Raw genomic sequence first — 56450 nt, forward strand, 5'->3', positions numbered from 1 at the left:
TAGGCATGGAAGACGGCATCGCCCGGCTCGCGCCCGCCCGCCGCATGGATGATGGGCAATGCCAGCCACTCGCCCAGCAGGGGCAGATGGCCGCGCGCGTAGATCGGCAGCGCGGCCGCCTCCAGGCGGGCCCGGTTGGCGGCGATGCGGTCCGCGTCGCCGTCGGTGCCAGAGAGGTACGGGCCGGCGATCAGCACCAGCAGCGGAAAGTCAGTGTCGGAAGGGGCGGGCATGGTTTTGCAATATTCAATACGTGCAATATCATGCACAAACATGCAAATTCACGCAACCCACCCATGCTGACCACACAACGCAAGCAACTCCTGCTCGACCGCCTTCGGCGGGACGGACAGATCGTGGCCAAGGCTTTCAGCGAAGAGCTGGGCATTTCGGAAGACACCGTGCGGCGCGACCTGCGCGAACTGGCCGCCGAGGGCCTGCTGCAGCGCGTGCATGGCGGCGCCCTGCCCGCCTCGGCCGCCGTGGGCAGCCTGCAGGCCCGTGAGCAGCTGGCCCCTGAAGACAAACGCGCCCTGGGCCGTGCCGGGGCGGCCCTGGTGCGGCCCGGCCAGGTGGTGATCCTCGACGGTGGCACCACCTCGCTGCAGGTGGTGTTGCACCTGCCGCTGCACCTGCGCGCCACCGTGGTCACGCACAGCCCCGCCGTGGCCGTGGCATTGGCCGGCCACCTGCAGATCGAGGTACTGGTGCTGGGCGGCCGCCTCTTCCGCCACTCGATGGTGAACGTGGGCGCCAGCGTGGTCGAGGCCGCCGCGCAGATGCGTGCAGACCTGTACCTGATGGGCGTGACCGGCGTGCATGCCGAAGCGGGCCTGACCACGGGCGATTTCGAGGAGGCCGCCGTCAAACGCGCCCTGCACCAGCGCGCGGCCGAAACCGTGGTGCTGGCATCCGCCGACAAGCTGGGCGCGGCATCGCCCTTCACGATTGCGCCCCTCGGCGAACTGGCGGCCCTGGTGGTGCCCGCGTCCACGCCCGCCGCACTGCGCAAGAAGCTGCAGGCGGGCGGCGTCACGGTGACCACTGCAGCCGCCGCCTGATCTGATCAGCCCAAGGGCCCCGCGCCCAGGCGCAGGTGCGCCACCAGCGCCTGGGCAAAACCCGACAGCACCGCCCCCTTGCGCACACAGATCTGCAGGTCGCGCTGAGCCCAGGGCTCGTCCATCTCGACCACCACCGGCGGCTCGCTCAGCCCCGCCACCTGCAAGGCCGCGCCGCGCGGCACCAGCCCGATGCCCACGCCCGCCCCGACCATGCGGCACACCGCCTCGAAGCTGCGCACCTGGATGCGCACGTCCAGGTGCCGGCCCAGTTCGGCGGCGGCATTCATCGTGAAGGTGTGGATGGCCGAGCCCGCGTGCAGCATGACAAACGCGTGGTCGAGCACCTCGGCGAACCCCACCTTCGCCCGCCCGGCCAGCACATGGCCCGCCGGCACGATGAGCACCAGGCGGTCCTGCCGGTACGGGGCCAGCTCCACCCCCGCGCCCGAGCCGCTGTCGGCCAGCACGCCCACCTCGATCTCGCCGCTGGCCACCGCCACCACGATGTCCGCGCTGGTGCGCTCCTCCAGGCTCACGCTCAGCTGCGGATGCCGCTTCAGGAAACCCGCCAGGTCGTCGGGCAGGAAGGTGTGCGTGGCATGCGTGTTGGCCCACAGGCTCACGTGGCCGCGGATGCCAGTGGCAAACGGCGAGAGGTTGGCATGCATCTGCTCGATGCTGGCCAGCACCTGGCGGGCATTGCGCAGCAGCGCCTCGCCCGCACGGGTGAGCACGAGGCCCCGGGTCTGGCGCTCGAAGAGCGCGGTGTTCAGCGCCTCCTCCAGGCGCCGCAGCCGGTGGCTGGCCGACGAAGGCGCCAGACAGGCGCGCGCGGCGCCGCGCGTGAGGTTGCGCTCTTCGGCAATGGCGACAAAAAGGCGCAGATCGATCAGGTCATAGGTCAATGGAGGCCCCTTGGCATTCGTCCACAACGAACGAACGGTTGCGGCAATAACAATTGTGCCCGCCGCGCCCTGCAGGCACCATCGGGCGCATCGATCTTTCTGGGCCCGCCTTTGAGCCTGCATGGCGTTCGCATTTTTTACATGCCCTGACCGTTTGCAGCGCGCCCTTTCCAACCCCGCGCCCCCACCCTCTGCCCGCATCCCATGCCCTGGAAACACTGGTCCGCCGAACGCCTCGGCCTCATCCTCGCCATCCTGGCCGCGCTGGGCTTCTCCTTCAAAGCCATCTTCGTGAAGCTGGCCTATGCCGTGCCCCAGGCCGTGCCGGTGGATTCCGTCACCCTGCTGTGCCTGCGCATGGCGTTTTCCGTGCCCGTGTTCGCCTGGGTGGGCTGGCGCGCCAGCCGCAACCTGGCCCCGCTCACCCGGCGCGACTGGCTGCTGGTGATCGCGCTGGGCCTGCTGGGCTACTACGGCGCGAGCATCCTCGACTTCATCGGCCTGCAGTACATCACCGCCAGCCTGGAGCGGCTGATCCTGTTCACCTACCCCACGCTCACCATCCTGATCGGCGTGCTGTTCATGGGCAAGCGAGCATCCCGGCGCGAGATGGGGGCGCTGCTGCTGTCCTACGCGGGCATCGGCCTGGCCTTCGCGCACGACTTGCACATTGCGGGCGACACGCACGCCGTGCTCATCGGCGCGGGCTTCGTGTTCGGCTCGGCCGTCTCGTATGCGTTCTACCAGGCGGGCAGCGAGCCCGCCATCCGGCGCCTGGGCGCGGCACGCTTCACGGCGCTGGCGATGCTGGTCTCCACGGTCGCCACGCTGGCGCACTTCATCGTGTCCCAGCCCGCGGGCTCCCTGGTGCAGCCGGCCCCGGTCTACCTGCACGTGCTGGGCATGGCCATTTTCTCGACCGTGCTGCCGGTATTCATGACCTCGGCGGCCATCCGCCGCATCGGCGCAGCCCAAACCGCGCTGGTGGGCACGCTGGGCCCCATCCTCACGATCTTCTTCGGTTGCTGGCTGCTGGACGAGCCGCTGTCCTGGCCGCAGATGGCGGGGGCCGCGCTGGTGCTGGCGGGGGTTCTGCTCATCAGCAAACGCGGCGCGCCGGCGGTGCGCCAAGCGAAAGAGGGATCGACTTCGCCCGCATCCGTTGAATCCACCGTCAGACCGACCTGACCCCTCGCGGCGGTTGGCTCCTAGGGGCGGCGCGCACTTCCTTCCAGTCAGCGCCTAGGCCGCAAAGGTGCCTGTGCCTGTGGTCGCGCTCACGGGCTCACTTCAACCCCAGCCGCGTCAGCTTCTTGATCAACCCCACCCGCGAGATCCCCAGCCGCCGCGCTGCCTCCGACTGATTGCCCGCCACCGCCGCCATGGTGTCGCGCACCATGCGCACTTCCAGCTCCATCAGCGCGGCGTCCAGCGGGCCGGTGCTGCCGGGCGGGGCCAGCGGATGGGTTTTGAGATTCGCTGCGGTGTCGCTCACGTCGGGCATATCGCCGCTGGCCAGTTGCAGCAGCTCGGCATCCACCTCGCGCTGGTCGGGCATCAGCAGGGCCCCGGCGGACTCCACCACGGCCTTGAGCTCGCGCACGTTGCCCGGCCACTCGCGCGCCATCAGCCATGCCAGGGCGCTGGCCGACAGGCTGGCGCGGTGCGCCACACGGTGCAGAAACCGCGTGGCCAGCAGCGGGATGTCGGCGGGCCGCTCGGCCAGCGACGGGGTGCGCAGCACCACGCCTTTGAGGCGGTAGAACAGGTCTTCGCGGAACGTACCGTCGCGCACCATCGATTCCAAATCGCGGTGGGTGGCCGCCACCACGCGGGTGTCGGCACGTTTTGGCACACGGCCGCCCACGGGCACAAAAGTGCCCTCTTGCAAAAAGCGCAGCAGCTTGACCTGCATGGGCGGCGGCATCTCGCCCACCTCGTCCAGAAACAGCGTGCCGCCGTGCGCGGCCTCCACCAGGCCGGGCTGGTCGCGGTAGGCGCCGGTGAAGCTGCCCTTCATGTGGCCGAAAAGCTCACTCTCCAGCAACTCTGCCGACAGGGCGCCGCAGTGGATGGCGACAAAGGCCTCGCTGCGGCGGGCGCTGCAGGCGTGCAAGGCGCGGGCCACCAGTTCTTTGCCGGTGCCGGTGGGGCCCAGCACCAGCACGCTGACGTGGGTGGGCGCCACGCGGCGCACCAGGGCGCGCAATTGCACCGTGGCCGCCGCCTGCCCCACCATGCCCATGTCGTCCAGCGACTGCCCTGCGCGCAGGGTTGCCAGTTCGGCATCCAGCCGGGCCTTGCGCAGGCCGCGTGCCACCACAAACCGCAGCATGTGGGGGTCGATGGGCTTGGTCAGAAAGTCCCAGGCACCCAGTTCGGTGGCGCGCAGGGCCAGTGCATGGTCGCCGTGGCCGGTCAGCACCACCACCGGCACGCGCGCAAAACGCGGGATCAGCTCCAGGCCGATCTCCGGGTCCATGTGCGGCGGCATGGCCAGGTCCAGCAGCACCAGCTCGGGCTGCTGTTTGGCAAACGCCGCCAGGGCCTGGTCGCCATCGCCCGCCAGCGTGACGGTATGGCCCAGGTTGCGCAAAAAGGCGCCGCCCAGCCGCTGAAAAGCCGCTTCGTCATCGACCAGCAGCACATGGCCGTTTTGCGGCCCGCCCACCGGCGTGGCGTCTTGCTCTGCATCCGGCGGGGTGTCGGCTGCGTTGTCTGTGGTGTTGGCGGTCATGGCAGTCGTTGCGTCGTCGTCAAAGGAAAGCGCAGCGTGAAACACGTGCTCCACGGCGGCCGTTCGGTGAGCGCCACCGACCCACCATGCGCGGCCATGATGCGGGCCACGATGGCCAGGCCCAGCCCGGTGCCACCGGGGCTGCGCGATGCAAAGGGCTCAAACAGGCGGCTGCGGATTTCATCGGGCACGCCGGGGCCGGCGTCGCAGATGTGCAGCAGCACGGCGTTGTCGGTGGTTTCCGCGTCGATGTGTACGGGGCTGTGCGTGGCTGCCGCTATGGCATCTGCAGCCCCATCGGGATCGGCAGCATCGGAGGCCATCGCGATGCGCGCGTTCTCCAGCAAATTGGTCAGCGCCTGGTCCACCCGCCGGGGGTCGGCCTGCAGCACCAGCGGCTGGGCCAGGCCGGCACCCAGGCTCACCTCAGGCAATCGCAGGGCTGCGTTGCGCACATGGGCAGCCAGGTCCAGCTCACGGGGCACCAGCTTCCAGGGTTTGGCAAAGTCCAGCAGGTCGTGCGTCAGGTTGGCGATGCGCGCCACCTGGTCGGCCACCTCGCGCCGCGTGTCACTGGGCGCAGCGGCCACGGCCATCGAGATGATGTTGAGCGGGTTGCGGATGTCGTGCGCCACCGTGGCGGCCAGCGCACCCAGCTCGGCCAGCCGGGCCTGCAACTGGCGCTCGCGTTCGCGGGCGGCAAACTGCTGGGCCTGCTCTACGCGCGCTGCGGCTTCAGCCACCACCGTGCCAAACAGCTCGGCCACATGGCGCGGCCCGGGCGGTGCGGCGTCCCAGCCCTGCAGCGTGGTCTGCCAGCCTTGCTCTGCGGGGCTGCACACCAGCTGCGGGGTGCTGCCGGGGGGCGTTGATGGTGCCGTTGACGCCGTTGGCGATGTGGAAGTGGGCGAAGTGCCAACCTGCACCTCCACCTGCGTTCCAATGCGCGCACTCAGCAGCATGGCGGCCTGCTGCGCCAGGGCCTGGGGTGTCTCGGCCGACAGCAGCGCGCTGCGCCACGCACCAAGGTCAGCAACCGACACCTCGCCCCCCGGGTACACCAGCCGCTCGGCCACGCGGCGCACCGGGCCGTTGAGCGCCAGCACGCTGGCCGCCACCGCCAGCCCGCCCAGCCAGCGCGACTCGAACGGCAGCAACGGCGTGAGCGCCAGCACCACCGCGCCCAGCGCCAACAGCAGCGCCCATACCAGCGCGCGGCGCGCCCAAGCGTTGGCCACAAACACGCCGTAACGCAAGATGCCGTAGACCAGAATCAACGAGTACAGCGGAAGGCCCAGCAGCGGAAACGGGTAGATCGGCAAATCCAGCACCGCAATGCCGTAGCCCGCCAGGCACAGTAGGCCCCACAGGCACGACGCGGTGACGGCGGCAATCTGCCGAAACTTCTGCCCGTCGCCAGCCCTGCGCGCGCGCAGCAAGGCCAGCAGCAGCACCGCCACCCCGCCAATGCCCAAAATGACCCAGGCCATGCTGGCCGCGGTGCCCACCGGGTCGGCCACTGCAATCAACCCGATGTCGCGGTGCTCTATCAAATGCCCTGGCACCAGGATGACGGAGACCACCGAGGCGCCCCCACCCAGCGCATAGGCGGTCGCAACGCCCCAGCGCCCCAGGTCCACACGGCAAAACACAGTGCAGAAATGAAAGAACAGCGCAGAGGTGAACGGCGCGGTAGCCAGCAAGCGTATCGCCACCGGTTCGGTTTCAGGCCCCAGCCAGTTGGGCAGCTCGTTGCCCACCATCCACAGCGAGATACCGATCAGAAACGCCGCCAGCAACCGGGCCCCCGCCACGCGGTCGGCCCAGGCCAGCAGCAGGGCTGCCAGCACCAGCGTTTCGAGCACCGAAAACCCGAGGACGGCGTGGATCAGCATGCGCAGACAGTGGTGGTGATCATGGCGTGACCTGTTCCTGGGGTTAACGGTGGGGGCTGCGCGCACTGTAAATCAAGTATGCAGGTCAGCAAGCAAGTTTCAATGAAATCAACCACTTGCAGCGGCCGCTGAGGCTGGCCCGGGTTTCGCAATAGAGAGTGCAACCGCCACTCCTGCAAAGCCCGCCATGTTTGCCCTGTTCACCCCAGCGCCCCGCCACTGCACCGCCAACCCAGCGCAGCCCAGCCTCCTAGACCTGCCCGCCCTGGCCGGCGCCGCAGCCTGGGCGCGCTTGCCCGCCGCCGTGCAGCGCCGTTTTGGCACCGCGCACGCCGACGTCAGCTACCACGGCCACATGGACCTGCGCTGCTCGCTGATCGGCCACGTCTACGCCGCGCTGACCCGGCCCTGGGGCGGCCCGCTGACCCACATCAACACCACCGCCCTGCCCGCCACCGTGAACGTCAGCCACAACGGGCGCGGCGGTGTGGTGTGGGAGCGGCGCTTTCACACTGGCACGGACACCAATAACGGCGCCCACCACGGCGCAGACCGCACCGTGCGATCCACCAAGGAGCTGGGCACCGACGGCACCCTGCTGGAACGCACCGACGGCGGCCTGGCCATGTCGCTGGACGTGCTGGAAGAAGACGGCGCACTGGTGTTTCGCAGCCGCCGCTTCTGGTGGGTGGTGGCAGGCCTGCGCATCCCCGTGCCGACCTTGCTGACGCCCGGCACCTGCCGCGTCGCCCACACCGACCTGGGCGCAGGCCAGTTCCGCTTCACGCTGAGCATGGTGCACCCGCTGTGGGGCGAAACCTTCCACCAATCCGGCGTGTTCACCGATCCCGTCATCGATCCCGTGACCGACAACTCCACCGACGCCGCTGGCACCCATTCTTCTACCCACTGAGGGCTTCACACCATGACCGCCATGAACACCATCTTTCTGCTGCTCTCCATCCAGGCCGCCCTGGGCGCGTTTGACAACCTGTGGCACCACGAGCTGGAGGCCCGGTTGCCGCAGCGCACTTCCGCGCGGTATGAACTCTCGCTACACGCCGCGCGCGAGGCCATCTACGGCGTCGTCTTTTTCGGCCTGGCCTGGTTTGAATGGCGCGGCGCCTTTGCCACCGTGCTGGCGGCCCTGCTGCTGATCGAACTGGGCATCACCCTGGCCGACTTTCTGGAAGAAGACCGCACCCGCCGCCTGCCGCCGTTCGAGCGCGTGCTGCACACCGTGCTGACCATCAGCTACGGCCTCTTCCTGGGCCTGATCGCGCCTGTGCTGTGGGCCTGGCTGCAGCAACCCACCGCCATGGTGCTGGCCCCGCACGGCTGGGTGTCGTGGCTGTTCACGGCCTATACCACCGGCGTGTGGGCATGGAGCGTGCGCAACGTGCTGGCCGCCATCAAGCTCTACCGCACGGCACAGCCAACACAGCCCAGCGCCCTGCATGCCCGTGGCCTCCAACCCCAGCCTGCCACCCTGGTCACCGGCGCCACCGGATTCGTGGGCAGCGCCCTGGTGGCCGACCTGGTGCGCGACGGCCAGCGGGTGATCGTGTTGACCCGCGACGCCCTGCAGGCCCGCGCCAGCTTTGGCCCCGGCGTGTGGGTGGTGGACACGCTGGACGCCATCCCGTCTGAAACGACCATCGACGCAGTGGTCAACCTGGCAGGCGCCCGCGTGCTGGGCATGCCGTGGACCCAGGCGCGCAGACGCCAACTGCTGGCCAGCCGGGTGGACACCACCGTGGCAGTCGTCCAACTGATGCGGCGCCTGCAAAAGGCACCGCGTGTGCTGGTCAGCGCATCCGCCGTCGGCTTCTACGGTGCATCGCCCAACGCGTCGATGGAGCCCTTGGACGAAACCGCCCCACCCCGCCCGGGCGAGTTCCAGTCTGACTTGTGCGCAGCCATCGAACACGAGGTCCGGCGCGCCGAAGCCCTGGGCGTGCGGGTGGTGCGCATGCGGTTTGGTGTGGTGCTGGGGCACGGCGGTGGCGCGTATCCGATGCAAGCGCTGGCCGCCCGCCTGGGCCTGGGCGCCGTGCTGGGCCATGGTCGCCAGCCTGCGCCGTGGATTCACTTGGCCGACGCGGTGGGCTTGGTGCGGTTTGCGATGGCGCACCAATACCTGCAGGGGCCCGTCAATGCGGTGGCGCCTGATGCGGTGTCGCAGGCCACGTTTGCACAGGCACTGGCTGCATCGTTTGGCCGACATGTCTGGCTGCGGATACCGGAGATGCCGTTACGACTATTGCTGGGAGAAATGTCCGCCCTGGTGCTGAACGGGCAGAACACTGTACCGAGTGTCGCGCTGGGATATGGCTACCGGTTTGCGCACTCGGGCTTAAGTGGTGCACTCGCAGAGCTTACGGAGACCGACATTTCTCACGCAGGTTTGGCTCGCGAAGAATATTAGGCAAAGCAGGCTAAAGCGATTTCAGGAAAACACCAAAAATTTTTAAACAGTCGCAGCCCTATCGTATTCATTGCGTGGTGCCGGCGATAACACGCGTCACAGGCCCGCCCGGTAGAAATCGTTGGCTTCGCCTCCGTTGACCGTATATACCCTCCAAGTAAACTAAGGTGCACCAATACTATAGGTGGCATGAATCAATAAATCTAAAATTCGGTACGGTAATTTACTTTGGAAAATCCGTTATTTAAATTTTTAAATTCTTATTGTGCGGGCAAGCTCAATGCAGAAATATACAAAAGCAAACCACAACGCGGTGAACACCAATCATGATCCTGCAGATCGAGGAATTGTAAAACTAACACAGAACAACGGGATAAAATCTATTAACGCTAAACGCCTCATTTTTTGGTTTTGACCACAATTTTAGGTGGGTTGAAAAAATCAGAAAACGCCGCGAAAGATGGGCATTTTTTCAGAATTTTTTTAATGTCAATTTCTTGCGCAATTTTAATATTATGAACTGAATTCACATAAGTAATTAGCTTATCAGAAGCCTTCTGCACAGCTTCCCCTAAGTGCTCTTTGGGCGAGTCGATTTTTTCAGGATGGTGCTCTTCTTTTATAGCCTTCTTCATATTTAAGGCTTTTTTAATAGCCTGCGCATCGCTCAGAAGCCAAGCCTCTAACTCTTCGCACGGAACAACCACTACTTTATTTGCTTGAGGAGCAGCGGCCAGTATTCCCATTAGTTGATCACTAAGCGTTTGTGCATCGTTTCTATCACGATCATGCACAAGCAATATCTTCGTACATCCTTTCGTGGAAAACGCTTTGCACCAACCTACAGCTTTCTTTTTTATGGGACCGCAACCCTTGCCCACAAAGTGAGATGCAGATATGTTTTTCCCAATTATCTTGGATGCTAGTTTTTTTATAACCTCTATATCGCTCACATCCTCAGCAATTAGACCATATCGAACAGCCATTACGTAAGCCCTCCGCTTCTCCAGTACTCGCCTAGCGGACCAGACTCTGCCAAATAATCATGAAGGGCTGCTTTTCCATTGGTGTCCAACCACGATTCCAAGGCATTAACACACGTCCCGTGCGGCTTCATTTCAGTGACAAAAAGATTTTCAGGTTCCAATTCATCTACCAACAAATCGGAGTGTGTAGATATGATCGTCTGCTTTCTTGATGCGTATGCCTTCAATGTGTCAACTATTTTTAACAGAAGGCCATGATGCACGCAGACCTCAGGCTCTTCAACCATCAAAAACCGACTAGCGTCAGTAATAATGTAGAAGGCAAGTGCCAAAGTTTTAAATGTTCCTTCTGACAGCTGATTAAATGTGATATGAGATTTTCCAATTTGAATTTTTGGAATTACGAGCGTTCTCCGCTTCTTGATCATACTGACATTGCCTCCGCTTTTAACTTCTGCGGTACTGCTGCTGAGTTCGATTTCTTTCCAGGTTATACGACTTACCAACCCAAGTTGCTGCCTAGAAACAAATTTGCAATACTCGTCATAAAGCAGTTTATTGGCGGTTTTGAGAGTATACAAATCACGCAAGAATTTTATATGCGGGGTGACAGTGTTAAAAAGATCGGAAATTCTGCCATCTTCTTCTATTTCGAAACTACTAGGACAGCGCGAAGGATCTGTAAACTGCGAAGCACTGTAATATGATATTCCTGATCGAAATTGGTGAATTGCTATAATTGCATCTCGAACAAGTTTATTTTCAAGTATCGAGACGTCCATTTTTCCACGAGAATTGACGTTATCTATATATTCCATGTCTTCTCGAAAGAAAAGAACATGTTGATTTTTATTCAGATGGTGATGGAAATCTCTCAAATAACCAATCGGCGGAAGATATCTCCAAACTTTAGAATTCGTGAAAGCCTCGAGCTGCCATTTCTCTTCCAAAATTAGGATCTCCCGCCTTGAACCTTCGGAAACTGTTAGAAGGAGCCGCAAGCCAATTCGGAACTCACCTACGACAAACCATGCAATCAATTGTGTCGGAACGACTGCATTTTCTTCCAATGACCTCCGAGCCACACGGCTTAACCTCGGATCCAAAAGACGAATGGCTTGAAGAATATTTGTTTTCCCCGCGCCATTTATGCCAATAAGGGCGGATAATTTCTTATGAGGAGCAAAAAAAGTTCCTCGGCAAGACCGAAAACCTTTAATCTCCACCGATTCAAGCCGTACAGAATTTTCAAGATTTGCTTCTTTGGTCGCCACTTAACTTATCCTTCTGATAGGGTTGTGCTACTGAGTGTAACCATAAGCCTTTGTTAAGAGCTAATCCTGTTAAGTCTGCTACCTGTGTCCGAGCGCTGTTTTGGAGACGTTGACCCCCCGCATCGCCACCACTCCTACGGCAAATTCTCCCGAAATATCACCTGGCTCCGCGTCGCCTCCACCCCGCTCGTCGGCTCCCGCCCATCTCGCAGATTCGCAAAAATCCGCACGCAGTTCATCACCGCCCCCTGCGGGTTCTGCGTGATCACCGCATCCATCGTCCCGTCGATTAGCAGCGCCCGCGTATCCGGCGTGAGGCCGTGGCCGATGAACACGATCTTGCGGTCTGCACCGGCTTCTTTCAGCGCCCGCCCAATGCCTTCGGCCCCGCCGCCGATGTTGTAGATGCCTGCCAGGTCGTCGTGCTGCTCCAGCAGCGCGCGGGCCTGGCGGTAGTTGCGTTCGGCGTCGTCCTGGCCTTCGCGCACGCCCACCACCTGCACCAGGGGGAACTGCTCTTCGAACAGGTGCAAAAAGCCCGCCTCGCGCTCCTCGTGGGCGCGGTAGCGCAGTGATCCCACAATCATCGCCACATGCGCCTTGCGGCTGTGGGCCAGCGGGCCCATGAAGCGGGCGATCAGGTAGGCGGCGGTGCGGCCTGCGGCGCGGTTGTCCAGGCCCACGTAGGCCACGCGGCGCGAGTTGGACAAATCCGAAATCAGCGTGACGGTGGGCAAGCCCTGCTCTGCCAGTTGGGCCACGGCCTCGCGCACCACAGGGTGCTCCAGCGCCATGAAGGCGATGCCGTCACACCGCTTGCCGTAGTGCAGCAGCGCTTTGGCCAACGCATCGGGGTTAAAGCTTTCGATATACGCCGCCTGGCAGCGCACGTTGAACGGTGCCCAGTGGTCTTGCGCGTAGCCGATCACATCGCCCAGCATTTGCAAAAAGCGGTTGCTGCCCTCGGGGATCAGCACCATCAGGCGCAGGGGCTGCGGCTGCAGCGCTGCGTGTAGCTCCGCCTGCGGTAGGTAGCCCAGGGTGGCTGCGGCCTGCAGCACCCGCTGCGCGGTGGCGTTGCGCACGCCCGACCGCTGGTTCAGCACCCTATCGACCGTGGCGGTGGAGACGCCGGACAGCTGGGCGATATCGGGGATGCGCGGGCTGCGTGGGCTGCTGGGGTTGGGCGGGTTTTGGGCCATATGCGATTCAATCAAAAACCATCATTTAGTTTGCTGGTATTTGATGGGTTCCGCGGATAGTATCACTGGGCGTTCGGTGCTGAAAGGCATCAGAACCCATCAGTACAAACCCTAGATTGTGACGGCTGGCACGCTTGCCAAGCCGATCACACAGGAGACAAAGACATGCCTGGTATTTCCGCTCTCGTTCACCTGTGCCCACAGGGCAAGCCGCCAGTGTTTGGCCGCCGCGCCAGCACCCGCTGACTGACGCGCACCGCTGCCCACTCATGACGTACGAGTTCGACTTTGCCAGCGTGCTGGCCAACTGGCCCCAGTTTCTGGAAGGGGCGTGGATGACCATCCTGCTGTCCTTCCCGGCCACCGTGATTGGTTTTGTGGGCGGCACGCTGCTGGCCATTGGCCGGCGCAGCGACCGGCGCTGGCTGGTGCGGGCCTGCGGTGCGTATGTAGAAGTGCTGCGCAACACGCCGCTGCTGGTGCAGGTGTTTTTGGTGTTCTTTGGCCTGGCCAGCCTGGGCTTCAAGGTGTCGGCGTTTGCTGCGGCGCTGCTGACGCTGGTGATCAACGTGGCGGCCTACACCTGCGAAATCATGCGGGCGGGCATGGATTCGATCCACAAGGGCCAGATCGAGGCGGCCGAGTGCCTGGGCCTCACGCGCCGGCAGGTGTACTGGCATGTGGTGCTGCGCCCGGCGATGGAGAAGGTGTACCCCGCGCTCACCAGCCAGTTCGTGCTGCTGATGCTGGCATCGTCCATCACCTCGCAGATCTCGGTCGAAGAACTCACCGCCGTGGCGGCGCGGGTGCAGTCCGAGACCTTCCGCCCGTTTGAGGCTTACATCCTGGTGGCGGTGGCTTACCTGGCGCTGTCGCTGTTGATGCGGCTGGGGCTGTGGGTGTTCGGGCAGATCGTGTTCACGCGCCAACGCAAACTGGGGAGCGCAAAATGATTGACGGTGGACTGAATTCGTACCACCTGCAGTACCTGCTGTTTGGCGCGCTGTGGACCATTGGCCTGTCGCTGATTGCGTTTGTGGGCGGCGGCGTGGCCGGGGGCGTGATTGCGCTGTGCCGCGTCAGCCCGATCAAGGCGGTGCGCTGGGCAACCATTGCGTGGATTCAGATCATCCAGGGCACGCCGCTGCTGGTGGTGCTGTTCCTGTGCTACTTCGGTCTGTCCATTGCGGGCCTGGAGCTGCCCGCCATCGTGGCGGCCAGCATCGCAATGATTGTTTACGTCAGCGCGTATCTGGGCGAGATCTGGCGCGGGTGCATCGAGTCGGTGCCGCGCACCCAGTGGGAGGCGGCCGAGTGCCTGGCCCTGTCGCGCACCCAGCGCATGCGGCTGGTGGTGCTGCCGCAGGCCGTGCGCATTGCCACGCCGCCCACGGTGGGCTTCATGGTGCAGATCGTGAAGAACACTTCGCTGGCGTCCATCGTGGGGTTCATCGAGCTGGTGCGTGCGGGGCAGCTCATCAACAACTCCATCTTTCAGCCTTTTACCGTGTACCTGCTGATCGCCATCGTCTACTTTGCGATGTGCTACCCGCTGTCGGTGTGGAGCCGCAAGCTGGAGCAGCGCCAGCAGTTTGGAAACCGTGGCACAGCCACCCCCTCTGTGACCACCGCATGAAACGAGAAGACACCATGAACCTCGCCCGAGACGCTGCCGCGCAACCCTTCCAGCCAGCGGCCTCGCCTGCGCAGCCCGTCGTTGAACTGAAGGACGTGCACAAGAGCTTTGGCAGCAACCAGGTGCTCAAGGGCGTGTCGTTTGCCATTCCCCGGGGCCAGGTGGTGGCCATCATCGGCAAGAGTGGCTCGGGCAAGAGCACGGCGCTGCGCTGCATCGACCGGCTGGAGATCATCGACAGCGGCACCATCAACGTCTGCGGCCACGCGGTGCATGACCCGACCATCGACCTGCGCCAACTGCGCCAGGACGTGGGCATCGTGTTCCAGAGCTACAACCTGTTTCCGCACCTGACGGTGGAGCAGAACATCACGCTGGCCCCCAAGGCCGTGAAGAACATGCCCACGGCCAAGGCGCGCGAGATTGCCGCCCGCACGCTGCAGCAGGTAGGCCTGGCGGACAAGGCGCAGGCCTACCCCGAGCAACTATCGGGCGGGCAGCAGCAGCGCGTGGCCATTGCCCGGTCGCTGGCGATGGAGCCGCAGGTGATGTTGTTCGACGAAGTGACCTCTGCCCTCGACCCGCAACTCACCGGCGAGGTGCTGCGCGTGATCGAAGCCCTGGCCCAGGGCGGCATGACCATGGTGCTGGTCACCCACGAGATGGAGTTTGCCGCCCGAGTGGCCGACACCATCATCTACATGCACGAAGGCAAGGTATGGGAGACGGGGCCGGGCGCGATGCTCAAGAACCCGCAGACCGCCGAGCTGCGCGACTTTCTGTCCCATGGGCTGTGACTGAAGCCCTGCCCTTTTCGATTTCCTATCCAAAAATCACCAGGAGACAACACCATGACCACTTCCCGCATCCTCCGCCGCACCCTGCTGGCCATCAGCGCCGCTGCCCTGTGCGTGCCCGCCATGGCCGAACTGGCCGACATCAAGTCCGCCGGCAAGCTGCGGGTGGGCATCGACTTTGGCGCGCCGTTCTACGGGTTTGTGGACGAAAAGATGAAGCCCGTGGGCTCGGACGTGGAAGCCGCCGAGCTGCTGGCCAAGGACCTGGGCCTGACGCTGGAGATCGTGAACACCACCAACTCGGCGCGCATCCCCAACCTGCTGTCCAACAAGGTGGACCTGATCATCTCGTCGCTGTCGATCACGCCCGAGCGCCAGAAGGCGGTGGACTTTTCCATCCCTTACGGCGCCATCCAGGCCGCCGTGGGCGCGCCCAAGAGCCTGAAGCTCACCAGCATCGAAGACCTGGCCGGCAAGACCGTGGCCGTGACGCGCGGCGGCCCGCAAGACAAGATCGTGACCGAGCGCGCACCGCAGGCCAAGGTGGTGCGGTTTGATGACGAATCAGCGTCCATCACCGCAGCTGCCACGGGCCAGGCCGACATCGTGGCCATCACCCCGCCCATCATCGCGGCCATCGCCAAGAAGAACCCGTCGCGCGACTTCGAGACCAAGTTCATCCTGCAGTCGTACCAGCTGGGCGTGGCCATGCGCAAGGGCCAGCCCGAGCTGATGGCCGCCGTGAACGGCTGGATCAAGACCAACCTGGCCAACGGCAAGCTCAACGACATCCATGTGAAGTACGCGGGCGTGCCGATCCCCAAAGAAATCATCGACGGCGCGAAGTAAGTAAATAAAGCAAGCCTGCAACCTGGGCGGCGCCTGACGGGCCCCGCCCGGCTGCGCCCTGCCCTGACGCATCACCACCAAAGGAAATTTTTATGAGCCGTCATTTCGGCGCCATCCGCCAACTTGGCTATGTGGTCCACGACATCGAAGCCGCCATGGACTACTGGAGCAAGACCCTGGGCGTGGGCCCCTGGTTCTACAACCCCAAGGTCCCGATCAAGAACTACGTCTACAAGGGCGAGCGCTACGAGCCGCACAACTCGGTGGCGCTGGCCAACTCGGGCTATGTGCAGGTCGAGCTGATCCAGACGCGCAACGACGTGCCGTCGATGTACCGCGACTTTCTGCAGGCCGGGCGCACCGGGCTGCAGCACGTGGCGTACTGGACGAGCGACTACGACGCCGACCTGGCGCGTTTGACTGCACAGGGCTTCAAGACGGTGATGAGCGGCGAGGTGGGCGAAAAAGGCCGCTTTGTCTACTTCGACACCGAGTACCACCCCGGCACGGTGATCGAGCTGTCGGAAGTAGCCGGCCCCAAGGGGCGGATGTTCGACCTGATCCGTGCGGAGTCGGAAACCTGGGACGGCACGACGGACCCGGTGCGGCCCTTCCCCGACCTCTCCAAGATCTGAAGAAGGCCTGAAGAAGGTCTAAGTTTCAAGTCAAATTGGCCCCTAGCGCTTGTTCCATAAGCGCTGGCAGCTATCAAAACAGTAGTAGAACACCCCATGTCCCCAGACCGCTTTGAAGCCACCTACCTGATCGAGACCCCGCTGGACCCGGCCCACGTGGCCGAGGTGCTGGCGGGCGAACAATCGTGTGGCACCTTCACCCGGGTGGAGGGCGAGACCGACGCGCTGCGCGAACGTGCCCGCGCCACGGTCGAGTCGGTCGAGCTGCTGGACGTGGCGCCAGTGCCCTCGCTGCCCAACGGCTGGATGCAGCGGCGCGGCATGTTCGACACGCCGCAAACCTGGCAGCGTGCCCGGCTGCGGGTGAGCTTTCCGTGCGACAACATCGGGCCCAACCTGCCAACGCTGGCCGCCACGGTGTCGGGCAATCTGTACGACCTGGGCGAGGTCACCGGCCTGCGCCTGGAGTCGATGAAACTGCCCAGCGCCTACCGCGCCCAGTTCGACATGCCCCGCCACGGCATCGCCGGCACCCGGGCACTAACCGGCGTGCAGGGCCGCCCGCTGATCGGCACCATCATCAAACCCAACGTGGGCCTGTCGGCCGAAGAAACCGGCGACCTGGCCGGCCGCTTGTGCGCTGCCGGGGTGGACTTCATCAAGGACGACGAGGTCTGCGCCAACCCGGTTCACGCGCCGCTGGCCGACCGCGTCAAAGCCGTGATGCGCCGTGTGCGCGCCCACCAGGACAAGACCGGCAAGCTGGTGATGGTGGCCTTCAACATCACCGACGAGACCGACGCCATGCGCCGCCACGCCGACCTGATTGCGGCCGAGGGTGGCAGCTGTGTGATGGTGAGCCTGAACTGGTGCGGCTATTCGGCCGTGCAAACCCTGCGCCGCCACAGCCCACTGGCGCTGCATGGGCACCGCAATGGCTACGGCGCGCTGTCGCGCCACCCGTTGCTGGGCTTCTCGTTCAACGCCTGGCAGACGCTGTGGCGCCTGGCGGGCGTGGACCACATGCACGTACATGGCCTGCAAGGCAAGTTCTCGCAGACCGATGAGGAAGTGATCGAGTCGGCCCACGACACGCTGGCGCCGCTGTGCGAAGGACTGGACGACCGCGTGTTGCCCGCCTTCTCCAACGGCCAGTGGGCCGGCACCGTGCCTGCCACCTGGGACAGCATCCAGTCCAACGACCTGCTGTTCATGTCTGGCGGCGGCATCCTGGCCCACCCCGACGGCCCCGCTGCGGGCGTGGCCAGCCTGCAGCAGGCCTGGGACGCGGTGCAAAAGGGCGAGACCCTGGCACAGCGCGCCACCCAGGCATCCGAGCTGCGCCGCGCGATCGAATTCTTCGGCAAGAAATAAACGATGACGACGACGGCCCCTCTGTACGGCTGGTACGGCGACGACTTCACAGGCGCCACCGACACGCTGGCCGTGCTGGCCCAGGCCGGGCTGCGGTCCATGCTGTTCATGGGCGTGCCCAGCGCCGAGGCCCTGGCCGCCGCCGGGCCGCTGGATGCGGTGGGCATTGCTGGTGCCGCGCGCGCCATGCCTCCAGAGGCCATGCGGGCCGAGATGTCGGCTGTCGGCCGCTTCTTTGAAAAGCTTGCGCCGCCGGTGCTGCACTACAAGGTGTGCTCCACCTTCGACAGCGCACCGCATGTCGGCAACATCGCTTGCGGCATTCAGACCCTGCACCCGTTCGTGAGCAACCGCTGGGTGCCCATCGTGGGCGGGCAGCCGAGCCTGGGGCGCTACTGCGCGTTCAGCAACCTGTTCGCTGCGGCGGGCACGGGCGGCGCCGTGCACCGCATCGACCGGCATCCCACCATGCGCCAGCATCCGGTCACGCCCATGGGCGAGGCCGATCTTCGGCTCCATCTGGCGCGCCAGGGGCTGGATGGCATCACCGCCCTGCACTACCCGCTGTACGACTCCCCCGACGCCCTGGACGCCGCACTGCAGGCCTTGCTGGCGCATGGCGCAGCGTCCCACGCCATGGCGCCGACCTTGCTGGACCTGACCACGCCCGGCCAGCTGGCCACCGTGGGCCGCCTGCTGTGGCAGCAGTCCCAACACGCCCGGTTGCTGGCCGTGGGCTCCAGCGCCGTGGCCCAGGCGCTGGTCGCCCACTGGGGCAAGACGGCGTCCACGGCCGCTGCGCCGCTGGCGCTCGCCGACGGGCCGGTGTTGGCCTGGGCGGGCAGCTTGTCCCCCCTGACCGCCGCGCAGGTGCAGGCCGCCACCGCATACCACCGCATCGCAGTGGACGCCCAACGGCTGTGCAGCGACACGGCCTACGCGCAGGGTCTGCAAGACGCCCTCTGCGCGGGGCTGCAGAGCGGAGAGAACGTGCTGGCCTTCACCGGTCCCACGGACGGCGCGCCGCTGGCCGCTGCGGCCTCTTCCACCGATGTCGCCCAGGCCAGCGCCCATCTGATCGCCCGCGTGGTGCAAGCCCACGCAGAACGCGGCGCGCCACTGCGCCGCATCGGCATCGCTGGCGGTGACACGTCAAGCCATGCAGTCCAGGCGCTGCAACTGTGGGGGCTGTCGTACAAGACCACGGTATGCCCCGGGGTCACGCTGAGCAGCGCACACAGTGCAGACCCGTCGCGCCACGGGCTCGAGTTGATGCTCAAGGGCGGGCAGATGGGCGGAACGGATCTGTTCGAAAGGCTGCTAGGCACCGCCTGACGGAGACATCCAGGCGACAAAAAGCCCGCGCAAGGCGGGCTCCTTATGAAAAGGCATTGCGGCAGGCGCGCCTGCCGCAATTTCTTCACACGCGTGGAACCGGAGTTCCTGAGTTCACGCACAGCGCAAGGTTCAGCGCCTTGATGGCCGTCTTGTAGTCCTCGCGCTCGATCACGAACTGCATGTTCACCTGCCGCAGGGTCTGGGACACGCAGTTCACGTTGACCCGCGCATCGGCCAGCGCCTGCGCGGCCTTGGCCAGCACGCCAGGGATGCCGATGTTGGAGCCGATGGTGCACACAATCGCGCTGGGCTTGATCGTCACGATCTGGTAGTCCTCCTGCAGCTCCGCCACCAGTTCGGGCGTGACCTGGCTGTCCCACACCAGATGGGCGATGGAGTTGGCGTTGGTTGCCTTCAGGATGTAGCTCACATCGTGCTTGCAGAACACGTTCATCAAGCCCGCATCAAAGCCCACCGTGCCCACCATGCTGGGGTCGTGGATCTCGATCAGCGTGACCTTGTCGGTGCCGGTCACGATCTCCACGCGCGCGCGCTCACCCACGAAGTCCTTGGTGATCAGCGTGCCGGGATGGTCGGGCTCGAACGTGTTTTTCAGGCGGATCGGGATGCCGGCCAGTTCCATGGGCTTGGCAGCCTTGGGGTGGATGGCTTCCATGCCCACGTCGGCCAGTTGGTCGGCCACGTCGTAATTGGTGGCGCCCACCACGATGGCGTTTTCCAGGCCCACGAGGTTGGGGTCGGCGGACGACAGGTGAAATTCCTTGTGGATCACGGCCTCGGCGGGGCGCACTTCCACGGCGATCTTGCTGAACGTGACCTCGGAATAGCCGCGGTCGAACTCGCGCATGATGCCTTCGGTGCCCTTGGTGTAGCCGGTGGCCACCACCACCTTGTCGCTCAGGTCCAGGCCCTTGAAGCTCTGCGCGATGCGCTCGTCAATGGTCCAGGCTTCGTTGTCGTCAAAACCGGCCAGGTCCATCAGGATGGCGTTGACGCCACTGGCCTTGAGGATCTCGACCGAGTTGAACGCGCTGTGCGACTCGCCAATGGAGGCCAGCACCTCGCGCGCGGCCAGCAGCACATCCTTGCGGCTCAAGTAGCCGCTGGCCAGCACGTGCTGCATGGCGTTCAGGTACTCACGCGCCTGGCCAATACGCTGGTCGATGAAGGCATCGGCCACATCCAGCGGCAGGCCCAGGTCGGCGTAGCCCGCGTTCAGCTTTTTCAGGCTGGCGGCCAGCTGGGTCAGGGCGTCCTGGTAGCCCTTGCCCTCTGCAAACAGGGCGTAGATGCCGCGCTCGCCCGTCTTCTTGTGCTCCAGCAACTGGTTCGTCACGCCCGAGTAGGCGGACACCACATAGATCCGGCCATAGATGCGCTTGGGATCGTGCAGCATGATGTGGCGCAGCACATCGCCAAAGGCGGTCATGGAAGTGCCGCCGATTTTCTCGACAGAGATCTTGGAGGAGTTGACGTCTGACATGGACAAGCTCAGAGGAGCAAAAAGGATTGGGAGGCCGGGCGGATGTCCTGCCTCATGGGTAGCGGCAGAAAACTCTCTATTTTCCACCACTTTTGTCGGGGTACCCTGGCGCAGGCATTGTGGCTGGGGCACATGCAGCGTCGCGTTGGCGCGGCTTCTGTGTATGGGGGGCCGCCTGGCATGGCCCGCGCAGGACCCTGTGGTCAAGCCCGTATCAAGATCGGGTCATGTTTCCCGCCACGAGGGGCGGTGCTGCCAATGCATCTTCGGCTGCCAGACCCCACTGGTCCCAGTCCTCGCCAAACAGCTCCGCCGGGTGCTGGGTGCGGTCCGAACCGTTGCCACAGCGCATGGCTTTGGCCGGACAGTACAGATCGCAGCCCCAGCACACCCGCTCGGGGTGAGCGGGTGCCTTGGGGAACCTTTTGGCAGCGGCCATGGGGCGCTCAGGTGGGCTGGCGACTGCTGCCGTCGGATCGTCAGATCACTTCTTCTGCGGCGGCACGTCGGTGCAAGAGCCGTGTGCAATCTCCGCCGCCATGCCGATGCTTTCGCCCAGCGTGGGGTGCGGGTGGATGGTCTTGCCGATGTCCACGGCGTCGGCGCCCATCTCGATGGCCAGCGCAATCTCGCCGATCATGTCGCCAGCGTGCGTGCCGACCATGCCGCCGCCGAGGATCTTGCCGTGGCCGTGGGCCTCGGGCGAGTCGTCGAACAGCAGCTTGGTCACGCCCTCATCGCGGCCGTTGGCGATGGCGCGGCCGGAGGCCGTCCAGGGGAACAGGCCCTTCTTGACCTTGATGCCTTGCGCCTTGGCCTGGTCTTCCGTCAGGCCCACCCATGCCACCTCGGGGTCGGTGTAGGCCACGCTGGGGATCACGCGGGCGTTGAAGGCGGCGGATGCCAGCTCCTTGTTGCCCTGCAGTTCACCCGCGATGACCTCGGCCGCCACGTGTGCCTCATGCACCGCCTTGTGCGCCAGCATGGGCTGGCCCACGATGTCGCCAATGGCGAAGATGTGCGGCACGTTGGTGCGCATCTGGATGTCGACGTTGATGAAGCCACGGTCCGTGACGGCCACGCCCGCCTTCTCGGCGGCGATCTTCTTGCCGTTGGGCGTGCGGCCCACGGCCTGCAGCACCAGGTCGTACACCTGCGGCGCGGGGGCCGTACCGCCCTCTTCCGCTGCGGCAAACGTCACCTCGATGCCTTCGGGTGTGGCCTTGGCGCCCACCGTCTTGGTCTTGAGCATGATGTTGTCAAAACGCTTGGCATTCATCTTCTGCCAGATCTTGACGAGGTCGCGGTCGGCGCCCTGCATCAGGCCGTCCATCATTTCGACCACATCGAGGCGCGCGCCCAGCGTGCTGTACACGGTGCCCATTTCCAGGCCGATGATGCCGCCGCCCAGGATGAGCATGCGCTTCGGAACACCCTGGAGCGCCAGGGCGCCGGTGGAGTCGACCACGCGGGGATCGTCGGGCATGAAGGGCAGGCGCACGGCCTGGCTGCCGGCGGCGATGATGGCCTTCTTGAAGGCGATGACCTTCTTGGTGCCGGTCTTTTCCTGCGCCGTGCCGCTGGTCTCTTCCACTTCGAGGTGGTTGGCACCGACGAAGCTGCCGTAGCCGCGCACGGTGGTCACCTTGCGCATCTTGGCCATGGCGGCCAGGCCGCCGGTGAGCTTGCCGATGACCTTTTCTTTATGGCCGCGCAGCTTGTCGATGTCGAGCGAGGGCGCGCCGAAGTTCACGCCCAGGTCGGCCATGTGGCTGACCTCGTCCATGACGGCTGCGACGTGCAGCAGGGCCTTGGACGGGATGCAGCCCACGTTCAGGCACACGCCGCCCAGGGTGGCGTAGCGCTCGACGATGACGACCTTGAGGCCCAAGTCGGCCGCGCGGAAGGCGGCACTGTAGCCGCCAGGGCCACCGCCGAGCACGAGCACGTCGCAGTCCAGGTCGGCCGTGCCAGCAAAGCTGGATGCTACTGGATTGATAGCTGCTTGCGCTTGTTGTGCGGGCGCTGGAGCCGATTTTGGTGCAGATGCTGCAGCCACGGGTGTCGCAGGTGCCGGTGCCGGTGCGGCTGCCGGGGCCGCCGCGCCAGCACCCTCCACCTCCAGCGTCAGCACCACCGAGCCTTCGGCGATCTTGTCGCCGAGCTTCACGCGCAGTTCCTTGACCACGCCAGCATGGCTGGAAGGGATCTCCATGGAGGCCTTGTCGGACTCCACGGTGATCAGGCTCTGCTCGGCCTTGATGGTGTCGCCGGGTTTGACGAGCACTTCGATGATGGCCACTTCGGCGAAGTCGCCGATGTCGGGCACCTTGATGTCGATGATTGCCATGGTGTGTCTTGCCCTTTCGTTACATCACGATGCGGCGGAAGTCCGCCAGCAGCGAGGCAAAGTACACGTTGAAGCGCGCAGCGCTGGCGCCGTCGATCACGCGGTGGTCCCAGCTCAGGCTCAAAGGCAGCATGAGGCGCGGCGCGAACTGCTTGCCGTCCCATTTAGGCTCCAGGCTGCTCTTGCACACGCCCATGATGGCGACTTCAGGAGCGTTGATGATGGGCGTGAAGTAGCGCCCGCCAATGCCGCCCAGCGAGCTGATGGAGAAGCAGCCGCCGGTCATGTCGGCCGGGCCGAGCTTGCCGTCGCGGGCCTTCTTGGCCAGATCGCCCATTTCTTGCGAGATCTGGACGATGCCCTTCTTGTCGGCGTCACGGATGACGGGCACGACGAGGCCGTTGGGCGTGTCGGCCGCAAAGCCGATGTGGAAGTAGTTCTTGAGCACCAGCTGGTCGCCGTCAAGCGAGCTGTTGAACTCGGGGAACCTCTTGAGCGCGGCCACGGCGGCCTTGATCATGAAGGCGAGCATGGTGACCTTGACGCCACTCTTCTCGTTTTCCTTGTTGAACTGCACGCGGAAGGCTTCGAGGTCGGTGATGTCCGCGTCGTCGTGGTTGGTGACGTGCGGGATGACGACCCAGTTGCGGTGCAGGTTGGCACCGCTGATCTTCTTGATGCGCGAGAGGTCCTTGCGCTCCACGGGGCCGAACTTGGTGAAGTCCACCTTGGGCCAGGGCAACAGGTCCAGGCCCACGCCGGAACCGCCCGCCGCTGCAGGCGCCTTGGCAGCCTGCGCCTTGGTCTGGGTGGCACCCGCCATCACCTGCTTGGTGAAGGACTGCACATCGTCCTGCGTGATGCGGCCCTTGGGGCCGGTGCCCTTGACCTCGTCGATGGGCACGCCCAGCTCGCGGGCGAACTTGCGCACGGAAGGGCTGGCGTGGGGCAGGCCCACGGTGGGCGTGCCGGGCTGGTGGGCGGGCACGGAGGCCGTGGCGGCGACCGGTGCAGCGGCTGCAGCAACCGGTGCGGGGGCGGCAACAGGCGCAGCAGCGGGAGCCGCCGCCGGCGCTGCGGGTGCTGCAGCTGCAGCAGGCGCACTGCCCGCCACGCCTTCCAGCAGGGCCACGAGGTCGCCGATGTTGACGGTGTCGCCGATCTTGACCTTGAGCTCCTTGAGCACGCCGGCGGCGGGCGAAGGGATCTCCATGGAGGCCTTGTCGGATTCGACGGTGAACAGCGACTGCTCGACCTTGATGGTGTCACCCACCTTGACCAGCAGTTCAATGACGGCCACGTCCTTGAAGTCGCCGATGTCGGGCACGCGCACTTCCACCGGGCCCGCAGCCGCAGGGGCTGCGGCGGGCGCAGCCGGCGCAGGCGCGGCTGCGGCCACGGGGGCTGCAGCCGGGGCGGCAGCGGGTGCAGGTGCCGCCGCCGGGGCTGCGGCCGCAGCGCCCGCGTCGGTGGCTTCCACCACGGCGATCACGGAGCCCTGCTTGACCTTGTCGCCCAGGGCGATCTTGAGTTCCTTGACCACGCCTGCGTGGCTGGATGGAATCTCCATGGAGGCCTTGTCGGACTCCACGGTGATGAGCGACTGCTCGGCCTTGACCGTGTCGCCCACCTTGACCAGCAGTTCGATCACGCCCACTTCGTCGAAATCCCCGATGTCCGGGACTTGAATGTCTACCAATGCCATTGTTGTCTCCGTTCGGTTTATGCGTAGAGCGGGTTGACCTTGTCGGCCTGGATGTTGTACTTGGCAATCGCCTCGGCCACCTTGGTGGCGGGCAGCACGCCGTCTTCGCTCAGTGCCTTGAGTGCAGCGACCACGATGTAGTGGCGGTTGATCTCGAAGTGCTCGCGCAGCTTGCTGCGGAAGTCACTGCGGCCAAAGCCGTCGGTGCCCAGCACCTTGTAGGTGCGGCCCTTGGGGATGAAGGGGCGGATCTGCTCGGCATAGGCCTTCATGTAGTCGGTGGACGCGACCACGGGGCCTTGCGATGCGGACAGTTGCTGCGTGACGAACGGCACCTTGGGCGCTTCGGTCGGGTGCAGCAGGCTCCAGCGCTCGGCGTTCTGGCCGTCGCGGGTCAGTTCGTTGAAGCTCGGGCAGCTCCACACCGAGGCGGCCACGCCCCAGTCCTTTTCGAGCAGCTCCTGTGCAAAGAACGATTCGCGCAGGATGGTGCCGCTGCCCAGCAGTTGCACCGTGGGCGCATCCTTGGGCAGTGCGGGCGCCTGCTTGCACAGGTACATGCCCTTGATGATCTGCTCCTCGGTGCCGGGCTGCAGGCCGGGCATGGGGTAGTTTTCGTTCAGCAGCGTCAGGTAGTAGAAGACGTTCTCCTGGCGCTCGACCATGCGCTTCATGCCGTCGTGCATGATCACCGCGACTTCGTGCGCGAAGGTCGGGTCGTAGCTCACGCAGTTGGGGATGGTGTTGGCCAGGATGTGGCTGTGGCCGTCTTCGTGCTGCAGGCCTTCGCCGTTGAGCGTGGTGCGGCCCGAGGTGCCGCCCAAGAGGAAGCCACGCGCCTGCATGTCGCCCGCCGCCCAGGCCAGGTCGCCGATGCGCTGGAAGCCGAACATGGAGTAGTACACGTAGAACGGGATCATGATCCGGTTGTTCGTGCTGTAGCTGGTGGCCGCCGCGATCCAGCTGCTCATGCCGCCGGCTTCGTTGATGCCTTCCTGCAGGATCTGGCCGGCCTTGTCTTCCTTGTAGTACATGACCTGGTCCTTGTCGACCGGGGTGTACTGCTGGCCTGCGGGGTTGTAGATGCCGATCTGGCGGAACAGGCCTTCCATGCCGAAGGTGCGGGCCTCGTCCACCAGGATGGGCACCACGCGCGGGCCCAGGGCCTGGTCGCGCAGCAGCTGGGTGAGGAAGCGCACGTAAGCCTGCGTGGTGGAGATTTCGCGGCCTTCGGGCGTGGCTTCCAGGATGGCCTTGAAGGTGTCCAGCGCGGGTACGGTGAAGCTCTCGTCGGCTTTCACGCGGCGGTGCGGCAGGTACCCGCCCAGGGCCTTGCGGCGCTCGTGCAGGTACTTCATTTCCGGGGTGTCGTCGGCCGGCTTGTAGAAAGGCAGCTCGGCGAGCTGGCTGTCCGGGACGGGGATGTTGAAGCGGTCGCGGAAGGCCTTGATGTCTTCGTCGCTGAGCTTCTTCGTCTGGTGGACGGTGTTCTTGCCCTCGCCGATCTTGCCCATGCCAAAACCCTTCACGGTCTTGACCAGCAGGACGGAGGGCTGGCCGCCGTGGTTCTGCGCGGCATGGAATGCGGCATAGACCTTTTGCGAATCATGGCCGCCGCGCTGCAGGTTCCAGATCTCGTCGTCGGTCATGTGCTCGACCATCTTCAGGGTGCGCGGGTCGCGGCCGAAGAAGTTCTTGCGCACGTAGGCACCGTCGTTGGCCTTCATGGCCTGGTAGTCGCCATCGTTGGTTTCCATCATGAGCTTGCGCAGCGCGCCGTCCTTGTCGGCGGCCAGCAGCGCATCCCAGCCCTTGCCCCAGATCAGCTTGATGACGTTCCAGCCAGCACCACGGAACTCGCCTTCGAGCTCCTGGATGATCTTGCCGTTGCCACGCACGGGGCCGTCCAGGCGCTGCAGGTTGCAGTTGATGACGAACACCAGGTTGTCGAGCTTCTCGCGCGCGGCCAGGCCGATGGCGCCCAGGGATTCGACCTCGTCCATTTCGCCGTCGCCGCAGAACACCCAGACCTTGCGGTTCTCGGTGTTGGCGATGCCACGGGCGTGCAGGTACTTGAGGAAACGCGCCTGGTAGATGGCCATCAGCGGGCCCAGGCCCATGGACACGGTGGGGAACTGCCAGAACTCGGGCATGAGCTTGGGGTGCGGGTAGCTCGACAGGCCCTTGCCGTCCACTTCCTGGCGGAAATTGAGCAGCTGGTCTTCGGAGAGGCGGCCTTCGAGGTAGGCGCGGGCATAGATGCCGGGGGATACGTGGCCCTGGATGTAGAGCAGGTCACCGCCGTGGTTCTCGCTCTCGGCGTGCCAGAAATGGTTGAAGCCGGCGCCGAACATGCTGGCCAGCGAGGCAAAGGAGCCGATGTGGCCGCCCAGGTCGCCGCCTTCGGGCGGATGGTGGCGGTTGGCCTTGACGACCATGGCCATGGCGTTCCAGCGCATGTAGGCGCGCAGGCGCTGTTCGATTTCGAGGTTGCCGGGGCTGCGTGCCTCCTGGCCGGGCTCGATGGTGTTCACGTAGCCGGTGTTGGCCGAGAACGGCAGGTCCACGCTGTTCTGGCGGGCATGTTCCAGCAATTGCTCCAGCAGGTAGTGGGCGCGCTCGGCCCCCTCCTTGTCGATGACGGCGGACAGCGCATCCATCCACTCACGGGTTTCCTGCTGGTCGGTGTCGGTGGCGGGCGCGGCGCCGTTTCCGGCCTGGGGGTCGGGCTGAGCTGACATGCTTTGTCTCCTGTAGGTGTGGCAGCAATTTAGTACGTTGGCTCTAGTTTCGCATATTTTTTGATAATTTCAAATGGTGCTTATGCATTTCACATTACAAGAAAATGCTGCAGACGCACATTGACCCGCCGTCCCGACACCGGGCATCGCCTCCCCTACACTTGGAACATGGACTCCCTGCCCCCCACGTCTTCCCCCACCGCCATGGTCGTGGCCGCGCCCGCCCGCTGGTGGCGCAAGTGGTGGCGCGGGTTGTCGCCCACCCGGCAGGACCGGTTCGCGGCCCTGGCGCCGCTGGCCGCCGTGCTGATGTTTCTCGCGGCCATCGTGGCCGCGTTCTGGTATTTGCGCGCCGAGGAGGCCGAGCGCGAGCAGGAAGCCCTGCGGCGCGATGTGGAATATGCGCAACAGCGCGTGCGGCTGCGGCTGCTGGAGCGGCAGGAACAGCTCATGCGCATCGCACGCGACCTGTCCAACCAGGAGCTGGAGCGCACGGAATTCGTGAGCCGCGCCGAAACCCTGATCAGCCAGTACCCCGAGCTGCAGGCCATCACCTGGATCGACGAGCGCCGCCGCATCCGCGCCAGCCACGCGGCCCCCACGCTGGCCAGCAGCGAACTGCGCATCGCGGGCGAAGTGCTCAAGCCGGGCGACACCGCCGACACCTTCGGGCTGGCGCGCGACCTGCAGCAGCCGGTGTACGCCCAGCCGGCCGCCACCTCGGGCGACTCGACGCCGCTGCTGCAGCTGCAGGTGCCCTTGAACAACCAGGGCAAGTTCAGCGGCGTGGTGCTGGGCGAATACTCCATCGACAGCCTGCTGCGCTATGGCACGCCCACCGAAGTGCTGGCGCGCTACGCCGTCACGCTGCTGGACGGCAAGAACCAGGTTCTGGCGGGCACCCCCCTGGGCCCGCGCAACACCGCCACCCAGCTCCTGCCCTGGACGCCCCGCGCCAATGAATACGAGGTGCCCGTGTCGCCCGTGGGCAACGGGCTGGTGCTCAAGGCCCAGGCCTACCGCACCTCGCTGGGCGTGGTCGGCAGCGGGCTTTTCTGGCTGGTGGGCACGCTTTCCGCCATGACGGCATGGATGCTGATCGCCACCTGGCGCCACACCCGCCGCCGCATGCAGGCACAACAGGCCCTGGTGGCCGAGACGAATTTCCGCCGCGCGATGGAGAACTCCATCCTCACCGGCATGCGTGCGCTGGACATGGAAGGCCGCATCACCTATGTGAACGCCGCCTTCTGCCAGATGACAGGCTGGAGCGAGGCGGAACTCGTGGGCCTGAAGGCGCCCTTCCCTTACTGGCCCGACTCCGACCACGAAGCCCTGCACGCCAAGCTGCGCGACGAGCTGTCCGGCAAGACCATCGTGGGCGGCTTTCAGGTGCGGGTGCGGCGCAAGAGCGGCACCTTGTTCGATGCCCGCCTGTATGTCTCGCCTCTGATCGATGCGCACGGCCAGCAAACGGGCTGGATGACGTCGATGACCGACATCACCGAGCCCAACCGCATCCGCGAGCAGCTCTCGGCATCGCACGAACGCTTCACCATCGTGCTCGAATCGCTGGACGCGTCGGTGTCGGTGGCCCCGCTGGGCAGCGAAGAGCTGCTGTTCGCCAACAAGCTCTACCGCCAATGGTTCGGCTCGCAGACCGGCGGGCACCTGCAGCTGGTCGCCCAGGCCGGCGTGGTGCCCGTGGCGGGCACCGACCACCGGGGCATGGACGACGAGGACGGCCTCATGGGCCTGCCGACCGACCCGCTGACCAGCGCCCGCACCGAGAACGCCGAGATTTACCTGCCCGACCTGGGCAAGTGGCTGGAAGTGCGCTCGCGCTACCTCAACTGGGTGGACGGTCGCCTGGCCCAGATGGTGATCGCCACCGACATCACCCCCCGCCGCCAGGCCGAGGAGCAGGCGGCGCGCCAGGCCGAGCGCGCGCAGTCGGTCAGCCGCCTCATCACCATGGGCGAAATGGCCTCCAGCGTGGCGCACGAGCTCAACCAGCCGCTCACGGCCATCAACAACTACTGCAGCGGCATGGTCTCGCGCATCCAGAGCGGCCAGCTCACCGAAGAGGCGCTCCTCACGGCGCTGCAGAAGACGGCCCACCAGGCGCAGCGCGCGGGCCAGATCATCCAGCGCATCCGCGCCTTCGTGAAGAAGAGCGAGCCCAACCGCACTCTGGCCGACGTGCACTCGATGGTCAACGAAGCCGTGGAGCTGGCCGACATCGAGCTGCGCCGCCACAACGTGCGCCTCACGCATTACGTAGCCGCCCGCCTGCCGCCCGTGATGGCCGACACCATCCTGATCGAACAGGTGCTGGTCAACCTCATGAAGAACGGCGCCGAGGCCATCCAGCACGCCAGCCGCCCCCCGTCCGGGCGCAGCGTGGAGCTGCGCGTCGTGCCCAAGCACATCGAGGACCGCGAGGTGGTGGAGTTCTCCGTGCAGGACACCGGCAAGGGCCTGGCGCCCGAGGTGCTCGAACGGCTGTTCGAAGCCTTCTTCTCCACCAAGGAAGAAGGCATGGGCATGGGCCTCAATCTGTGCCGCAGCATCGTCGAGTCGCACCAGGGCCGGATGCAGGCGGAGAACCTCTACAATGGATCGGAGGTCACAGGCTGCAGGTTCTCCTTCTGGCTGCCGCTTGCCAAGCCTGCTGATGCCACTACAAATTCTGTAGCACACGTACGAAACCCAAGGACAATTGCATGAGCTTGATTCCGAAAAAAGGCACTGTTTACGTTGTAGACGACGACGAAGCAGTTCGCGATTCCCTGCAGTGGCTGCTGGAAGGCAAGGACTACCGGGTGCGTTGCTTTGATTCGGCCGAAACGTTTCTGTCGCGCTACGACCCGCGCGAGGTGGCCTGCCTGATCGTGGACATCCGCATGGGCGGCATGACGGGCCTGGAGCTGCAGGACCGCCTCATCGAGCGCAAGTCGCCCCTGCCCATCGTGTTCATCACCGGCCACGGCGACGTGCCGATGGCGGTGAACACCATGAAGAAGGGCGCGCTCGACTTCATCCAGAAGCCCTTTGACGAGGAAGAACTGGTCGGATTGGTCGAGCGCATGCTGGACCACGCCCGCGAGGCCTTCGCGGGCTACCAGCAGGCCGCCAGCCGCGATGCCCTGCTGTCCAAGCTCACCAGCCGCGAAGCGCAGGTTCTGGAGCGCATCGTCGCCGGCCGCCTGAACAAGCAGATCGCGGACGATCTGGGCATCAGCATCAAGACGGTGGAGGCGCACCGCGCCAACATCATGGAAAAGCTCAACGCCAACACCGTGGCCGACCTGCTCAAGATCGCGCTGGGCCAGAACGCGCCCAAGGCGTAATACTATTTTTTTGATAGCTGCTCGCGCTTTCCAATAAAGCGCCAGAGCCCGATTTGACGGATATTTTTTGACATGACCGCCCAACTCATCGACGGCAACGCCCTTTCCCGCCAACTGCGCGCCGACGTGGCGCAACGCGCCGCCGCCCTGAAGGCCCGGGGCACCACGCCCGGGCTGGCGGTGGTCCTGGTGGGCGACAACCCCGCCAGCCAGGTGTACGTGCGCAACAAGGTCAAGGCCTGCGAAGACGGTGGCCTGCATTCCGTCCTTGAAAAATACGAGGCCGACATGACCGAGGCCGCCTTGCTGGCCCGCGTGGAAGCCCTCAACAACGACCCCGCCATCCACGGCATCCTGGTGCAACTGCCCCTGCCCCGGCACATTGACGCGCAGAAGGTGATCGAGGCCATCTCGCCCGCCAAGGACGTGGACGGCTTCCACATCGCCAGCGCCGGGGCCCTGATGACCGGCATGCCCGGCTTCTGGCCCTGCACGCCCTACGGCTGCATGAAGATGCTGGAGAGCATCGGCTACGACCTCAAGGGCAAACACGCCGTGGTCATCGGTCGCAGCAACATCGTGGGCAAGCCGATGGCGCTGATGCTGCTGGGCCAGAACGCCACCGTCACCATCTGCCACAGCGCCACGCAGGACCTCAAGGCGCAAACCCTGCAGGCCGACGTGATCGTGGCGGCGGTCGGCAAACGCAATGTGCTGACCGCCGACATGGTCAAGCCCGGCGCCGTGGTGATCGACGTGGGCATGAACCGCAACGACGAAGGCAAGCTCTGCGGCGACGTGGACTTTGACGGCGTCAAGGAAGTGGCCGGCTGGATCACCCCCGTGCCTGGCGGGGTTGGCCCCATGACCATTACCATGCTGCTGGTGAACACCATCGAAGCCGCCGAGCGCACCGCAGCGCACTGACCTGGGTCAGTGCCGTCGATGCCGGCTGCTTTGCAACTTGAACCCGCGCCATCTGGCGCCATCTGATTTCGCATGAGCAACGCCCTCCTCGACTTCTCGGACCTTCCCCATTTCGACCGCATCGCACCGCAGGACGTGGCCCCTGCCGTCGACGTCCTGCTGGAGCGCGCCAACGCGGCGCTGGAAACAGTCACCGCACCGGACTTTCCGGCGCGCTGGGACGCGATCGCCAAGGTACTGGACGTGGCGACCGAGCAGCTGGGAACCGCGTGGGGCAGCGTCAGCCACCTCAACAGCGTGGCCGACACGCCGGAACTGCGCGCGGCCTACAACGCCGCCCTGCCACGGGTGACGGAGTTCTGGACCCGCCTGGGTGCCGATGAACGCCTGTATGCCAAGTACAAGGCCATCGACCCTGCCACCCTGACGGGCGAGCAGCGGCAGGCCCACCGCAATGCCGTGCGCAATTTCGTGCTCAGCGGCGCGGAGCTGACGGGTTCCGCCAAGGAGCGCTTCGCGCAGATCCAGGAACGCCAGGCCGAGCTGAGCCAGAAATTCAGCGAGAACGCACTCGATGCGACAGACGCATACGCCTACTACGCGAGCGCCGAGGAACTCGACGGCATTCCCGCCGATGTGCAGCAGGCCGCGCGGGCGGCGGCGCAGGCCGACGGCAAGGACGGCTACAAACTCACGCTCAAGATGCCCTGCTACCTGCCGGTGATGCAATTCGCCACCCGCAGCGATCTGCGCGAGAAGCTCTACCGCGCCTACGTCACCCGCGCTTCCGACCAGGCCGAGGGCGATGCGCGCAAATTCGACAACACGGCGCTGATCAGCGAGATCCTGGCACTGCGCCGCGAAGAAGCTCAATTGCTGGGCTATGCCAATTTTGGCGAAGTCTCCGTCGTGCCCAAGATGGCCCAGTCGCCGGACCAGGTGATCGGGTTCCTGCGCGACCTGGCGCGCCGCGCCCGCCCCTATGCCGAGAAGGACGTCGCCGACCTGCGTGCGTTCGCCGCCGAGAAGCTGTCGTTGACCGACCCGCAGGCCTGGGACTGGCCCTACGTCTCCGAGAAGCTCAAGGAGGCGCGCTATGCCTTCAGCGAGCAGGAAGTCAAGAAGTACTTCACGGCGCCCAAGGTGCTGGCGGGCCTGTTCAAGATCATCGAAACCCTGTTCGAGGTGTCCATCCGCCGCGACAGCGCGCCGGTGTGGAACCCCGCCGTGGAGTTCTACCGCATCGAGCGCGGCAATACGCTGGTGGGCCAGTTCTATCTGGACCAGCCCGCCCGCACGGGCAAACGCGGCGGCGCCTGGATGGACGACGTGCGCACCCGCTGGCTGCGCCCCGACACCGGCGTGCTGCAGACCCCCGTGGCGCACCTGGTGTGCAACTTCGCCAGCGGCGTGGACGGCAAGCCGCCGCTGCTCACGCACGACGACGTGATCACCCTTTTCCATGAGTTCGGCCACGGCCTGCACCACATGCTGACCCAGGTGAACGAGCGCGACGTCTCGGGCATCGGCGGCGTGGAATGGGATGCGGTCGAGCTGCCCAGCCAGTTCATGGAGAACTTCTGCTGGGAGTGGGACGTGCTCAAGCACATGACGGCCCACGTGGACACGGGCGAGCCCCTGCCCCGCGCGCTGTTCGACAAGATGATCGCCGCCAAGAACTTCCAGAGCGGCATGCAGACGCTGCGCCAGATCGAGTTCTCGCTGTTCGACATGCTGCTGCACACCGAGCACGACCCGGCACAGGACATCATGCCGCTGCTCGACCAGGTGCGCCGCGAGGTGGCCGTGCTGCAGCCGCCGGCCTTCAGCCGCACGGCCCACACCTTCAGCCACATCTTCGCGGGCGGCTACGCCGCTGGCTACTACAGCTACAAGTGGGCCGAGGTGCTGAGCGCCGATGCCTATGCGGCCTTCGAAGAAACGGCCGGCAGCGATGGGCTGCCCAGCACCGAAACGGGCCGCCGCTACCGCGAGGCCATCCTGGAGGCCGGCGGCAGCCGCCCCGCGATGGAGTCCTTCAAGGCCTTCCGGGGCCGCGAGCCCAGCCTGGATGCCCTGCTGCGCCACCAGGGCATGGCCGAAGAGTCGACGGCCTGACCGAATCCATGGCACCCAGGGCAGTTTGCACTGCGCCCGGGGCCGACGATCGATCCTGTATGGAGTGAGAAAAATGAAGATGCACAATCCGCTGACCGCCCCCCTGCTGGCATCCTTGCTGATGGTGTTGGCCAGCGCCAGCGTCCAGGCGCAAGGCGTCTACCGGATCGTTGGCCCGGATGGCAAGGTGACGTTTTCGGACCGCCCGCCGGCCGACGCCAGCGCCCAGCCCGCGCGGGCAGCCGCTGCGCCGCCCGCAGCGGCCAACGCCGCGCTGCCGTACGATCTGCGCCAGACCGCCAGCCGCTTTCCCGTCACGCTCTATACGGGCAACGATTGCCCGCCGTGCACCTCCGCGCGCAATCTGCTCACGTCGCGCGGCATACCGTTCACCGAGCGCACCGTGTCCAGCAACGAGGACATCGCAGCACTGCAGCGCCTGAGCGGCAACTCCAGCCTGCCCTTTGGCACCATCGGCGGCCAGCAGCTCGCGGGTTTTTCTGAAGGGGAATGGACGCAGTACCTGGATGCTGCAGGCTATCCCAAGCAATCGCAGCTGCCCGGCAACTACCGCCAGCCTGCCCCCACCCCTCTGGTGGCCATCAAGGCCGTGGAACCTGCAACAGCAGCGGCTGCAGCGTCGGCCCCGGCGTCCGCAGTATCCAGGGTGCGCCCCCCGGCTCCGGCCAATGAGGGGCCGTCGCCCAGCAATCCGGCGGGCATCAGATTCTGAGCGTCCCTCTTCCTGGGAACGGGCGGCCGGCGGCCGCCAGGACAAAGGGGCCTTTTCAGGCCCCTTTGTCCATTCCGGCGGACATGCGTCCGTGCCCGCCGCCAAGCCCCGGGCTCAATAAGTGAGCGTCTTCACCCCTTGCGCCGTGCCCAGCAGGCAGACCGACGCCTTCTGGTGGGCAAAGACACCCACCGTCACCACGCCCGGCCACTGGTTGATGTCGGACTCGAACGCCAGCGGGTCCGTGATCGAGAGCCCCCGGACGTCCAGGATGTGTTGGCCGTTGTCGGTCACCAGGGGCTGGCCATCCCGCAGCCGCAGTTGCGCCTGGCCGCCCATCGCCGCAAAACGCCGCGCTATGTGGTTGGCGGCCATCGGAATCACCTCGACGGGCAAAGGAAACTGCCCCAGCGCCTGAACCAGCTTGGATTCGTCGGCGATGCACACGAAACGGCTGGCCAGCGCTGCGACGATCTTCTCGCGCGTCAGCGCCGCGCCGCCTCCCTTGACCATGTGGCCCTTGCCGTCGATTTCGTCGGCGCCATCGATATAGACCGAAAGGGCCTGGACTTCGTTGGCATCGAACACCGCAATGCCCAGCGCCTTCAGGCGCTCGGTGCTGGCCACGGAGCTCGATACTGCCCCCTTGATCTGGTCCTTGATGGTGGCCAGCGCGTCGATGAACTTGTTGACGGTGGAGCCGGTACCCACCCCCACAATCTCGCCGGGCACCACATATTGCAGCGCGGCCTGGCCTACCAGGGTCTTGAGTTCATCTTGGGTCAGGGAGGTGGAGGTCGTCATGGGAGAAAATCAGGGGGAAACCTTGAATTATCCCCTCATGTCCCTGATCCCCTACGCCCTCACCCGCCCCTTTCTCTTCGGCCTGGATGCCGAGACCGCCCACGAGCTCACCATGGACATGCTGGCGCGCGGACAGCGCACGCCATTGCAATGGGCCTGGTGCAATGAAACCGTGGACGACCCTGTCGAATTGGCGGGCCTGACGTTTCCCAACCGCGTCGGCATGGCGGCGGGGCTGGACAAGAACGCCCGCTGCATCGACGCACTGGGCGCCATGGGCTTCGGCTTCGTGGAAGTGGGCACCGTGACACCCAAGGCGCAGCCCGGCAACCCCAAGCCCCGCATGTTCCGCCTGCCCGAAGCACGCGCGCTCATCAATCGCCTGGGTTTCAACAACGAAGGGCTGGATGCGTTCCTGCACAACGTGCAGCAGGCCCGCTTTCGCTCGCAGAGCCGCAAACACCCCCTGCTGCTGGGCCTGAATATCGGCAAGAACGCCACGACCCCGATCGAGAACGCCACCAGCGACTACCTGGCCTGCCTGGACGGCGTGTACCCGCACGCGGACTACGTCACGGTCAACATCAGCTCGCCCAACACCCAGAACCTGCGCGCGCTGCAGAGCGATGCGGCGCTGGACGCGCTGCTGGGCGCGATCGCCGAGCGCCGAGAAGCCCTGGCGGCCCGGCACGCGCGGCGCGTACCGGTGTTCGTGAAGATTGCCCCGGATCTCGATGAAGCCCAGGTGTCCGTGATCGCCTCCACGCTGCAGCGCCATGGCATGGACGGCGTGATCGCCACCAACACCACCATCAGCCGCGCGGCCGTGCAGGGTTTGCGCCACGCGCAGGAAACCGGCGGGCTCAGCGGCGCCCCGGTGCTGGAAGCCAGCAACCAGGTGATACGCCAGCTGCGCGCGGCCCTGGGCAGCCGTTTTCCCATCATTGGCGTGGGTGGCATCATGAGCGCCGAGGATGCGGTGGGCAAGGTCCGCGCCGGCGCCGATGTGGTGCAGATCTACACCGGGCTGATCTACGAAGGCCCCGCGCTGGTGGCGAAGGCCGCGAAGGCCATCAAGGCCATGGGCTGAGCCACGGCACGCCACCCGCGCGCTAGGCCCCCAAAAAAAAGAGCCGCCCATCTGGGCGGCTCTTTTGCCGTGGGACAGAACGCAGGCTCCTGCCGGCCGCCCGGCAAGGTGCCGGCAAGGCCGGTCAGCGCCGCAACCGCATCAGCATGGGCAGCAGCACGCCGGCCCAGCGAATCAGTCGGCGCGGCCCCGCCACGACGGCGACGCCGGCCATGGCCGCCACCGCCAGGGGGTGTTCCCGGGCGAATCCCGCGGCGCGCAGCACCAGGGACTCGTCCAGGCCGCCGTCACCCTGGTCCCGCTGCGCCAATGCCAGCGACTGTGCCCGGGCCGCCCTGCGGGCGCGCAAGCGTTCGCGCTGCATGGCGATCCGGTCCAGCACACGCTGCTGGGCCATGGTGGGCTCGGGAACCACGGCTTGCGGGGCAGTGGTCGATGGGTTCGTCGCAGCCATTACAAACGCTCCTTGATGTCACGCCAGTCCTGCGCCAGCTCGCGCCGCGTAAGGGCAAAGCCCTGGCCCGCCTTCTGCGCGACGGAAACCAGCGACATGAGCGTGGCGGCCCAGCCGACAGTCCAGACGGCTGCCACGAGCCAGGCCACCAGGGTGCGCTGGGGGGTGTCCCAGAAATGCACCAGCACCGCCAGCGAGAGCATGATCAAGGCCACCACGGTGAGCCCCGCCACCACAATGGTCAGCACCAGCATCTGCTGCAGGCGCTGCTTCTGATCCTGCCACTCCAGGCGTGCGAGGTCCATGCGGTCTTCCGCCGCGATGGCGCCTTCGATCACGTTGGCGCGCCAGCGGGCCACCAGGGCCTCCAGCCCCAGGAGGGAAAGCCAGTTCATGTGCAGCCTCTGCGTTGTGCGGCCGTGCGCGGCAGGCCGGAATCAGCGCCGCGCAAGCAGGAAGCCCACCAGGGCGCCAACGGCCAGCGCGGCCCCGGCCACGCGCCATGGTTCATCGTGCGCATAGCGGTCTGCCGCAAGGGCGGCATCCTTGGCCTGGCGGGCCGCATCCTGCGCCGCGCGCACCGCGGATTCGCGCACGTTGTGCATGCCGTCGTCCAGACGCTGGCGCAGCAGCTTGATTTCAGGGACCGCGTCGAGATCCTTGTTGGCGAGAAGCCCCCGCAGATCAGAAACCAGCTTTTCCAGTTCGCCCTGGGTGGTGGTGGTGTCGGAAGCAGTCATACAAGCCTTTCTTGAAGCAACACAAAAAAATCAATCATCCCTGCCGGAACAGGACTCGGGTTCATCTTAGCCACCTGCCCCCGCCCCGCTTCGTAGGACGGCGACGCAAGAGGTTACGGATTGCAAATGGTTTGCCGCAGATCAGACCAGCGTGGCCACATGGTCCGCAATGGCCAGGGCGCTTGTCAAGCCGGGGGATTCGATGCCAAACAGGTTCACCAGGCCCGGGACGCCGTGCACCGCGGGCCCCTGGATCATGAAGTCCGCCGCGGGTTCCCCGGGGCCATGGATCTTGGGGCGCATGCCCGCATAGCCGGGCGCCAGCGCTCCGTCGCGCAGCGCGGGCCAGTATTTGCGGACCTCGGCGTAGAACGCGTCCCCGCGTGCGGGGTCGACCAAAAGGTCGTCCGGCGAATCAACCCACTGCACGTCGGGGCCGAACTTGGCCTGCCCGCCCAGATCCAGCGTCAGGTGCACGCCCAGGCCGGCAGCCTCGGGCACGGGGTAGATCAAGCGGCTGAAGGGTGCCTTGCCAGACAGCGTGAAATAGCTGCCCTTGGCGTAGTGGGCACGGGGCACATGATCCGCTCCCAGCCCCGCAAAGCGGCGGGCCAGCCCGGGGGCGTGCAGCCCTGCGGCATTGACCACGGTACGGGCTCGCAAACGCGTGCCATCGGACGCTACCAAATCAATAGCATTCTGCGCGCATTCCGCTTGCGCCAGGGGCGAATTGAGGGCCACGAGTCCCCCCGCATGCTCCAGGTCGCCCTGCAGCGCGAGCATCAAGGCGTGGCTGTCCACGATACCGGTACTGGGCGAAAACAATGCAGCGACGCATTCCAGCGCGGGCTCCAGCGCCTGCGCTTCCTGGCGGCCGAGCCAGCGCAGATCCGGCACGCCGTTGGCTTGCGCCCGTGCCTGGATGGACTCAAGACCAGGCAGCTGCCCCGACGAGGTTGCCACCAGGAGCTTGCCGCAGCGGCGGTGGGGCACGCCACGCTCGGCGCAGTAGGCATACAGCATGTCCCGGCCTTGGACGCACAGCCGCGCTTTCAGCGACCCGGTGGGGTAGTACAGCCCGGCATGGATGACCTCGCTGTTGCGCGAACTGATGCCGGTGCCTATCGCATCCGCGGATTCCAGCACCATCACCTCGCGGCCCCGCAGCGCGAGGGCCCGGGCCACGGCCAGGCCGACCACGCCCGCCCCCACCACCACACAGTCGACTACATCCGCCATTCGCTCGCCCTCGTCCTTGCCCTTCGGTGCTCAGCCTTGCTCGAAGCCGTCGAGCACATTGACGGCATTGGTTCCCAGCTCGGCCGCCGCGTAGCCACCTTCGAGAACGAAGACAGCGGGCAGCCCCAGGCGTGCGAGGCGCGCGCCCAGCCGGGTGAAATCGGACGAGGCGAGTGCGAAGCGGGAAATGGGGTCGCCCTCGAACGCGTCGAGCCCCAGCGAGACCACAAGGGCATCGGCCCCGTGGCTGGCGATCCGCGCACAGGCACTTTCCAGCGCATCGAACCAGGCGGCGGCGCTGGTGCCTGCCGGCAGCGGCAGGTTCAGATTGAAGCCCGCGCCCTCTCCTGTCCCGGTTTCGTCCGCATGGCCCAGGTAAAAGGGGTATTCCGTGCGCGGGTCGCCATGCATGCTGATGAACAGCACGTCGGAGCGGTCGTAGAAGATGCTTTGCGTGCCATTGCCATGGTGATAGTCGACATCCAGCAGGGCCACGCGCCGGGCGCCCTCGTTGCGCAATACCTGCGCCGCCACGGCGGCGTTGTTCAGGAAGCAGTAGCCCCCCATGAAGTCCGGGCCGGCATGGTGGCCTGGCGGGCGTGTGCAGCAAAACGCCGCGCCCACACCCCGCGCCACCCGGGTGGCGGCACTGGCGGCCGCATCCGCGCCTGCCTTGGCCGCCGCCCAGGTGCCGGGGGCCATGGGCGTGCCGTTGTCCATGGAGTACAGGCCAAGCCGCGCCACGAAGTTCTCCGGCTCCAGATCGCTGCGCAGGGTGCGCACGGGCCACACGGATGGAAAAGGCTGCACATCGGCGTTCGCGGGGTCCAGCGCCATCCATTGCTGCCAGGCCGTCTGCAGGAAGGCCAGATAGCGCTGCGCATGCACCTGGGACAGCACGGGCCCGCTGTCCACATCCGGCGCCGTGAGGCGGTGGCCCCGCGCGCGCAGCGCCTCTTCGACATAGTCCACGCGCGCAGGCTTCTCGAAGCAGGGAACGCGTTCGCCGCGAAAGAACTCGTGAGTGGGAGCGTGCCCCTGGTGCAGCGGGTTGTGGAAGGTGATCATGGGTCGGGCGTGTCGGCAAAGGAAGCCCGTGGCAGGCCAGGGTGGCCTTCCCGCGGGGGAGTCCCGCCATGGACTCGAGGCTGACACTGTAGCCGCTTTGCGGCGCCCGGCCGCCAAATAGGCCCTGGAGGCCCCGGCCCATGAAAAAACCCCTGCAGACCAGAGATCTGCAGGGGTTGAATTGGTGGGTGATACATGGATCGAACATGTGACCCCTGCCGTGTGAAGGCAGTGCTCTACCGCTGAGCTAATCACCCGTCGCTGGCACCCTGAACAGGGTGTGTCGCGAGGCCGTCAACAAGCGTGGTGGGTGATACATGGATCGAACATGTGACCCCTGCCGTGTGAAGGCAGTGCTCTACCGCTGAGCTAATCACCCCGTGTCGCTGTGACAGCCTTCTATTATGGCACAGCTTTTCAGGCTGCCTGGACAGTTCTCCAAATTGTTTTGCCTCCGCTGGCCTTGTCGATCTGCGCCAGCACTTCGGCATGGGCCGTCTGCTCCTGCTCGCTGGCGCGCAGCACGGGCAGGCTCAGCAGCCGCAGGTCGATGGCGGCCACCTTCAGGCCGTCGCTGCCTTCCTGCGCATCATCGGCGATGAGCAGGGCATCCTGGCCACGGGTCAGGTTGATGTAGACATCGGCCAGCAGCTCGGCATCCAGCAGCGCCCCGTGCAGGGTGCGGCCGGAGTTGTCCACGCCCAGCCGGTCGCACAGGGCATCGAGCGAATTGCGCTTGCCCGGGTACATCTCCTTGGCCATGGCGAGCGTGTCGGTCACGCTCTCCACGTACGTGCGAAAGCCCGGGCGTCCCGTCAGTTCCAGCTCCTTGTTCAGGAAGCCCACGTCGAACGCCGCGTTGTGGATGATGATCTCGGCCCCCTGCAGGTACTGCAGGATCTCGTCCGCCACCTCGGCGAACCTGGGCTTGTCCTTCAGGAACTCGTTGCTGATGCCGTGCACCTTCAGCGCATCTTCATGGCTGTCGCGGCCCGGATTGAAGTACAGGTGCAGGTTGTTGCCGGTGAGCTTGCGGTTGAGCAGCTCCACGCAGCCCAGTTCAATGATGCGGTCCCCGCTGTCGGCCGAAAGGCCGGTGGTTTCGGTGTCGAGAACGATCTGGCGGGTCATACGTGCCCCCACGCTCGGCACTTCGTGTCCTCGCTGCCCCCCAGGGGGGCGCGAGCTTGCCTGGGGCGGCCCGGCGCTGCGCTCATCTAGTGGTTCTCCTTGGCATGGTTGATCGTGTACTTGGGAATTTCCACGGTCAGATCGGTTTGCGCCAGGATGGCCTGGCACGACAGGCGCGATTGTGGCTCCAGGCCCCAGGCGCGGTCGAGCAGGTCTTCTTCCTCTTCCTCGGCCTCGTTGAGCGAGTTCAGCCCCTGGCGCACGATGACGTGGCAGGTGGTGCAGGCACAGCTCATGTCGCAGGCGTGCTCGATGTTGATGTGGTTGTCGAGCAGGGCTTCGCAGATCGACGTGCCGGCGGGCGCGGTGATTTCGGCCCCCTGGGGACAGTATTCGGGATGGGGAAGGATCTTGATGACGGGCATGGGGTGTGGGCTCTTATTGCTTCTTGTCCGGGGCTTACAAGGTCTGCACGTTCTTGCCAGCCAGCGCCTGCTGGATGCCACGGTTCATGCGCTGCGCGGCGAAGGCTTCCGTGCCCTTGGCCAGTGCATCGGTGGCGGCCTCGATGACGGCGGCATCGTGCGCATCCCGCTGGTGGCGCAACGCCACCATCAGCGCATCGATCTCGGCGCGCTCCCGGGTGGAGAGGACATCGCCGTCGGCATCGAGGGCACTCTGGGTGGCGATCAGCATGCGGTCCGCGTCCACGCGGGCCTCGACCACCGCGCGGGCCTTCATGTCCTGAGCGGCCGTGGCAAAGCCGTCCTGCAGCATGCGCGCAATCTGGTCGTCCGACAGGCCATAGGAGGGCTTCACGTCGATGCGTGCCTCCACGCCACTGCCCTGCTCCCTGGCGCTCACGCTCAGCAGGCCGTCGGCATCGACGGTGAAGGTCACGCGGATGCGCGCCGCGCCCGCGGCCATGGGCGGAATACCGCGCAGCTCGAAGCGCGCGAGGCTGCGGCAGTCCTGCACCAGGTCGCGCTCGCCCTGCACCACATGCACCGCCAGCGCTGTCTGGCCGTCCTTGTAGGTGGTGAAGTCCTGCGCCTTGGCGGTGGGAATGGTCTCGTTGCGCGCGACGATGCGCTCCACGAGGCCTCCCATGGTTTCGATGCCCAGCGACAGCGGAATCACGTCCAGCAGCAGCAGGTCGCCCGCCGTGTTGTTGCCCGCCAGCTGGTTGGCCTGGATGGCGGCACCCAGCGCAACGACTTCGTCGGGGTTGAGGTTGGTCAGCGGTTCCTTGCCAAAGAAGGCGGCCACCGCCTGCCGCACCTGCGGCATGCGGGTGGAACCGCCCACCATCACCACACCCTTCACCTCGTCACGCCCCAGATGGGCGTCCCGCAGCGCGCGGCGCACCGCCGCCATGGAGCGCGCGGTCAGTTCGGCCGTGATGGCCTCGAAGTCCGATTTTTTGACATCGAAATGCACGCCGCCGCTTGATAGGTGTGCGCTGAACGCTACTGAATCTATAGCAGTCAAGGCTTCCTTGCAGGCGCGTGCCGCCATGCGCACCGCCGACTTGTCCGCCGGGGTGACGGCCTGAAGGCCCAGTTGCTGCAGCACCCAGTCCGCCAGGGCCGCATCGTAGTCGTCGCCGCCCAGCGCGGAATCGCCGCCCGTGGCGATGACCTCGAACACGCCCTGCGTCAGGCGCAGGATGGAGATGTCGAAGGTGCCGCCGCCCAGGTCGTACACCGCGTAGACCCCCTCGCTCGCATTGTCCAGGCCGTAGGCAATGGCTGCGGCCGTCGGCTCGTTGATGAGGCGCAGCAGGTGGATGCCCGCCAGCTTGGCCGCGTCCTTGGTGGCCTGCCGCTGGGCGTCGTCGAAGTAGGCGGGCACGGTGATGACGGCACCGTAGAGGTCGTCATTGAAGGTGTCCTCGGCCCGGTAGCGCAGAGTCGCCAGGATTTCGGCACTGACCTCGACGGGCGACTTGTTGCCGTCTACCGTCGCGAGGCTGACCATGCCCTGCTCCCCCGCCTCGCTGGCGGGAACAAAGTCGTAGGGCAGCTTGCCCGCCTCCGCCACGTCTTTCAGGCCCCGCCCCATGAAGCGCTTGGCCGAGGCGATGGTGTTGCGCGCATCCTGGGCCTGCGCTGCCACGGCGTCGTATCCGATCTGGCGTCCACCCTTTTCCAGGTACCGCACGACCGAGGGCAACAGCACCCTGCCCTGCGCATCGGGCAGGCATTCGGACACGCCATTGCGCACGGCGGCGACCAGGGAGTGGGTGGTGCCCAGGTCAATGCCGACGGCAATGCGCCGCTGGTGCGGATCGGGGGATTGGCCGGGTTCGGAAATCTGCAGAAGCGCCATGAAATTTCGGGTCTCAACGTGGTGGAGTCCGCCGCCATACGAACGGGGCCCCAGGGGGAAAGCAAAACCGCTCTATTGTCCCAGTTGCTCTCGGCGGCGTTCAATGTCGTCCGCAAATCGCGCAATGAACATGAGGGCTCTGACCTGCCGGGCGGCACCCGCGTAGTCCCGCTGCTGGTCGATGAGTTGCTCGCACTGCGCCAGCGCGGCACGGCGGGCCTGGGCGACGCCATCCTCGAGCGCATCGAGTTCGCTCTCGGCGCGGGCATCTTCCAGCGCCTCGCGCCACTCCATCTGCTGCATGAGGAACGCCGCCGGCATGGCCGTGTTGTCCTCGGCGCGGATCGGGGCCCCGTGCAGCTCGCACAGGTAGGCGGCGCGGCGCTGGGGATCCTTCAGGCGCTGGTAGGCCTCGTTGATGCGCACCGACCATTGCATGGCCACGCGCTGCGCGGCCGCGCCCTGCGCCGCGAACTTGTCGGGATGTGCTTCGCGCTGCAGCTCTTTCCAGCGCGCATCGATGGCACCACGGTCCTGCGCGAAACGGCGCTCGAGGCCAAACAGTTCAAAGTCGTCGGATTGCAGGTTCATGCACAGGTCGCGAGGTGCGGGTCAACAAAAAACCGCCAGCACGGAGAGCGCGTTGGCGGTTTCACGAAAAAAGCGTCGGCAGGCGCTCAAACGCGGAAGCTCTCTCCGCAACCGCAGCGGTCCCGCTCGTTGGGGTTGTTGAACTTGAAGCCTTCATTGAGGCCTTCGCGCACGAAGTCGAGTTCGGTACCGTCGATATAGGCCAGGCTCTTGGGATCGATCAGCACCTTGACGCCGTGGTTTTCAAACACGATGTCTTCGGGCTCGGAATCGTCCACATACTCCAGCTTGTAGGCAAGCCCCGAACAGCCGGTCGTCTTGACACCCAGGCGCACCCCCAGCCCCTTGCCGCGCCGGGCAAGATAGCGGTTGACGTGCCGGGCAGCGGCTTCTGTCAGCGTAATGGCCATATCTCTCACTCAAGCAGCGGTGGCGGCTGCCGCGTGCTTGGTCTTGTAGTCGAGCACGGCGGCCTTGATGGCGTCTTCCGCCAGGATGGAGCAGTGGATCTTGACGGGCGGCAGGGCCAGCTCCTCGGCGATCTCGCTGTTTTTCAGCGCCGCTGCTTCATCCAGCGTCTTGCCCTTGACCCATTCGGTCACCAGCGACGAGGAGGCAATGGCGGAGCCGCAACCGTAGGTCTTGAAACGCGCATCCTCGATCACGCCGGTTTCGGGGTTCACCTTGATCTGCAGCTTCATCACGTCGCCGCAGGCAGGCGCACCCACCATGCCGGTGCCCACCGAATCGTCGCCCTTGTCGAACGAACCCACGTTGCGGGGGTTTTCGTAATGGTCAACCACTTTGTCTGAGTAAGCCATGATGTGTACCTCTTCAATTCTTCGAAATTCCGGGATTCAGTGCGCAGCCCACTGGATGGTGCTGATGTCGATGCCGTCCTTGTACATCTCCCACAGCGGGCTCAGCTCACGCAGGCGGGCCACGTTCTCGCGGATGGTGGAGATCGCGTAATCGATCTCTTCCTCGGTCGTGAAGCGGCCAATGGTCATGCGCAGGCTGCTGTGCGCCAGTTCGTCGCTGCGGCCCAGGGCGCGCAGCACATAGCTGGGTTCCAGGCTGGCGGACGTGCAGGCCGAACCCGACGACACGGCCAGGCCCTTGATGCCCATGATGAGCGATTCACCTTCCACGAAGTTGAAGCTCATGTTCAGGTTCTGCGGCACGCGGCGCTCCATGCTGCCGTTGATGAACACCTGCTCGATGTCCTTCAGGCCATCGAGCAGGCGCTGCTGCAGCGCGTGCGCCTTGGCGTTGGACTCGGCCATTTCTTCCTTGGCGATGCGGAAGGCCTCGCCCATGCCCACGATCTGGTGCGTGGGCAAGGTGCCCGAGCGCATGCCGCGCTCGTGGCCGCCGCCGTGCATCTGTGCTTCCAGCCGAACGCGGGGCTTGCGGCGCACATACAGCGCGCCCACGCCCTTGGGGCCGTAGGTCTTGTGCGCGGTCATGCTCATCAGGTCGATGGGCAGGGTGTTCATGTCGATTTCGACGCGGCCCGTGGCCTGCGCGGCATCCACGTGCAGCAGGATGCCCTTTTCCCGGCACAGCGCGCCAATGGCGGGAATGTCCTGGATCACCCCGATCTCGTTGTTCACGAACAGGATGCTGATCAGCACGGTGTCGGGGCGGATGGCGGCCTTCAGGGCGTCCATATTGACCAGGCCGTCTTCCTGGACGTCCAGGTAGGTGGCCTCGAAGCCCTGGCGCTCCAGCTCGCGCATGGTGTCCAGCACGGCCTTGTGCTCGGTCTTGAGCGTGATGAGGTGCTTGCCCTTGCCCTTGTAGAACTGCGCGGCGCCCTTCAAGGCCAGGTTGATGGACTCCGTGGCGCCGCTGGTCCAGACGATTTCACGCGGATCCGCACCAATCAGATCCGCCACCTGCACGCGCGCCTTCTCGACAGCTTCCTCCGCCTCCCAGCCCCAGGCGTGGCTGCGCGATGCCGGGTTGCCGAAGTGCTCGCGCAACCAGGGAATCATGGCGTCCACCACGCGGGGGTCCACCGGGGTCGTGGCGCCGTAGTCGAGATAGATGGGGAAGTGCGGGGTCATGTCCATGGCTGGCTCAGTGATAGTTGCTGGCTGGCAAGCTGAAAATAAGAAACGAAACGATGCTTGAAAACTCGTTCAGGGCGCTGCCGACCCCAGGGCCGGCAGCGGAGCCCCGGGTATCAGGATTTCGCGAAGACGTTGCCCAGTGCGAACACCGAATTGGGCGCGTTGACGCGGATGGGCTTGACCACCGGGGTCGTCGAAATCGCCCGGCGCACCACCGGCTTGTCTTCGATCTGCACGCCCTTGGCCAGCTGTTCATCCACCAGCTTTTGCAGCGTGACGGAATCGAGGAACTCCACCATGCGCTGGTTGAGCGATGCCCACAGCTCGTGCGTCATGCAGCGGCCCGCTTCGCCCAGGCAGTTTTCCTTGCCGCCGCATTGCGTGGCATCAATGGGTTCGTCCACCGAAACGATGATGTCCGCCACCGTGATATCGCCTGCCTTGCGGGCCAACGTGTAGCCGCCGCCAGGACCACGGGTAGACTCGACCAGTTCGTGGCGGCGCAGCTTGCCAAAAAGCTGCTCCAGGTACGACAGCGAAATCTGCTGGCGCTGGCTGATCGCGGCCAGCGTGACGGGACCATTGTTCTGGCGCAGGGCCAGGTCAATCATGGCGGTGACCGCAAACCGGCCTTTGGTTGTGAGACGCATCGCAAGCTCCTTGTGCTAAGGCTTGTTCGTTGTAGAAACCGCCTTCGCTGGCTGATGGCCAGCAAGGCACCGTCTCCGCCCCTTACTCCGCACAGTTGCCTGGCACGGAGCCCTTCATCGCTGGGCTTTTTTCTTGAGTATTTTGTGCAAGTATAACACAAATCCCTATCGAATTTGTCGGGTTAAAAAACCAACCGGTCGTCATTTGACCTGTGGTGTATTTGCCCGGTCTTCGACATGCCCTCACAAGGCCACCGAATCGCTGCCATGCGCGCCAAATGCCTGGTCCTTGAGACGCGTGAGCTGGTCGCGCACCCGGGCAGCCTGCTCGAATTCCAGGTTGCGCGCATGCTCGAGCATGAGCTTTTCGAGCCGCTTGATTTCGCGCGCCACATCCTTTTCGGACATGTCCTCCACCTTGGCGCGCTGCATGGCTTCCTGCTCCAGCCGCTCGGCGTCCTTGCCGGCTTTCTCGCTGTAGACGCCGTCAATCAGGTCTCTTACCCGCTTGACAATGCTGCGCGGAGTGATTCCGTGGGCCTGGTTGTGTGCGATCTGTTTGATGCGGCGGCGTTCCGTCTCGCCCATGGCTTTTTTCATGGAATCGGTGATGCGGTCGGCATAGAGGATGGCCCGCCCGTTCAGATTCCGCGCCGCGCGGCCAATGGTCTGGATGAGGCTGCGCTCGGCCCGCAGGAAGCCCTCCTTGTCGGCATCCAGGATGGCCACGAGGGACACTTCGGGAATGTCGAGCCCCTCGCGCAGCAGGTTGATCCCCACCAGCACGTCAAACGCGCCCAGGCGCAGGTCGCGGATGATCTCCACGCGCTCGACCGTGTCCACGTCGCTGTGCAGGTAGCGGACCTTCACACCGTTGTCCGTCAGGTAGTCGGTGAGCTGCTCCGCCATGCGTTTGGTCAACGTGGTAATAAGTACACGTTCGCGCTTTTCCACGCGAATGCGTATTTCCTGAAGCACATCATCCACCTGATGGGTGGCGGGCCGCACCTCCACTTCGGGGTCCACCAGGCCGGTGGGCCGCACCACCTGGTCGACGATCTGGCCGGAATGGGTGCGCTCGTAGTCTGCCGGCGTGGCGGTGACAAAGATCACCTGCCGCATGCGCTGCTCGAACTCCTCGAACTTGAGCGGGCGGTTGTCCAGCGCCGACGGCAGGCGAAAGCCGTATTCGACCAGCGTGGTCTTGCGCGAGCGGTCGCCGCTGTACATGGCATTGAGCTGGCCGATCATCTGGTGGCTCTCGTCCAGGAACATCAGCGCGTCCTTGGGCATGTAGTCGGTCAGCGTGCTGGGTGGATCGCCCGGCGCGGCGCCCGACAGGTGGCGCGTGTAGTTCTCGATGCCCTTGCAGTGCCCTACTTCGCTGAGCATCTCCAGGTCGAAGCGCGTGCGCTGCTCCAGGCGCTGCGCCTCCACCAGCTTGCCATCGGCCAGCAACTGCTTGAGGCGCTCGGCCAGTTCGAGCTTGATGGTCTCCACGGCGGCCAGCACCTTGTCGCGCGGCGTCACGTAGTGGCTGCTCGGGTAGACCGTGAAGCGCGGGATCTTCTGCTTGACGCGGCCCGTGAGCGGATCGAACAGCTGCAGGCTCTCCACTTCGTCATCGAACAGCTCGATGCGGATGGCCAGCTCCGAATGCTCGGCCGGGAACACGTCGATGGTGTCGCCCCGCACGCGGAACTTGCCGCGTGAAAAGTCCGCCTCGTTGCGCTGGTACTGCATGCGGATCAGCTGGGCGATCACGTCGCGCTGGCCCAGCTTGTCGCCGGTGCGCAGCGTCATCACCATGCGGTGATAGCTCTCGGGTTCGCCGATGCCATAGATGGCCGACACCGTGGCCACGATGACCACGTCGGTTCGCTCCATCAGGCTCTTGGTGCACGACAGGCGCATCTGCTCGATGTGCTCGTTGATGGCGCTGTCCTTCTCGATGAACAGGTCGCGCTGGGGCACATAGGCCTCGGGCTGGTAGTAGTCGTAGTAGCTCACGAAGTACTCCACGGCGTTCTTGGGGAAGAACTCGCGGAACTCGCTGTACAGCTGCGCGGCCAGGGTCTTGTTGGGCGCGAACACGATGGCCGGGCGCCCCATGCGGGCGATGACGTTGGCCATGGTGAAGGTCTTGCCCGAGCCCGTCACCCCGAGCAGGGTCTGGAAGGCCTCGCCATCGCGCAGTCCTTCCACCAGCTTGTTGATGGCCTCCGGCTGGTCTCCCGCCGGCGGATAGGGCTGGAACAATTCAAAGGGGGAATCGGGGAAACGGACGAATTCGCCGTCTTGCTTTTCCGTTATGACCTGTGTGATATCCGGCATGGGTGCAGTCAACGAGTGGGAGGGGCAGGCCGTTAAAATCGGCGGAACCCGGCACAGTACACCACGCCCGGATTCTTCGCTACTGACAACCTTTCAAGGATTTTCATGTCTCTTTTCACCGCCGTCGAAATGGCCCCCCGCGACCCCATCCTGGGCCTCAACGAGCAATTCAACGCCGACACCAACCCCAACAAGGTCAACCTGGGCGTGGGCGTGTACTTCGACGACAACGGCAAGCTGCCCCTGCTGCAGTGCGTGCAGGCCGCGGAAAAGACCATGATGTCCACCCCCACGGCCCGTGGCTACCTGCCCATCGACGGCATCGTGGCCTATGACAACGCCGTCAAGAGCCTGGTGTTCGGTGCCGACAGCGAACCCGTGACCTCCGGCCGCGTGGCCACCGTGCAGGCCATCGGCGGCACCGGTGGCCTCAAGATCGGCGCCGACTTCCTGAAGAAGGTCAGCCCCAATGCCAAGGTGCTGATCTCGGACCCCAGCTGGGAAAACCACCGCGCCCTGTTCACCAACGCCGGCTTCGAGGTCGATACCTACGCCTACTACGACGCGGCCAAGCGCGGCGTGAACTTCGAAGGTTTCCTGGCCAGCCTGAACGCAGCCGCACCCGGCACCATCGTCGTGCTGCACGCCTGCTGCCACAACCCCACCGGCTACGACATCACGGCCGCCCAGTGGGACCAGGTGATCGCCGCCGTCAAGGCCAAGGGCCTGACACCTTTCCTCGACATGGCCTACCAGGGCTTTGGCCACGGCATCGCCGAAGACGGCGCCGTGATCGGCAAGTTTGTGGCTGCAGGCCTGAACTTCTTTGTCTCCACATCTTTCAGCAAAAGCTTCAGCCTGTACGGCGAGCGCGTGGGTGGCCTGTCCGTGCTGTGCACCGACAAGGAAGAAGCCTCCCGCGTGCTGAGCCAGCTCAAGATCGTCATCCGCACCAACTACTCCAACCCACCCATCCACGGTGGCGCGGTGGTGGCCGCGGTGCTGAACAACCCCGAGCTGCGCGCGATGTGGGAAAAGGAACTGGCCGAAATGCGCGTGCGCATCAAGGCCATGCGCCAGAAGCTGGTCGATGGCCTCAAGGCCGCCGGTGTGAAGCAGGACATGAGCTTCATCACCACCCAGATCGGCATGTTCAGCTACTCGGGCCTGACCAAGGACCAGATGGTGCGCCTGCGCAATGAGTTCGGCGTGTACGGCACCGACACCGGCCGCATGTGCGTCGCAGCCCTGAACAGCAAGAACATCGACTACGTCTGCCAGGCGATCGCCAAAGTGATGTAACCCCCTGAGGCGCTGACGCGCCTTCCCCCTTCCTCTCGAATTGCTGCGCAATTCGGGAAGGGGGACGCAGCCAGCGCACGCAAGAGGAGCGCCGCTATGCAGCTTGGGCGGCCCTTGCGCGGCTACCTCGCATTGGCTGCGCTTGTTCAAAGGACAGTGGCGATACGCAATTCGGTGAATACCCCCTTGATGAACCCTGGCGCTGATCTTCAGAGCCGCTTTGTGAGCGAAGCGCTCCAGAACCCGCACAACGCGGTCCTTCTGGAGCGTTTGCCGCTTCTGGGCCTGCCGGATGCCTGGCTGGTGGCGGGCTGCCTGTTCCAGACGGTGTGGAACCTGCGCTCCGGCCTGGAGCCCACGGCGCGCATCAAGGACTACGACCTGTTCTATTTCGATGCGCCGGACCTGTCCGAGGCCGCCGAACAGGCCGTGCAGGCCCGCGTCACCGCCCTCTTCGCCGACCTGCCGATCACCGTGGAAGCCAAGAACCAGGCCCGGGTGCACCTCTGGTACGAACGCTGGTTCGGCTACCCGTATGCGCCGCTGCAATCGGCGCGCAACGGGATCGAGCGCTTTCTGGTGCCCTGCACCTGCGTGGGCTTGCAGCCTGCATCCGGCCCTGGCATGGAGGCGCCCACGCTGTACGCGCCCTATGGGCTTGAAGAGCTGTATGCCGGACTGATGCGCCCCAACCCGGCGTGCCCGCACCTTCCGCTGTTCCAGGCCAAGGCCGAAAGCTACCGCGAGCGCTGGCCGTGGCTGACAGTCCGGGCGGATGACCTGCCGAGCTGATCGGCGCCGCACAGGGTTTTCAAGTCATTTTGGCCTCTGGCGCTTGATCCATAAGCGCTACCAGCTATAAAAATAGAAGCAAACCACCACAGGCGGGGCGCCCATCACCCCCACAGCACCGACCGCATCGAGATCGACGCCGACTGGTAGCCCGTGTTGAAGAAACGGGGCATCTCGCTGGGCAACACGGCCCCCGCCGCATACAGCAGCGGCAGATAGTGCTCGTGCGTGGGGTGCGCCTGTTTGGCCACGGCACCCAGTTTCTGGAAGTCCTGCAGGGCGCCCAGCTGGCCTTTCTTGATCTGCTCCTGCACCACGGTGTCGAACTCGGTGGCCCAGTCGTACGCCTCGTTGGCGGCCGTGCCACGGCGCGTGAGACGCAGGTTGTGCACCACATTGCCGCTGCCCACGATCAACACGCCCCGCTCGCGCAGCGCCTTCAATTGCTGGCCCAGCGCGTAATGCTCGGCCGGGGCGCGGCTGTAGTCCATGCTCAGCTGCAGCACGGGGATCTGCGCCTTGGGAAACATGGGCTTGAGCACCGACCAGGTGCCGTGGTCCAGGCCCCATTCACCTTCATCCACGCCCAATGCGCCGCCCGTCGCGGGCGACTTCAGTTCGGCCGCCAGGCTGCGCGCCACCTGCGGCGCACCGGGCGCGGGGTATTGCTGGTCGAACAGCGCCTGGGGAAAACCGCCGAAGTCGTGGATGGTCTTGGGATGGGCCATGCCAGTCAGCTGCCAGCCGCCGCGCGTGAGCCAATGGGCCGACACACACAGGATGAGCTGCGGCTGCACGGCGCGCGCCGTCAACTCCGTGCCCATGGCCTGCCAGCTGCGGCGCCAGGCGTTGTCCTCGATGGCGTTCATGGGGCTGCCGTGGCCCACGAACAGCACCGGCATGCGGGGCGAGGGCTTGAGCGCCTGCAGCGCCGGCGCGGTGGCGGCGCTGCTCAGGGACGTGGTCATGAATGCTCCCGGAAAGGCGGCCAGGCCCGTGAGGGCAGCCAAAGAGGTTCTGCGTTGCATGGGTCAGGGAGCGTAACAAATTATGTATAACGCAGGGAGTGAGCCCGCGCGCGCCCTGAAGTTCCGCCGCCGCGCCTTCCGTTCAAGACCACGACACCGAGACAACCCCCAACCCATGACAACCGCCCTGCCCCAGCCCCTGCGCAACGTCCGCGTCCTGAGCCTCGCGCTCAACCTGCCCGGCCCCGCCGCCCTGATGCGCTGCGCGCGCATGGGGGCCGAATGCACCAAGCTCGAACCCCCGCCCGCCCCCGGCCATCCCAGCGCCGACCCCATGGGCATCTACAGCCCGGCGGCCTATGCCACGCTGCACGGCGGCGTGCGCGTGGTGCATGCCCACCTCAAGACCGCCGAAGGCCAGGCGACGCTGCATGCGGAACTGGCCCGCACCGATGTGCTGATCACCTCCTTCCGCCCCTCGGCCCTGGCCAAGCTGGGCCTGGGCTGGGAGGCGCTGCAGTCGAAATACCCGCGCCTGTCGCTGGTGCGCATCGTGGGCGCGGCCGCCGAGCGGGCCGAGGAGCCCGGCCACGACCTCACCTACCTGGCCGACGCCGGGCTGGTGACCGGCACCGAGATGCCGCCCACGCTGTACGCCGACATGGGCGGCGCCCTGATGGCCAGCGAGGCCGTGCTGCAGGCCCTGCTGGAGCGCGCCCACACCGGCAGCGGCGTGTGCATCGAAGTGGCGCTGGCCGATGCCGCCGCCTGGCTGGCCCAGCCGCGCGACTGGGGCCTGACCACGCCCGAGGGCGACGTGGGCGGCAACCACGCGGGCTACCGCATCTACCCCTGCGCCGACGGCCGCGTGGCCGTGGCCGCGCTGGAACCCCACTTCGCCGCGCGCCTGTGCGCCGCTGCGGGGCTGCCAGCCTCTGGCGACCCGGGCCAGCTGCGCGCGCCCGCCACGCACCAGGCCGTGGCGAACTTCCTGCACGGCCAGACCCGCGGGGAGCTGGACGCGCTCGCCACCGCCCAGGACATTCCCCTGCACACCCTCGCCTGAGAACCCGTTTTCACCGATGCACAAGCAAGGCACCGTCATCCGCTGGGATGCCACACGCGCCTTCGGTTTCATCCGCAGCCCGGACACCTCGGCCGATGTGTTCTTTCATGTGCGGGACTACCAAGGCAGCGCCGCGCCCCGCGAGGGCCTGGCCGTGGTGTATGAAGAAATCCATGTGGGCGGCAAGGGGCCCAGGGCGATGGCCGTGCAGCCTGCGGCGCACCCGGGTGCCACCGCCCAGCCCCGCCCATCGGTCACGGCGCCGCCGACAGCCGCTGCGCGCCCGGCACGGCGCACACCGGCGCAGCGGGCCGCCCGGCCCCAGGTTCGACGCCATCGGCGCACCGCGGATGCCAGCGGCCCGCCCACCCCGGCGGGCCCGGCCTTGGTGCTGATGCTGGGCTGGGCGGCCCTGCTGGCCTGGGGCTTCTGGGCCGGCCGGCTCCCCTGGTGGGTGCTGGGCGCTGCCATGGCCGTCAACCTCCTGACCTTCCTGGTCTACGCCATCGACAAGAGCGCCGCGCAAAACGGCCAGTGGCGCACCAGAGAGAGCCACCTGCACCTGCTGGGCCTGGCGGGCGGCTGGCCGGGCGCATGGTTCGCCCAGCAGTGGCTGCGGCACAAGTCCCGCAAGCTGGAGTTTCGCGCGGTCTACTGGGCCACCGTGGTGCTCCACTGCGCGGCGCTCGGGGCCTGGCTGGGCGGATGGCTGCGCTAGGCAGGGCTGCAAAGAACCGTCAATTTTGATAGCTGCTTGCGCTGGATGGATCTGCGCCAGAGGCTATTTTCCCCCATATTTCCTGCTGCGTCCCAAAGGGTGCTGACGCGCAGAGTGCCCGCTGGCCTACACCACGCACCGGGGGGAGGGGTTTCAATCGAAAAGGTCTGAAACACCTCGGGAGATGCCCATGAAACCCCTCGTTCTTGATTCCACCATGACCAACATGGGCGGCGTTTTCTACCCCACGGGCCATGTATTCGCCCTCTTCCCCGACGAAGACTGCGTGCGCCAGGCCGCCACGGCCCTGCAGGGCGCTGGCCACGCGGGCGAGATCGCCTACGCCAGCCCCGAGGTCATCCTGCAGGAGATCGTGCACACCCTGGGCACGGCCGACGCACCCCTGCCGTCGGTGGGCGCCGAGGGCGACATGGTGCGCCGCATCGCCGACCTGGCCGGCACGGGACACCACGGCATGCTGGTGCACATGGCTGACAAGGACAACACCGAGCGGCTGGTGGGCGCCATCGCACCGGAAGGCGCGGTAGCGGCTTTCTACTACCGCACGTTCATCATCGAGGATCTCATCACGCCCCCGGCCAAGGACGACGCCCCACAATCGGTACTGGTGGGCACCCACGCGGCCCCCTGACAGGGCCCGGCCCTTTCCAGGGACCCGGGCGCCGCGAAGCGGCCCGGCGCGCAGACCAGCGCGCCGGGCCGCTGTCTTTTGGGAACGCGCCTTCGCAGCCCCCACCGCCAGCCCGGGCTGCGCGCCGCAATGCCATGCTTTGCATGCAGGGGCGACCTGATCGCTATATAGTGCAAAGCACCGCACCGGCAGGCTGTCCGACGCCTTGCCGAAGCCTGTGCCAGCGCCACCGGGATGCATGCCCCGCCCTGTGCCGCCGGCGCTGACGCAGCCCCCAGGAAGCGGCCCGGCAACCAACTTGGCGAACAGGCGGGAGAACAGTCCATGGATGTTGTGTTGCAGCCAGACGAGCGAAGACCCGTGCAGCTGACATTGCGGCTCACCTGGCCCTTCATCGTGATGGTGCTGCTGCTGGCCGCCTGCGCCACCGCCAGCCTGTACGTGCTGTCCACCGTGCGCGGTTTCGTCGCCGGCGAAAGCCTGTGGACGAAGGGGCAAAAGGATGCCATCTATTACCTGGGCCAGTACGCGGCCAATGGCTCGCCCCAGGCATTCGCGCTGTTCACGCAGGCCATCGATATTCCGCTGGGAGACCGGGCGGCCCGCCTGGCCCTGCAACCCGGGCAGGTGCAGGTCGATCTGGCACGCGAGGGTTTCCTGCGCGGGGGCAACCATCCGCAGGACATCGACGGACTCATCTGGCTGCTGCGCTACCTCCACCATTTCGACATCGTTCAAAAGCCGATCCAGCATTGGCTGGTGGGAGACGAATACATCAATGCGCTGCGCGACCTGTCCCACGAGATCCGCCACGATACCGAGCTGGGTTCGGTGGACGACGATACCCGCGCGCAGTGGCAAACCGCCATCCGCGACATCAATGCGGGAGTCACCCCCGCCGCCCGCGCCTTCAGCGAGGCCCTGGGAGACAGCTCGCGCCGCATCGTGGCGTTGCTGATGTGGACCAACATGGGCATCGCGGCCACCCTGATCCTGCTGACCCTGTGGCACACCCACACCCTGCTGGCGCAGCGCCGGCGCGTGGAGCAGGCGCTCAGCGCGGAGCGCGAGCAGGCACGCACCACGCTCACCGCCATCGGCGACGGGGTGGTGACGACCAACATCCATGGCGAAGTGATGTACATGAACCCGGCGGCGGAGCAGCTGCTGGCCTGCAGCGCCCAGCAGGCCGTGGGAAAACCGCTGGACGAGGCCCTGAAGTTCGATGGCGAAGACCCCCGGCCCCAGGCCGCCGGGACGCTCATCGAGCAGATACTGCGGCAGGGCAGCCACGGCGCCGCGAACGCGGGCGGCGCAAGGAGCGCCAAGGGAACGCAGGACGACATCAACCGCACCATCGTGCGCCCCGGCCAGACCGTCGTGCCGGTGAAGCTGGTGGGTTCGCCCATCCAGCACCAGGGCACCGTGACCGGCGCGGTGCTGGTACTGCACGACGTCACGCGCGAACAGCACTACGTGGAGCAGCTCTCCTGGCAGGCCAGCCACGACGCGCTGACGGGCCTGGTCAACCGGCGCGAGTTCGAGCACCGGCTCGAGGCCTTGCTCAGCCGCCCGCGCCAGCCGGGCCGCGAGGGCTCCTTGCTCTACGTGGACATGGACCAGTTCAAGCTCATCAACGACACCTGCGGCCACCAGGCGGGCGACGAGATGCTGCGCGAGGTCTGCCGCATGCTGCAAAGCCACCTGCGCGAGGGCGACACGCTGGCGCGGCTGGGCGGGGACGAGTTCGGCATCCTGCTCAAGGACTGCCCCGCCGGGCCCTCGGCGCGCATCGCCGAGCAGCTGCGCCAGGCTGGCCAGGACCTGCGGCTGGCATGGGAGGGCCAGCACCTCACGACCGGCCTCTCCATCGGCATGGTGCAGCTCATCC

The 56450-nt window shown here is 65.5% G+C and carries 51 protein-coding genes and 2 tRNA genes (2 of these 53 only partly in view); 23 read left to right on the forward strand and 30 right to left on the reverse strand.

Annotated elements, in window-relative coordinates; genetic code table 11:
- On the reverse strand, window positions 1-233 hold the 5' portion of the coding sequence (locus AC07OC_RS03780) for a DUF4406 domain-containing protein (RefSeq protein ID WP_218338632.1). It extends 178 nt beyond the left edge of the window; only the first 233 of its 411 coding nucleotides appear in the window; the start codon lies at window positions 231-233; its stop codon lies off the left edge, out of view.
- Between the two features lie 63 nt (window positions 234-296).
- Here AC07OC_RS03780 and AC07OC_RS03785 point away from each other — a divergent pair, with 63 nt between their 5' ends.
- Window positions 297-1061, forward strand: coding sequence for a DeoR/GlpR family DNA-binding transcription regulator (locus tag AC07OC_RS03785; RefSeq protein WP_494600400.1), 765 nt, complete (start codon window positions 297-299; stop codon window positions 1059-1061).
- 5 nt (window positions 1062-1066) lie between these two features.
- On the opposite strand, the gene AC07OC_RS03790 is transcribed toward AC07OC_RS03785, so the two are convergent.
- The gene (locus tag AC07OC_RS03790) at window positions 1067-1969 is read right to left on the reverse strand and encodes a LysR family transcriptional regulator (protein WP_218295085.1); all 903 of its coding nucleotides are present in this window, start codon (window positions 1967-1969) and stop codon (window positions 1067-1069) included.
- A gap of 204 nt (window positions 1970-2173) precedes the next feature.
- Here AC07OC_RS03790 and AC07OC_RS03795 point away from each other — a divergent pair, with 204 nt between their 5' ends.
- Complete coding sequence (locus AC07OC_RS03795) at window positions 2174-3157, forward strand: DMT family transporter (RefSeq protein WP_494600401.1); 984 nt, start codon at window positions 2174-2176, stop codon at window positions 3155-3157.
- 97 nt (window positions 3158-3254) lie between these two features.
- Here AC07OC_RS03795 and AC07OC_RS03800 read toward each other — a convergent pair whose 3' ends face one another.
- Window positions 3255-4706 (reverse strand): sigma-54-dependent transcriptional regulator, encoded by a 1452-nt coding sequence (locus AC07OC_RS03800; protein ID WP_494600402.1) that lies wholly within the window; start codon window positions 4704-4706, stop codon window positions 3255-3257.
- Window positions 4703-6601, reverse strand: coding sequence for a sensor histidine kinase (locus tag AC07OC_RS03805; protein ID WP_494600403.1), 1899 nt, complete (start codon window positions 6599-6601; stop codon window positions 4703-4705). The genes AC07OC_RS03800 and AC07OC_RS03805 overlap by 4 nt, the downstream gene beginning before the upstream one ends.
- 187 nt (window positions 6602-6788) lie before the next feature.
- Between AC07OC_RS03805 and AC07OC_RS03810 the strand changes: the two genes are divergently transcribed.
- Together AC07OC_RS03810 and AC07OC_RS03815 are read left to right on the forward strand one after the other, a co-directional pair.
- Window positions 6789-7514, forward strand: coding sequence for a DUF4166 domain-containing protein (locus tag AC07OC_RS03810; RefSeq protein ID WP_494600404.1), 726 nt, complete (start codon window positions 6789-6791; stop codon window positions 7512-7514).
- A gap of 21 nt (window positions 7515-7535) precedes the next feature.
- Window positions 7536-9029: a TIGR01777 family oxidoreductase gene (locus AC07OC_RS03815; protein ID WP_494600405.1), complete on the forward strand. Its 1494-nt coding sequence runs from the start codon at window positions 7536-7538 to the stop codon at window positions 9027-9029.
- A gap of 398 nt (window positions 9030-9427) precedes the next feature.
- Here the strand turns inward: AC07OC_RS03815 and AC07OC_RS03820 are convergent, their stop codons facing one another.
- The 3 genes from AC07OC_RS03820 to AC07OC_RS03830 form a co-directional block, all read right to left on the reverse strand.
- Complete coding sequence (locus AC07OC_RS03820; RefSeq protein WP_494600406.1) at window positions 9428-10015, reverse strand: DUF4276 family protein; 588 nt, start codon at window positions 10013-10015, stop codon at window positions 9428-9430.
- The gene (locus tag AC07OC_RS03825) at window positions 10015-11289 is read right to left on the reverse strand and encodes an AAA family ATPase (RefSeq protein ID WP_494600407.1); all 1275 of its coding nucleotides are present in this window, start codon (window positions 11287-11289) and stop codon (window positions 10015-10017) included. The genes AC07OC_RS03820 and AC07OC_RS03825 overlap by 1 nt, the downstream gene beginning before the upstream one ends.
- Window positions 11290-11423: 134 nt before the next feature.
- Window positions 11424-12491: a LacI family DNA-binding transcriptional regulator gene (locus AC07OC_RS03830; protein ID WP_494600408.1), complete on the reverse strand. Its 1068-nt coding sequence runs from the start codon at window positions 12489-12491 to the stop codon at window positions 11424-11426.
- A 269-nt stretch (window positions 12492-12760) separates the two neighbouring features.
- Here AC07OC_RS03830 and AC07OC_RS03835 point away from each other — a divergent pair, with 269 nt between their 5' ends.
- From AC07OC_RS03835 to AC07OC_RS03865, 7 genes are all read left to right on the forward strand, one after another.
- Window positions 12761-13444 carry an amino acid ABC transporter permease gene (locus AC07OC_RS03835; protein WP_057271682.1) on the forward strand — a complete coding sequence of 228 codons (684 nt, stop codon included), beginning with the start codon at window positions 12761-12763 and terminating at the stop codon, window positions 13442-13444.
- Window positions 13441-14127, forward strand: a complete 687-nt coding sequence (locus tag AC07OC_RS03840) for an amino acid ABC transporter permease (protein ID WP_494600409.1) — start codon at window positions 13441-13443, stop codon at window positions 14125-14127. The genes AC07OC_RS03835 and AC07OC_RS03840 overlap by 4 nt, the downstream gene beginning before the upstream one ends.
- A 14-nt stretch (window positions 14128-14141) precedes the next feature.
- The gene (locus AC07OC_RS03845) at window positions 14142-14924 is read left to right on the forward strand and encodes an amino acid ABC transporter ATP-binding protein (protein ID WP_494600410.1); all 783 of its coding nucleotides are present in this window, start codon (window positions 14142-14144) and stop codon (window positions 14922-14924) included.
- A gap of 54 nt (window positions 14925-14978) precedes the next feature.
- Window positions 14979-15773, forward strand: a complete 795-nt coding sequence (locus AC07OC_RS03850; protein WP_494600411.1) for a transporter substrate-binding domain-containing protein — start codon at window positions 14979-14981, stop codon at window positions 15771-15773.
- Window positions 15774-15865: 92 nt separating this feature from the next.
- On the forward strand, window positions 15866-16408 hold the full coding sequence (locus tag AC07OC_RS03855; protein ID WP_121420116.1) for a VOC family protein: 543 nt from the start codon (window positions 15866-15868) through the stop codon (window positions 16406-16408).
- A 96-nt stretch (window positions 16409-16504) separates the two neighbouring features.
- Window positions 16505-17782, forward strand: a complete 1278-nt coding sequence (locus AC07OC_RS03860; RefSeq protein WP_494600412.1) for a ribulose-bisphosphate carboxylase large subunit family protein — start codon at window positions 16505-16507, stop codon at window positions 17780-17782.
- Between the two features lie 3 nt (window positions 17783-17785).
- Window positions 17786-19117, forward strand: coding sequence for a four-carbon acid sugar kinase family protein (locus tag AC07OC_RS03865; RefSeq protein WP_494600413.1), 1332 nt, complete (start codon window positions 17786-17788; stop codon window positions 19115-19117).
- An 85-nt stretch (window positions 19118-19202) separates the two neighbouring features.
- Here the strand turns inward: AC07OC_RS03865 and AC07OC_RS03870 are convergent, their stop codons facing one another.
- The 5 genes from AC07OC_RS03870 to aceE all read right to left on the reverse strand — a co-directional run bounded on the left by AC07OC_RS03870 (window position 19203) and on the right by aceE (window position 27420).
- Entirely contained in the window at window positions 19203-20624 is a 1422-nt protein-coding gene (locus AC07OC_RS03870; RefSeq protein ID WP_494600414.1) for an aspartate kinase, read from the reverse strand.
- A 214-nt stretch (window positions 20625-20838) separates the two neighbouring features.
- Window positions 20839-21063 carry a DUF3079 domain-containing protein gene (locus AC07OC_RS03875; protein WP_369642408.1) on the reverse strand — a complete coding sequence of 75 codons (225 nt, stop codon included), beginning with the start codon at window positions 21061-21063 and terminating at the stop codon, window positions 20839-20841.
- 45 nt (window positions 21064-21108) lie between these two features.
- Window positions 21109-22974, reverse strand: coding sequence for a dihydrolipoyl dehydrogenase (gene lpdA / locus AC07OC_RS03880; protein ID WP_494600415.1), 1866 nt, complete (start codon window positions 22972-22974; stop codon window positions 21109-21111).
- Between the two features lie 19 nt (window positions 22975-22993).
- Window positions 22994-24679, reverse strand: a complete 1686-nt coding sequence (gene aceF, locus AC07OC_RS03885; protein ID WP_494600416.1) for a dihydrolipoyllysine-residue acetyltransferase — start codon at window positions 24677-24679, stop codon at window positions 22994-22996.
- A gap of 17 nt (window positions 24680-24696) precedes the next feature.
- Window positions 24697-27420 carry a pyruvate dehydrogenase (acetyl-transferring), homodimeric type gene (gene aceE / locus AC07OC_RS03890; RefSeq protein ID WP_218338646.1) on the reverse strand — a complete coding sequence of 908 codons (2724 nt, stop codon included), beginning with the start codon at window positions 27418-27420 and terminating at the stop codon, window positions 24697-24699.
- A gap of 168 nt (window positions 27421-27588) precedes the next feature.
- Here aceE and AC07OC_RS03895 point away from each other — a divergent pair, with 168 nt between their 5' ends.
- The 5 genes from AC07OC_RS03895 (at window position 27589) to AC07OC_RS03915 (ending at window position 34551) form a co-directional block, all read left to right on the forward strand.
- Window positions 27589-30150: a PAS domain-containing sensor histidine kinase gene (locus AC07OC_RS03895; RefSeq protein ID WP_218295104.1), complete on the forward strand. Its 2562-nt coding sequence runs from the start codon at window positions 27589-27591 to the stop codon at window positions 30148-30150.
- Window positions 30147-30773, forward strand: coding sequence for a response regulator transcription factor (locus tag AC07OC_RS03900; RefSeq protein ID WP_218295105.1), 627 nt, complete (start codon window positions 30147-30149; stop codon window positions 30771-30773). The genes AC07OC_RS03895 and AC07OC_RS03900 overlap by 4 nt, the downstream gene beginning before the upstream one ends.
- 72 nt (window positions 30774-30845) lie before the next feature.
- Entirely contained in the window at window positions 30846-31700 is an 855-nt protein-coding gene (folD, locus tag AC07OC_RS03905) for a bifunctional methylenetetrahydrofolate dehydrogenase/methenyltetrahydrofolate cyclohydrolase FolD (protein ID WP_218295106.1), read from the forward strand.
- A gap of 72 nt (window positions 31701-31772) precedes the next feature.
- Window positions 31773-33818, forward strand: a complete 2046-nt coding sequence (locus tag AC07OC_RS03910) for a M3 family metallopeptidase (RefSeq protein WP_218295107.1) — start codon at window positions 31773-31775, stop codon at window positions 33816-33818.
- 73 nt (window positions 33819-33891) lie between these two features.
- Window positions 33892-34551 carry a glutaredoxin family protein gene (locus tag AC07OC_RS03915; protein ID WP_218338649.1) on the forward strand — a complete coding sequence of 220 codons (660 nt, stop codon included), beginning with the start codon at window positions 33892-33894 and terminating at the stop codon, window positions 34549-34551.
- A 114-nt stretch (window positions 34552-34665) separates the two neighbouring features.
- Here the strand turns inward: AC07OC_RS03915 and rpiA are convergent, their stop codons facing one another.
- Window positions 34666-35355, reverse strand: coding sequence for a ribose-5-phosphate isomerase RpiA (gene rpiA / locus AC07OC_RS03920; protein WP_218338650.1), 690 nt, complete (start codon window positions 35353-35355; stop codon window positions 34666-34668).
- A 37-nt stretch (window positions 35356-35392) separates the two neighbouring features.
- Between rpiA and AC07OC_RS03925 the strand changes: the two genes are divergently transcribed.
- Complete coding sequence (locus tag AC07OC_RS03925) at window positions 35393-36445, forward strand: quinone-dependent dihydroorotate dehydrogenase (protein ID WP_218338651.1); 1053 nt, start codon at window positions 35393-35395, stop codon at window positions 36443-36445.
- A 124-nt stretch (window positions 36446-36569) separates the two neighbouring features.
- Here the strand turns inward: AC07OC_RS03925 and AC07OC_RS03930 are convergent, their stop codons facing one another.
- The 16 genes from AC07OC_RS03930 to uvrB form a co-directional block, all read right to left on the reverse strand.
- Window positions 36570-36899, reverse strand: coding sequence for a hypothetical protein (locus AC07OC_RS03930; RefSeq protein ID WP_218338652.1), 330 nt, complete (start codon window positions 36897-36899; stop codon window positions 36570-36572).
- Window positions 36899-37294: a phage holin family protein gene (locus AC07OC_RS03935; protein ID WP_218338653.1), complete on the reverse strand. Its 396-nt coding sequence runs from the start codon at window positions 37292-37294 to the stop codon at window positions 36899-36901. Before AC07OC_RS03935 ends, AC07OC_RS03930 begins: the two co-directional genes overlap by 1 nt.
- 42 nt (window positions 37295-37336) lie before the next feature.
- Window positions 37337-37639, reverse strand: coding sequence for a DUF883 family protein (locus AC07OC_RS03940; RefSeq protein WP_010458410.1), 303 nt, complete (start codon window positions 37637-37639; stop codon window positions 37337-37339).
- 141 nt (window positions 37640-37780) lie between these two features.
- Window positions 37781-38878 (reverse strand): NAD(P)/FAD-dependent oxidoreductase, encoded by a 1098-nt coding sequence (locus AC07OC_RS03945; protein WP_218338654.1) that lies wholly within the window; start codon window positions 38876-38878, stop codon window positions 37781-37783.
- 30 nt (window positions 38879-38908) lie between these two features.
- A complete protein-coding gene (locus AC07OC_RS03950; RefSeq protein ID WP_218338655.1) occupies window positions 38909-39946 on the reverse strand; it encodes a histone deacetylase family protein in 1038 nt (345 codons plus the stop codon).
- Window positions 39947-40128: 182 nt separating this feature from the next.
- Window positions 40129-40203 (reverse strand) — tRNA-Val (locus tag AC07OC_RS03955).
- A gap of 47 nt (window positions 40204-40250) precedes the next feature.
- Window positions 40251-40325 (reverse strand) — tRNA-Val (locus tag AC07OC_RS03960).
- Between the two features lie 38 nt (window positions 40326-40363).
- The gene (gene dnaQ / locus AC07OC_RS03965) at window positions 40364-41077 is read right to left on the reverse strand and encodes a DNA polymerase III subunit epsilon (RefSeq protein ID WP_218295115.1); all 714 of its coding nucleotides are present in this window, start codon (window positions 41075-41077) and stop codon (window positions 40364-40366) included.
- Window positions 41078-41163: 86 nt separating this feature from the next.
- Complete coding sequence (fdx, locus tag AC07OC_RS03970; RefSeq protein ID WP_218295116.1) at window positions 41164-41502, reverse strand: ISC system 2Fe-2S type ferredoxin; 339 nt, start codon at window positions 41500-41502, stop codon at window positions 41164-41166.
- Between the two features lie 34 nt (window positions 41503-41536).
- Window positions 41537-43408, reverse strand: a complete 1872-nt coding sequence (gene hscA, locus AC07OC_RS03975) for a Fe-S protein assembly chaperone HscA (protein WP_218338656.1) — start codon at window positions 43406-43408, stop codon at window positions 41537-41539.
- 72 nt (window positions 43409-43480) lie between these two features.
- Window positions 43481-43999, reverse strand: coding sequence for a Fe-S protein assembly co-chaperone HscB (hscB, locus tag AC07OC_RS03980; protein WP_218338657.1), 519 nt, complete (start codon window positions 43997-43999; stop codon window positions 43481-43483).
- A gap of 86 nt (window positions 44000-44085) precedes the next feature.
- Window positions 44086-44409, reverse strand: a complete 324-nt coding sequence (iscA, locus tag AC07OC_RS03985) for an iron-sulfur cluster assembly protein IscA (protein WP_063459049.1) — start codon at window positions 44407-44409, stop codon at window positions 44086-44088.
- A gap of 9 nt (window positions 44410-44418) precedes the next feature.
- Window positions 44419-44820 carry a Fe-S cluster assembly scaffold IscU gene (gene iscU, locus AC07OC_RS03990; RefSeq protein ID WP_218295119.1) on the reverse strand — a complete coding sequence of 134 codons (402 nt, stop codon included), beginning with the start codon at window positions 44818-44820 and terminating at the stop codon, window positions 44419-44421.
- Between the two features lie 36 nt (window positions 44821-44856).
- The gene (locus tag AC07OC_RS03995; protein WP_218295120.1) at window positions 44857-46077 is read right to left on the reverse strand and encodes an IscS subfamily cysteine desulfurase; all 1221 of its coding nucleotides are present in this window, start codon (window positions 46075-46077) and stop codon (window positions 44857-44859) included.
- Window positions 46078-46190: 113 nt separating this feature from the next.
- Window positions 46191-46727, reverse strand: a complete 537-nt coding sequence (gene iscR, locus AC07OC_RS04000; protein WP_015013980.1) for a Fe-S cluster assembly transcriptional regulator IscR — start codon at window positions 46725-46727, stop codon at window positions 46191-46193.
- A gap of 243 nt (window positions 46728-46970) precedes the next feature.
- The gene (gene uvrB, locus AC07OC_RS04005; RefSeq protein ID WP_255590802.1) at window positions 46971-49061 is read right to left on the reverse strand and encodes an excinuclease ABC subunit UvrB; all 2091 of its coding nucleotides are present in this window, start codon (window positions 49059-49061) and stop codon (window positions 46971-46973) included.
- A 105-nt stretch (window positions 49062-49166) separates the two neighbouring features.
- Here uvrB and AC07OC_RS04010 point away from each other — a divergent pair, with 105 nt between their 5' ends.
- The gene (locus AC07OC_RS04010; RefSeq protein WP_494600417.1) at window positions 49167-50363 is read left to right on the forward strand and encodes an amino acid aminotransferase; all 1197 of its coding nucleotides are present in this window, start codon (window positions 49167-49169) and stop codon (window positions 50361-50363) included.
- Window positions 50364-50552: 189 nt separating this feature from the next.
- Window positions 50553-51155, forward strand: a complete 603-nt coding sequence (locus AC07OC_RS04015; RefSeq protein ID WP_494600454.1) for a nucleotidyltransferase family protein — start codon at window positions 50553-50555, stop codon at window positions 51153-51155.
- Between the two features lie 104 nt (window positions 51156-51259).
- On the opposite strand, the gene ygiD is transcribed toward AC07OC_RS04015, so the two are convergent.
- Window positions 51260-52123: a 4,5-DOPA-extradiol-dioxygenase gene (gene ygiD, locus AC07OC_RS04020; protein ID WP_494600418.1), complete on the reverse strand. Its 864-nt coding sequence runs from the start codon at window positions 52121-52123 to the stop codon at window positions 51260-51262.
- A gap of 175 nt (window positions 52124-52298) precedes the next feature.
- Here ygiD and AC07OC_RS04025 point away from each other — a divergent pair, with 175 nt between their 5' ends.
- The 4 genes from AC07OC_RS04025 to AC07OC_RS04040 form a co-directional block, all read left to right on the forward strand.
- The gene (locus tag AC07OC_RS04025) at window positions 52299-53189 is read left to right on the forward strand and encodes a CoA transferase (RefSeq protein WP_494600419.1); all 891 of its coding nucleotides are present in this window, start codon (window positions 52299-52301) and stop codon (window positions 53187-53189) included.
- Between the two features lie 16 nt (window positions 53190-53205).
- Complete coding sequence (locus AC07OC_RS04030) at window positions 53206-53907, forward strand: DUF1294 domain-containing protein (RefSeq protein WP_492244968.1); 702 nt, start codon at window positions 53206-53208, stop codon at window positions 53905-53907.
- 190 nt (window positions 53908-54097) lie between these two features.
- The gene (locus tag AC07OC_RS04035) at window positions 54098-54559 is read left to right on the forward strand and encodes a hypothetical protein (protein ID WP_218295125.1); all 462 of its coding nucleotides are present in this window, start codon (window positions 54098-54100) and stop codon (window positions 54557-54559) included.
- A gap of 360 nt (window positions 54560-54919) precedes the next feature.
- Window positions 54920-56450: the 5' portion of an EAL domain-containing protein gene (locus tag AC07OC_RS04040; RefSeq protein ID WP_494600420.1), read on the forward strand. The gene runs 890 nt beyond the window's last position; 1531 of the gene's 2421 nt are visible here — the first part of the coding sequence; the start codon lies at window positions 54920-54922; its stop codon lies beyond the right edge, outside the window.

The sequence above is a fragment of the Acidovorax sp. GW821-FHT10E04 genome (assembly GCF_059415185.1).

Excerpts from the sequence above, each read along its gene's own strand:
- AC07OC_RS03875 (WP_369642408.1), bottom strand. The coding sequence starts at position 21,063 with ATGGCCGCTGCCAAAAGGTTCCCCAAGGCACCCGCTCACCCCGAGCGG.
- aceF (WP_494600416.1), bottom strand. The coding sequence starts at position 24,679 with ATGGCATTGGTAGACATTCAAGTCCCGGACATCGGGGATTTCGACGAA.
- AC07OC_RS03940 (WP_010458410.1), bottom strand. The coding sequence starts at position 37,639 with ATGACTGCTTCCGACACCACCACCACCCAGGGCGAACTGGAAAAGCTG.
- AC07OC_RS04030 (WP_492244968.1), top strand. The coding sequence starts at position 53,206 with ATGCACAAGCAAGGCACCGTCATCCGCTGGGATGCCACACGCGCCTTC.
- iscA (WP_063459049.1), bottom strand. The coding sequence starts at position 44,409 with ATGGCCATTACGCTGACAGAAGCCGCTGCCCGGCACGTCAACCGCTAT.
- AC07OC_RS03830 (WP_494600408.1), bottom strand. The coding sequence starts at position 12,491 with ATGGCCCAAAACCCGCCCAACCCCAGCAGCCCACGCAGCCCGCGCATC.
- AC07OC_RS03860 (WP_494600412.1), top strand. The coding sequence starts at position 16,505 with ATGTCCCCAGACCGCTTTGAAGCCACCTACCTGATCGAGACCCCGCTG.
- AC07OC_RS04035 (WP_218295125.1), top strand. The coding sequence starts at position 54,098 with ATGAAACCCCTCGTTCTTGATTCCACCATGACCAACATGGGCGGCGTT.
- AC07OC_RS03855 (WP_121420116.1), top strand. The coding sequence starts at position 15,866 with ATGAGCCGTCATTTCGGCGCCATCCGCCAACTTGGCTATGTGGTCCAC.
- AC07OC_RS04010 (WP_494600417.1), top strand. The coding sequence starts at position 49,167 with ATGTCTCTTTTCACCGCCGTCGAAATGGCCCCCCGCGACCCCATCCTG.
- AC07OC_RS03845 (WP_494600410.1), top strand. The coding sequence starts at position 14,142 with ATGAACCTCGCCCGAGACGCTGCCGCGCAACCCTTCCAGCCAGCGGCC.
- AC07OC_RS03820 (WP_494600406.1), bottom strand. The coding sequence starts at position 10,015 with ATGGCTGTTCGATATGGTCTAATTGCTGAGGATGTGAGCGATATAGAG.
- dnaQ (WP_218295115.1), bottom strand. The coding sequence starts at position 41,077 with ATGACCCGCCAGATCGTTCTCGACACCGAAACCACCGGCCTTTCGGCC.
- AC07OC_RS03915 (WP_218338649.1), top strand. The coding sequence starts at position 33,892 with ATGAAGATGCACAATCCGCTGACCGCCCCCCTGCTGGCATCCTTGCTG.
- AC07OC_RS03895 (WP_218295104.1), top strand. The coding sequence starts at position 27,589 with ATGGACTCCCTGCCCCCCACGTCTTCCCCCACCGCCATGGTCGTGGCC.
- AC07OC_RS03835 (WP_057271682.1), top strand. The coding sequence starts at position 12,761 with ATGACGTACGAGTTCGACTTTGCCAGCGTGCTGGCCAACTGGCCCCAG.
- AC07OC_RS03850 (WP_494600411.1), top strand. The coding sequence starts at position 14,979 with ATGACCACTTCCCGCATCCTCCGCCGCACCCTGCTGGCCATCAGCGCC.
- fdx (WP_218295116.1), bottom strand. The coding sequence starts at position 41,502 with ATGCCCGTCATCAAGATCCTTCCCCATCCCGAATACTGTCCCCAGGGG.
- AC07OC_RS04015 (WP_494600454.1), top strand. The coding sequence starts at position 50,553 with ATGAACCCTGGCGCTGATCTTCAGAGCCGCTTTGTGAGCGAAGCGCTC.
- AC07OC_RS03785 (WP_494600400.1), top strand. The coding sequence starts at position 297 with ATGCTGACCACACAACGCAAGCAACTCCTGCTCGACCGCCTTCGGCGG.
- AC07OC_RS03945 (WP_218338654.1), bottom strand. The coding sequence starts at position 38,878 with ATGGCGGATGTAGTCGACTGTGTGGTGGTGGGGGCGGGCGTGGTCGGC.
- AC07OC_RS03935 (WP_218338653.1), bottom strand. The coding sequence starts at position 37,294 with ATGAACTGGCTTTCCCTCCTGGGGCTGGAGGCCCTGGTGGCCCGCTGG.
- aceE (WP_218338646.1), bottom strand. The coding sequence starts at position 27,420 with ATGTCAGCTCAGCCCGACCCCCAGGCCGGAAACGGCGCCGCGCCCGCC.
- AC07OC_RS03870 (WP_494600414.1), bottom strand. The coding sequence starts at position 20,624 with ATGTCAGACGTCAACTCCTCCAAGATCTCTGTCGAGAAAATCGGCGGC.
- AC07OC_RS03925 (WP_218338651.1), top strand. The coding sequence starts at position 35,393 with ATGTCCCTGATCCCCTACGCCCTCACCCGCCCCTTTCTCTTCGGCCTG.
- AC07OC_RS03795 (WP_494600401.1), top strand. The coding sequence starts at position 2,174 with ATGCCCTGGAAACACTGGTCCGCCGAACGCCTCGGCCTCATCCTCGCC.
- AC07OC_RS03930 (WP_218338652.1), bottom strand. The coding sequence starts at position 36,899 with ATGGCTGCGACGAACCCATCGACCACTGCCCCGCAAGCCGTGGTTCCC.
- ygiD (WP_494600418.1), bottom strand. The coding sequence starts at position 52,123 with ATGACCACGTCCCTGAGCAGCGCCGCCACCGCGCCGGCGCTGCAGGCG.
- rpiA (WP_218338650.1), bottom strand. The coding sequence starts at position 35,355 with ATGACGACCTCCACCTCCCTGACCCAAGATGAACTCAAGACCCTGGTA.
- folD (WP_218295106.1), top strand. The coding sequence starts at position 30,846 with ATGACCGCCCAACTCATCGACGGCAACGCCCTTTCCCGCCAACTGCGC.
- AC07OC_RS03910 (WP_218295107.1), top strand. The coding sequence starts at position 31,773 with ATGAGCAACGCCCTCCTCGACTTCTCGGACCTTCCCCATTTCGACCGC.
- AC07OC_RS03815 (WP_494600405.1), top strand. The coding sequence starts at position 7,536 with ATGAACACCATCTTTCTGCTGCTCTCCATCCAGGCCGCCCTGGGCGCG.
- AC07OC_RS03865 (WP_494600413.1), top strand. The coding sequence starts at position 17,786 with ATGACGACGACGGCCCCTCTGTACGGCTGGTACGGCGACGACTTCACA.
- AC07OC_RS03995 (WP_218295120.1), bottom strand. The coding sequence starts at position 46,077 with ATGGACATGACCCCGCACTTCCCCATCTATCTCGACTACGGCGCCACG.
- AC07OC_RS03810 (WP_494600404.1), top strand. The coding sequence starts at position 6,789 with ATGTTTGCCCTGTTCACCCCAGCGCCCCGCCACTGCACCGCCAACCCA.
- AC07OC_RS03805 (WP_494600403.1), bottom strand. The coding sequence starts at position 6,601 with ATGCTGATCCACGCCGTCCTCGGGTTTTCGGTGCTCGAAACGCTGGTG.
- lpdA (WP_494600415.1), bottom strand. The coding sequence starts at position 22,974 with ATGGCAATCATCGACATCAAGGTGCCCGACATCGGCGACTTCGCCGAA.
- iscU (WP_218295119.1), bottom strand. The coding sequence starts at position 44,820 with ATGGCTTACTCAGACAAAGTGGTTGACCATTACGAAAACCCCCGCAAC.
- AC07OC_RS03900 (WP_218295105.1), top strand. The coding sequence starts at position 30,147 with ATGAGCTTGATTCCGAAAAAAGGCACTGTTTACGTTGTAGACGACGAC.
- hscB (WP_218338657.1), bottom strand. The coding sequence starts at position 43,999 with ATGAACCTGCAATCCGACGACTTTGAACTGTTTGGCCTCGAGCGCCGT.
- AC07OC_RS03950 (WP_218338655.1), bottom strand. The coding sequence starts at position 39,946 with ATGATCACCTTCCACAACCCGCTGCACCAGGGGCACGCTCCCACTCAC.
- iscR (WP_015013980.1), bottom strand. The coding sequence starts at position 46,727 with ATGCGTCTCACAACCAAAGGCCGGTTTGCGGTCACCGCCATGATTGAC.
- AC07OC_RS03840 (WP_494600409.1), top strand. The coding sequence starts at position 13,441 with ATGATTGACGGTGGACTGAATTCGTACCACCTGCAGTACCTGCTGTTT.
- uvrB (WP_255590802.1), bottom strand. The coding sequence starts at position 49,061 with ATGCCGGATATCACACAGGTCATAACGGAAAAGCAAGACGGCGAATTC.
- AC07OC_RS04025 (WP_494600419.1), top strand. The coding sequence starts at position 52,299 with ATGACAACCGCCCTGCCCCAGCCCCTGCGCAACGTCCGCGTCCTGAGC.
- AC07OC_RS03800 (WP_494600402.1), bottom strand. The coding sequence starts at position 4,706 with ATGACCGCCAACACCACAGACAACGCAGCCGACACCCCGCCGGATGCA.
- hscA (WP_218338656.1), bottom strand. The coding sequence starts at position 43,408 with ATGGCGCTTCTGCAGATTTCCGAACCCGGCCAATCCCCCGATCCGCAC.